Source organism: Sphingobium sp. EM0848, assembly GCF_013375555.1.
Classification (GTDB): Bacteria; Pseudomonadota; Alphaproteobacteria; order Sphingomonadales; family Sphingomonadaceae; genus Sphingobium.
Genome location: NZ_JABXWB010000005.1, coordinates 1297537 through 1355207, shown reverse-complemented (window position 1 = coordinate 1355207; position 57671 = coordinate 1297537). Strand labels below are relative to the sequence as shown.

At 62.1% G+C, this 57671-nt stretch carries 54 protein-coding genes and 1 pseudogene (1 of these 55 running past the window's edge); 28 read left to right on the top strand and 27 right to left on the bottom strand.

The features are described 5' to 3' along the window. A protein-coding gene (locus HUK73_RS24290; protein WP_176592939.1) for an ISNCY family transposase crosses the window boundary here: on the bottom strand, positions 1-199 show its beginning. The gene continues 1136 nt to the left of window position 1, outside the view; the window shows 199 of its 1335 coding nt (coding positions 1-199); the start codon lies at positions 197-199; its stop codon lies off the left edge, out of view. Between the two features lie 164 nt (positions 200-363). On the opposite strand from HUK73_RS24290, the gene HUK73_RS24285 reads away from it, so the two are divergent. The 4 genes from HUK73_RS24285 to HUK73_RS24270 all read left to right on the top strand — a co-directional run bounded on the left by HUK73_RS24285 (position 364) and on the right by HUK73_RS24270 (position 6383). Then, positions 364-1119: an SDR family NAD(P)-dependent oxidoreductase gene (locus HUK73_RS24285; protein ID WP_176594322.1), complete on the top strand. Its 756-nt coding sequence runs from the start codon at positions 364-366 to the stop codon at positions 1117-1119. Positions 1120-1194: 75 nt separating this feature from the next. Beyond that, positions 1195-3438 (top strand): TonB-dependent receptor, encoded by a 2244-nt coding sequence (locus tag HUK73_RS24280; protein WP_218036709.1) that lies wholly within the window; start codon positions 1195-1197, stop codon positions 3436-3438. Between the two features lie 71 nt (positions 3439-3509). Continuing rightward, complete coding sequence (locus tag HUK73_RS24275; RefSeq protein ID WP_176594321.1) at positions 3510-5816, top strand: arylsulfatase; 2307 nt, start codon at positions 3510-3512, stop codon at positions 5814-5816. A 264-nt stretch (positions 5817-6080) separates the two neighbouring features. Further along, on the top strand, positions 6081-6383 hold the full coding sequence (locus HUK73_RS24270) for a hypothetical protein (protein ID WP_218036708.1): 303 nt from the start codon (positions 6081-6083) through the stop codon (positions 6381-6383). On the opposite strand, the gene HUK73_RS24265 is transcribed toward HUK73_RS24270, so the two are convergent. After that, complete coding sequence (locus HUK73_RS24265) at positions 6384-6887, bottom strand: MerR family transcriptional regulator (RefSeq protein WP_176594320.1); 504 nt, start codon at positions 6885-6887, stop codon at positions 6384-6386. A gap of 88 nt (positions 6888-6975) precedes the next feature. On the opposite strand from HUK73_RS24265, the gene HUK73_RS24260 reads away from it, so the two are divergent. The 4 genes from HUK73_RS24260 (at position 6976) to HUK73_RS24245 (ending at position 11611) form a co-directional block, all read left to right on the top strand. Continuing rightward, complete coding sequence (locus tag HUK73_RS24260; RefSeq protein WP_176594319.1) at positions 6976-8271, top strand: NADH:flavin oxidoreductase/NADH oxidase family protein; 1296 nt, start codon at positions 6976-6978, stop codon at positions 8269-8271. After that, positions 8268-9164: an acetoacetate decarboxylase family protein gene (locus HUK73_RS24255; protein ID WP_176594318.1), complete on the top strand. Its 897-nt coding sequence runs from the start codon at positions 8268-8270 to the stop codon at positions 9162-9164. The genes HUK73_RS24260 and HUK73_RS24255 overlap by 4 nt, the downstream gene beginning before the upstream one ends. A gap of 88 nt (positions 9165-9252) precedes the next feature. Then, positions 9253-10089 carry an alpha/beta fold hydrolase gene (locus HUK73_RS24250; RefSeq protein WP_176594317.1) on the top strand — a complete coding sequence of 279 codons (837 nt, stop codon included), beginning with the start codon at positions 9253-9255 and terminating at the stop codon, positions 10087-10089. Continuing rightward, on the top strand, positions 10082-11611 hold the full coding sequence (locus HUK73_RS24245; RefSeq protein WP_369805604.1) for a coniferyl aldehyde dehydrogenase: 1530 nt from the start codon (positions 10082-10084) through the stop codon (positions 11609-11611). Before HUK73_RS24250 ends, HUK73_RS24245 begins: the two co-directional genes overlap by 8 nt. A gap of 438 nt (positions 11612-12049) precedes the next feature. Here HUK73_RS24245 and HUK73_RS24240 read toward each other — a convergent pair whose 3' ends face one another. Further along, positions 12050-13141: an AraC family transcriptional regulator gene (locus HUK73_RS24240; protein ID WP_176594315.1), complete on the bottom strand. Its 1092-nt coding sequence runs from the start codon at positions 13139-13141 to the stop codon at positions 12050-12052. A gap of 167 nt (positions 13142-13308) precedes the next feature. Between HUK73_RS24240 and HUK73_RS24235 the strand changes: the two genes are divergently transcribed. The 3 genes from HUK73_RS24235 (at position 13309) to HUK73_RS24225 (ending at position 18273) form a co-directional block, all read left to right on the top strand. Next, a complete protein-coding gene (locus HUK73_RS24235; protein ID WP_255326531.1) occupies positions 13309-15582 on the top strand; it encodes a TonB-dependent receptor in 2274 nt (757 codons plus the stop codon). Positions 15583-15584: 2 nt separating this feature from the next. After that, positions 15585-17705: an FAD-dependent oxidoreductase gene (locus tag HUK73_RS24230; protein ID WP_176594313.1), complete on the top strand. Its 2121-nt coding sequence runs from the start codon at positions 15585-15587 to the stop codon at positions 17703-17705. A 139-nt stretch (positions 17706-17844) separates the two neighbouring features. Next, complete coding sequence (locus HUK73_RS24225) at positions 17845-18273, top strand: VOC family protein (protein WP_176594312.1); 429 nt, start codon at positions 17845-17847, stop codon at positions 18271-18273. A gap of 192 nt (positions 18274-18465) precedes the next feature. Here the strand turns inward: HUK73_RS24225 and HUK73_RS24220 are convergent, their stop codons facing one another. Continuing rightward, the gene (locus tag HUK73_RS24220) at positions 18466-19236 is read right to left on the bottom strand and encodes a helix-turn-helix domain-containing protein (protein ID WP_176594311.1); all 771 of its coding nucleotides are present in this window, start codon (positions 19234-19236) and stop codon (positions 18466-18468) included. Between the two features lie 96 nt (positions 19237-19332). Here HUK73_RS24220 and HUK73_RS24215 point away from each other — a divergent pair, with 96 nt between their 5' ends. Continuing rightward, a complete protein-coding gene (locus HUK73_RS24215) occupies positions 19333-20538 on the top strand; it encodes an MFS transporter (protein ID WP_176594310.1) in 1206 nt (401 codons plus the stop codon). A 135-nt stretch (positions 20539-20673) separates the two neighbouring features. Here HUK73_RS24215 and HUK73_RS24210 read toward each other — a convergent pair whose 3' ends face one another. Beyond that, complete coding sequence (locus HUK73_RS24210; protein ID WP_176594812.1) at positions 20674-21576, bottom strand: LysR substrate-binding domain-containing protein; 903 nt, start codon at positions 21574-21576, stop codon at positions 20674-20676. A gap of 106 nt (positions 21577-21682) precedes the next feature. On the opposite strand from HUK73_RS24210, the gene HUK73_RS24205 reads away from it, so the two are divergent. Then, positions 21683-22864, top strand: coding sequence for an MFS transporter (locus HUK73_RS24205; RefSeq protein ID WP_176594811.1), 1182 nt, complete (start codon positions 21683-21685; stop codon positions 22862-22864). 132 nt (positions 22865-22996) lie between these two features. Continuing rightward, positions 22997-23152 carry a hypothetical protein gene (locus HUK73_RS24200; RefSeq protein WP_176594309.1) on the top strand — a complete coding sequence of 52 codons (156 nt, stop codon included), beginning with the start codon at positions 22997-22999 and terminating at the stop codon, positions 23150-23152. A 51-nt stretch (positions 23153-23203) separates the two neighbouring features. On the opposite strand, the gene HUK73_RS24195 is transcribed toward HUK73_RS24200, so the two are convergent. From HUK73_RS24195 to HUK73_RS24185, 3 genes are read right to left on the bottom strand one after another with little or no spacing between them, the layout of a single operon-like run. After that, positions 23204-23959 (bottom strand): glucose 1-dehydrogenase, encoded by a 756-nt coding sequence (locus HUK73_RS24195; RefSeq protein WP_176594308.1) that lies wholly within the window; start codon positions 23957-23959, stop codon positions 23204-23206. A gap of 28 nt (positions 23960-23987) precedes the next feature. Next, positions 23988-24509, bottom strand: coding sequence for a nuclear transport factor 2 family protein (locus HUK73_RS24190; RefSeq protein WP_176594307.1), 522 nt, complete (start codon positions 24507-24509; stop codon positions 23988-23990). A gap of 17 nt (positions 24510-24526) precedes the next feature. Next, the gene (locus HUK73_RS24185; RefSeq protein WP_176594306.1) at positions 24527-25300 is read right to left on the bottom strand and encodes an SDR family oxidoreductase; all 774 of its coding nucleotides are present in this window, start codon (positions 25298-25300) and stop codon (positions 24527-24529) included. 112 nt (positions 25301-25412) lie between these two features. Between HUK73_RS24185 and HUK73_RS24180 the strand changes: the two genes are divergently transcribed. Then, complete coding sequence (locus HUK73_RS24180; RefSeq protein WP_176594305.1) at positions 25413-25946, top strand: nuclear transport factor 2 family protein; 534 nt, start codon at positions 25413-25415, stop codon at positions 25944-25946. A gap of 60 nt (positions 25947-26006) precedes the next feature. Then, positions 26007-27122, top strand: a complete 1116-nt coding sequence (locus tag HUK73_RS24175) for a helix-turn-helix transcriptional regulator (protein ID WP_176594304.1) — start codon at positions 26007-26009, stop codon at positions 27120-27122. On the opposite strand, the gene HUK73_RS27335 is transcribed toward HUK73_RS24175, so the two are convergent. Together HUK73_RS27335 and HUK73_RS24165 are read right to left on the bottom strand one after the other, a co-directional pair. Beyond that, positions 27119-27610: an Lrp/AsnC family transcriptional regulator gene (locus tag HUK73_RS27335; protein ID WP_176594303.1), complete on the bottom strand. Its 492-nt coding sequence runs from the start codon at positions 27608-27610 to the stop codon at positions 27119-27121. The genes HUK73_RS24175 and HUK73_RS27335 overlap by 4 nt on opposite strands. After that, positions 27607-28089 carry an Lrp/AsnC family transcriptional regulator gene (locus HUK73_RS24165; protein ID WP_176594302.1) on the bottom strand — a complete coding sequence of 161 codons (483 nt, stop codon included), beginning with the start codon at positions 28087-28089 and terminating at the stop codon, positions 27607-27609. Before HUK73_RS24165 ends, HUK73_RS27335 begins: the two co-directional genes overlap by 4 nt. 261 nt (positions 28090-28350) lie before the next feature. Here HUK73_RS24165 and HUK73_RS24160 point away from each other — a divergent pair, with 261 nt between their 5' ends. Then, positions 28351-29316: an aldo/keto reductase gene (locus HUK73_RS24160; RefSeq protein ID WP_176594301.1), complete on the top strand. Its 966-nt coding sequence runs from the start codon at positions 28351-28353 to the stop codon at positions 29314-29316. A gap of 243 nt (positions 29317-29559) precedes the next feature. Here HUK73_RS24160 and HUK73_RS24155 read toward each other — a convergent pair whose 3' ends face one another. Both HUK73_RS24155 and HUK73_RS24150 read right to left on the bottom strand, forming a co-directional pair. After that, the gene (locus HUK73_RS24155) at positions 29560-30054 is read right to left on the bottom strand and encodes a GNAT family N-acetyltransferase (protein ID WP_176594300.1); all 495 of its coding nucleotides are present in this window, start codon (positions 30052-30054) and stop codon (positions 29560-29562) included. A 12-nt stretch (positions 30055-30066) separates the two neighbouring features. After that, the gene (locus HUK73_RS24150; protein ID WP_255326529.1) at positions 30067-30420 is read right to left on the bottom strand and encodes a hypothetical protein; all 354 of its coding nucleotides are present in this window, start codon (positions 30418-30420) and stop codon (positions 30067-30069) included. Between the two features lie 127 nt (positions 30421-30547). Between HUK73_RS24150 and HUK73_RS24145 the strand changes: the two genes are divergently transcribed. The 4 genes from HUK73_RS24145 to HUK73_RS24130 all read left to right on the top strand — a co-directional run bounded on the left by HUK73_RS24145 (position 30548) and on the right by HUK73_RS24130 (position 34260). After that, positions 30548-31363 carry a universal stress protein gene (locus tag HUK73_RS24145; RefSeq protein ID WP_176594298.1) on the top strand — a complete coding sequence of 272 codons (816 nt, stop codon included), beginning with the start codon at positions 30548-30550 and terminating at the stop codon, positions 31361-31363. A 20-nt stretch (positions 31364-31383) separates the two neighbouring features. Beyond that, complete coding sequence (locus HUK73_RS24140) at positions 31384-32535, top strand: sensor histidine kinase (protein WP_176594297.1); 1152 nt, start codon at positions 31384-31386, stop codon at positions 32533-32535. Next, positions 32532-33155 (top strand): response regulator FixJ, encoded by a 624-nt coding sequence (gene fixJ, locus HUK73_RS24135; protein WP_176594296.1) that lies wholly within the window; start codon positions 32532-32534, stop codon positions 33153-33155. The genes HUK73_RS24140 and fixJ overlap by 4 nt, the downstream gene beginning before the upstream one ends. A gap of 148 nt (positions 33156-33303) precedes the next feature. Continuing rightward, positions 33304-34260 (top strand): IS630 family transposase, encoded by a 957-nt coding sequence (locus tag HUK73_RS24130; protein WP_176591283.1) that lies wholly within the window; start codon positions 33304-33306, stop codon positions 34258-34260. 408 nt (positions 34261-34668) lie between these two features. Here the strand turns inward: HUK73_RS24130 and HUK73_RS24125 are convergent, their stop codons facing one another. From HUK73_RS24125 to HUK73_RS24090, 8 genes are all read right to left on the bottom strand, one after another. Next, entirely contained in the window at positions 34669-35472 is an 804-nt protein-coding gene (locus HUK73_RS24125; RefSeq protein ID WP_176594295.1) for a DUF2182 domain-containing protein, read from the bottom strand. Continuing rightward, on the bottom strand, positions 35469-36104 hold the full coding sequence (locus HUK73_RS24120; protein ID WP_176594294.1) for a DUF1326 domain-containing protein: 636 nt from the start codon (positions 36102-36104) through the stop codon (positions 35469-35471). The genes HUK73_RS24125 and HUK73_RS24120 overlap by 4 nt, the downstream gene beginning before the upstream one ends. A gap of 88 nt (positions 36105-36192) precedes the next feature. Further along, entirely contained in the window at positions 36193-36948 is a 756-nt protein-coding gene (locus HUK73_RS24115) for a glucose 1-dehydrogenase (protein WP_176594293.1), read from the bottom strand. A gap of 278 nt (positions 36949-37226) precedes the next feature. Continuing rightward, complete coding sequence (locus HUK73_RS24110) at positions 37227-38048, bottom strand: arylamine N-acetyltransferase (RefSeq protein WP_176594292.1); 822 nt, start codon at positions 38046-38048, stop codon at positions 37227-37229. Between the two features lie 52 nt (positions 38049-38100). Continuing rightward, positions 38101-38661, bottom strand: coding sequence for a GDYXXLXY domain-containing protein (locus HUK73_RS24105; RefSeq protein WP_176594291.1), 561 nt, complete (start codon positions 38659-38661; stop codon positions 38101-38103). Continuing rightward, positions 38658-39755, bottom strand: coding sequence for a DUF2157 domain-containing protein (locus tag HUK73_RS24100; RefSeq protein WP_176594290.1), 1098 nt, complete (start codon positions 39753-39755; stop codon positions 38658-38660). Before HUK73_RS24100 ends, HUK73_RS24105 begins: the two co-directional genes overlap by 4 nt. 82 nt (positions 39756-39837) lie before the next feature. Continuing rightward, on the bottom strand, positions 39838-41397 hold the full coding sequence (locus tag HUK73_RS24095; RefSeq protein ID WP_176594289.1) for a DUF4139 domain-containing protein: 1560 nt from the start codon (positions 41395-41397) through the stop codon (positions 39838-39840). A 10-nt stretch (positions 41398-41407) separates the two neighbouring features. Then, positions 41408-42898: a DUF4139 domain-containing protein gene (locus tag HUK73_RS24090; RefSeq protein ID WP_176594288.1), complete on the bottom strand. Its 1491-nt coding sequence runs from the start codon at positions 42896-42898 to the stop codon at positions 41408-41410. 152 nt (positions 42899-43050) lie between these two features. Here HUK73_RS24090 and HUK73_RS24085 point away from each other — a divergent pair, with 152 nt between their 5' ends. From HUK73_RS24085 to HUK73_RS24075, 3 genes are all read left to right on the top strand, one after another. Beyond that, on the top strand, positions 43051-43215 hold the full coding sequence (locus HUK73_RS24085) for a hypothetical protein (protein WP_176594287.1): 165 nt from the start codon (positions 43051-43053) through the stop codon (positions 43213-43215). 209 nt (positions 43216-43424) lie between these two features. Further along, positions 43425-43715: a hypothetical protein gene (locus HUK73_RS24080; protein WP_176594286.1), complete on the top strand. Its 291-nt coding sequence runs from the start codon at positions 43425-43427 to the stop codon at positions 43713-43715. Between the two features lie 66 nt (positions 43716-43781). Continuing rightward, complete coding sequence (locus HUK73_RS24075; RefSeq protein ID WP_176594285.1) at positions 43782-44486, top strand: energy transducer TonB; 705 nt, start codon at positions 43782-43784, stop codon at positions 44484-44486. 298 nt (positions 44487-44784) lie between these two features. Here HUK73_RS24075 and htpG read toward each other — a convergent pair whose 3' ends face one another. The 6 genes from htpG to HUK73_RS24045 form a co-directional block, all read right to left on the bottom strand. Then, a complete protein-coding gene (gene htpG, locus HUK73_RS24070; protein ID WP_176594284.1) occupies positions 44785-46671 on the bottom strand; it encodes a molecular chaperone HtpG in 1887 nt (628 codons plus the stop codon). After that, positions 46658-46840 (bottom strand): hypothetical protein, encoded by a 183-nt coding sequence (locus tag HUK73_RS24065; RefSeq protein WP_176594283.1) that lies wholly within the window; start codon positions 46838-46840, stop codon positions 46658-46660. Before HUK73_RS24065 ends, htpG begins: the two co-directional genes overlap by 14 nt. Before the next feature lie 201 nt (positions 46841-47041). After that, positions 47042-47407 carry a cupin domain-containing protein gene (locus HUK73_RS24060; protein WP_255326527.1) on the bottom strand — a complete coding sequence of 122 codons (366 nt, stop codon included), beginning with the start codon at positions 47405-47407 and terminating at the stop codon, positions 47042-47044. A 69-nt stretch (positions 47408-47476) separates the two neighbouring features. After that, positions 47477-49831, bottom strand: coding sequence for an EAL domain-containing protein (locus tag HUK73_RS24055; RefSeq protein ID WP_176594282.1), 2355 nt, complete (start codon positions 49829-49831; stop codon positions 47477-47479). 1 nt (position 49832) lies between these two features. Beyond that, positions 49833-50450 carry a methylamine utilization protein gene (locus HUK73_RS24050; RefSeq protein WP_176594281.1) on the bottom strand — a complete coding sequence of 206 codons (618 nt, stop codon included), beginning with the start codon at positions 50448-50450 and terminating at the stop codon, positions 49833-49835. Positions 50451-50508: 58 nt separating this feature from the next. After that, complete coding sequence (locus HUK73_RS24045) at positions 50509-51714, bottom strand: hypothetical protein (protein WP_176594280.1); 1206 nt, start codon at positions 51712-51714, stop codon at positions 50509-50511. Between the two features lie 571 nt (positions 51715-52285). Here HUK73_RS24045 and HUK73_RS24040 point away from each other — a divergent pair. The 4 genes from HUK73_RS24040 (at position 52286) to yaaA (ending at position 57277) form a co-directional block, all read left to right on the top strand. Beyond that, complete coding sequence (locus HUK73_RS24040; RefSeq protein ID WP_176594279.1) at positions 52286-52738, top strand: (2Fe-2S)-binding protein; 453 nt, start codon at positions 52286-52288, stop codon at positions 52736-52738. Further along, the gene (locus HUK73_RS24035) at positions 52722-54899 is read left to right on the top strand and encodes a molybdopterin cofactor-binding domain-containing protein (RefSeq protein WP_176594278.1); all 2178 of its coding nucleotides are present in this window, start codon (positions 52722-52724) and stop codon (positions 54897-54899) included. The genes HUK73_RS24040 and HUK73_RS24035 overlap by 17 nt, the downstream gene beginning before the upstream one ends. Next, complete coding sequence (locus HUK73_RS24030; RefSeq protein ID WP_255326526.1) at positions 54899-56227, top strand: cytochrome c; 1329 nt, start codon at positions 54899-54901, stop codon at positions 56225-56227. Before HUK73_RS24035 ends, HUK73_RS24030 begins: the two co-directional genes overlap by 1 nt. Before the next feature lie 294 nt (positions 56228-56521). Beyond that, positions 56522-57277, top strand: a complete 756-nt coding sequence (gene yaaA, locus HUK73_RS24025) for a peroxide stress protein YaaA (RefSeq protein ID WP_176594808.1) — start codon at positions 56522-56524, stop codon at positions 57275-57277. A 10-nt stretch (positions 57278-57287) separates the two neighbouring features. Here the strand turns inward: yaaA and HUK73_RS24020 are convergent. After that, positions 57288-57653: pseudogene (locus tag HUK73_RS24020) on the bottom strand (3-oxoadipyl-CoA thiolase); the annotation flags it as partial. Positions 57654-57671 lie beyond the last annotated feature (18 nt).

The following is a 57671-nucleotide window of genomic DNA, read 5'->3' as shown; positions in this document are numbered from 1 at the left end:
CGCATCGCAGAACCGATTCCACCGGCAAACCCTGGCGCCCCGTGTCCTTGATGCCAGCCTCGCCAAGATCAGCCGCCACCAGTGTCAGCAGCTCACTGTGTGCCTCGAGCCACCCGGAAATAGCCTTGAGCTCACGTCCGATCTGGTGATCGGCAAACAGATCGAATAGGCTGCTCTGGATGATGCGTTTCTGGCGCATTGTCGGCTCCGGCGTGTGTTGATTATGCCATGATCTCAGTGGTTTGAGCCCAAAGCATAACCGACACCGTCGGGCCTTCAAAGCCCGAATTCCTGGATTAAACGCAATATTTCAATATCTTAGCGTTTATGGGCAGGCACTAATTAAGGGGATGGGAGAAGGATATGCATGATCTTGACGGCCAAGTCGCGCTTGTTACGGGCGCTGCGACCGGCATCGGTCGTCAGGCGGCCTTGAGCTTTGCCGCAGCGGGCGCGCATGTGGTGCTCGCCGATGTAGCAAAAACCGCTGGCGAGGAGGCTGCCCATGCCGTGGAGGCGGCAGGCGGACGCGCGATCTTCGTGGCGACGGATGTGTCGCGCGACGCCGATGTCGCCCATGCCGTCACCCTGGCGGTCAAAAGCTTCGGCGGGTTGCATTGCGCCTTCAACAATGCGGGCATCGCGCCGCGTGGCGCGCCCGTGGCCGAGATGTCGGAAGAGGATTGGGACCGCACCATCGGCGTCAACCTGAAGGGCGTCTGGCTCTGCCTGAAGCATGAATGCGCCCATATGCTGGCCCATGGCGGCGGCGCCATCGTCAACACATCGTCGATCATGGGTGTGGTGAGCGGACCGGGGCTGGCCGCCTATTCCGCGTCCAAGACCGGAGTGGTCGGTCTCACCCGCGCCGTCGCGCTGGATTACGCACGGGCGGGCATTCGGGTGAATGCGGTCTGCCCAGGCGGCATCGCCCATACCGGGATCACCGATCGCCCGGATAACCAGAAGGACATGGAACAGTTGATGCAGGCGACGCCCATGGGCCGGCTGGGGGAACCCCATGACATCGCCAGCGCGGTGGTCTGGTTGTGTTCGCCGCAGGCCGGCTTCATCACGGGGCAGGCGCTCAGCATCGATGGCGGATTCACCACTTGGTAAGAACGGGGAAGGTGCCCCCGATCCTCCAACAGCACCGCCACAAAAGACAATATCTAAAAGGGAAATCATATCATCATGAAGTATCTTTACTTGTCGGCAAGCATCGCCGGGCTCTTGTTCGGTGGATCGGCCGTCGCGCAAGATGTGGTCGACCAAGCTTCTGCTCAGCAGCTACAGGCGCAGGCTGCCGGATTTGACGATATCGTGGTCACCGCGCGTCGCCGCGCCGAACCGCTTCAGGACGTGCCCGTCGCCATCACGGCGCTTTCCGGGCAGGCTCTGCAGGAGATGGGCGTGCGCTCGACCGACGACCTGCAAAAGGCGTTGCCGGGCGTCAACGTATCGGGCCAGCGCCGCGACGATGCCAGTTTCTACATCCGCGGCCAGGGGCCGGGCATCTTCAGCTTCGGCCAGCGCAATTTCACCAGCGTCGCGACCTATTTCGCCGAAGTGCCCGCCCTGGTGAGCGGCCCCGGCGTGTTTTTCGACCTGAGCGGCGTGCAGATATTGAAGGGGCCGCAGGGCACCCTGTTCGGTCGCAACACGACAGGCGGTGCCGTTCTGTTCGAACCGCAGCGGCCTACGCAGAAGATTGAGGGCTATGTCCAGCTTTCGGCTGGCAATTACGGTTATCGGGAACTGGAAGCGGTCATGAACCTGCCGATCAGTCCCGATCTCCTGTCGATCCGGCTGGCAGGCAATGTCGCTGAGCGGCACGGCTTCACCACAAGCGTGCTGACTGGCCAGCATCTCGACGGGCGCGATTATCAGGCCTATCGCGCGTCTATCCTCTTCACGCCGGCCGCCGGCCTTGAAAACCTCACCATTATCGATGGCAGGGTGAAGGACCAAAGCGGCACGTCCGCCGTGATCCGTCAGGTCAATCCGGCATCTCCCACAGGCGCGCTGATCGCCCCCTATCTCGCGCAGCAGCGGGCGCTGGGCGTGCGCCGGACGCTGCTTCCGGTGGCGCTCTATGATCGTCAGTCCGGCTTCGGCGTCACCAACAAGACCACCTGGGAAGCATCGGACGCGATCACGCTCAAGAACATCGTCTCCTTCCGCCGCAACCGCGTCGATCAGGCGAGCGATTTCGACGGCACGCCCGTCAACACCTTCTTCATCGAAAATGTGCCCGGCGAGCGCGGTTGGCAGATCGGGCAGGAACAGTTCACCGAAGAGTTCCAGGTTCAGGGCAAAGTACCGTCCATGGGTCTCGAATATATCGTCGGCTATTATCATGAACTGACGAAACCGGGTTTCCCGCAAGAGGTACGGCAAAGCCTGTCGGGTAACGTTTCGGTGCGCAGGCTTGACTATCGCGACCAGAGCGACGCCCTGTTCGCCCATGCGGAAATCGATCTGACCAACCAGTTCCAACTCAGCGGTGGTTTCCGCTATACTTGGGACAAGCGAGCGGCGGGCATCGGCGTGTTCAACACCGCTGGCGATTGTACACAGCGTGTTCCCGCCGGGACCGGGCCGATCACCTGTCCGTTCGAAGCGAGCGGCAAGTTCAAGGCGCCGTCCTATGACGCCACGATCCAGTATAAGCCGATGGACCGGGTGTTGGCCTATCTGTCCTATCGCCGCGGTTACAAGAGCGGTGGCCTGAACCTGCCATCGCCGGCGCCGGAATTCACCGCTTTCCGCCCCGAACATGTGGACAGCTTCGAAGCCGGGCTCAAGGCCGACTGGAATGTCGGCGTGCCGTTGCGTACCAATCTGTCCGCCTTTATCGACAAATATAAGGACATCCAGATTTCGCAGCCGGTCGTCATTCCGGGCGTTGCGATCACATCCCTGGTCCAGAATGCGGGCAAGGCGACGAACAAGGGCTTTGAATTCGAAGGGTCGATCAGGCCGCTCGAAATACTCACCATCAACGGCTTCGTCTCCTACCTCGATGCGCACAGCAATGTGACGGTGCCCGGCACCGCCGCGATCAAGGGGCGGCAGACCGCATTCCAGCCGAAGTGGAAATATGGCGTAAGCGGCAAGCTCGACCTGCCGGTGAGTGACGCGCTGGGTACCCTTGGCCTCAGCGTGGACTATAGCTGGCAGGGCAAGGTCAATACCAACGAAACCAACGCCGCCTATCTCACCACCTATCCCAGCTACGGCCTGCTCGGTGCGCGCGTGGAGCTCAAGGACGTGGCGCGCTCCGGCATCGATCTGGCGGTGTTCGGGTCGAACCTGACCAACAAGACCTATATTCTGGGCGGCTTCCCCCTGACCAGCAGCCTCGGGTTTGAATCCGCTTATTATGGCGAACCGCGAATGTACGGGATTTCGGCCCGGATGCGCTTCGGCAACTGAACCGGGCATGTGCTGGCGGCCGGCGGGTCGCCAGCACATGGAATCCGCATGGATAGAACAGGAAAAAGACGATGGTGACTGACAGCTATCAAGGACGAATCCGTATCCGCTTGCGCCCGGTGGCGGCAAGCATTGCCTTGGGCGCGTTCCTGTGGGCGTCGATGCCGGCCCAGGCCGTCCCGTCATCGCGGCCCGACACGCCTCGGCCTGTGTCGGTGCAACAACAATCGTCCCGTCCCAATATCGTCGTTATCCTGCTGGACGATGTCGGCTTCGCTGCGAGCGAGCGGTTCGGCGGAGCGGTACGAACGCCTGCCCTGGACAGTCTGGCAGCCAGCGGGATCACCTACAACCGCTTTCACACCACCTCGGTCTGCTCACCCACGCGGGCCGCTTTGCTGACAGGCCGCAATGCCCATCGTGTGGGCGCGGGCACTGTCGTCGAATATCCCCATCCGGGCTATGACTGGTCCTGGCCGAAAAGCACTGCAACAGTGGCTCGGGTGCTGCTCGACAATGGCTACAACACAGCTGCCTTCGGTAAATGGCATAACACGCCAATTGCGGAAATCAGCCCCGTCGGACCGTTCGACCGCTGGCCGACCGGCCTTGGTTTCCAACATTTCTACGGCTTCATGCAGGGCGAAGACAGCCAGTGGGAGCCGCTGCTGTATAATGACACCACGGCAGTCGACCCGCCCAGGCCGGCAAAGGGCGAATATCATTTCGCCGCCGACATCACCGACCGGGCGATCAACTGGTTGCAGACACAGGCATCGCTTGCCTCAAACCGGCCCTATTTTCTCTATTATGCGGCGGGCGGCGCGCACGCTCCCCATCATGTCGCCAAGGAATGGATCGACAAATATCGGGGTCGTTTCGACGGCGGATGGGACAAATATCGAGAGGAGGTGTTCGCCCGCCAGAAGAAGATGGGCGTGATCCCGCATGACACGACGCTGACACCGCGCCCGGCCGAACTGCCTGCATGGAACACACTATCCGCCGACCAGAAACGGCTTTATGTTCATCAGATGGAAGTGTTCGCGGGCTTTCTCGAATATACCGATCATGAGATTGGTCGCCTGATCGAACAGGTCCGCCAAGGCCCCAATGGTAATAATACGCTGATCTTCTACATTGTCGGCGACAATGGGGCCAGCGGCGAAGGCGCGATCGACGGGTCGGATGTCGGTCTGGCCAATATCATCTACGGCTTGCCATCGCCTGTGGACGAACAGCTCTCACATGTCGATCAACTCGGATCGAAACTGTACGACAATCATTACAGCGCCGGCTGGGCGTGGGCGACCGCCACGCCGTTCCGTTGGATGAAGCGGGTCGCCTCCTTCTTTGGAGGAACCCGCAACCCGATGGTCGTGTCCTGGCCCGACGGGATCAAGACCGATGCGCGGCCCCGGTCTCAGTTCACTGACGTCAATGACATAGCACCGACCATCTACGACGCCGCTGGTATTCGCGCGCCGGATTCAGTGGATGGCGTCGCGCAACAGCCGCTCGACGGGGTGAGCTTCGCCTATAGTTTCGACAATCCGTCCGCGCCCTCGCAGCACCGCGTCCAATATTTCGAGGAAACGGGAAACCGCGCTATCTATCAGGACGGATGGATCGCCACCGTGCGCCGGTCTGTCCCGTGGCAGCTTTCATGCAAGCCCGATTTCTCGACGGACAGTTGGGAACTCTATGACATCGAGAAGGACTTCTCACAGGCGCATGATGTCGCGGCGCAGAACCCGGAAAAGCTGAAGGCGCTTCAGGCGCTGTTCGAACGGGAAGCACGGGCGAACCACGTCTATCCCATGCAGGATGGCTGCATCGTCAAGACGGCGGGCAGCCAGCCGATCGACGGCAAGAGCGCGCCCGCCGCGCCGCCGTCTCATTTCGTCTACCATGCCGGGATGGCGCGGCTGCCGGTCGCCAAAGCACCGAATTTTCTCAAGTCCCACCGGATCACCGCTGATGTGGACATTCCGCCAGCCGGGGCAGAGGGCGTCCTTCTGACCAATGGCGGTCGCTATGGTGGCTTCACCCTCTATGCCAAGGACGGCAGGCTCTTTTATGCGAGTAATTTCTTCGGAAAGTCGGCCGCAATAATGGAAGCACCGTTACCAACCGGATCGTTGGAGATCGCCTATGACTATGACCGCGAAGACCCAAAGCTATTTGGCGGCGGGACGGGTCGGCTGCTCGTCAATGGCAAAGCGGTTGCGCTGCATCGTTTCGACCGGATCGGCGCACCGGCCCAGTTCGGCAGCATGGGTATCGGCCGGTCGCATGGCGGACCCGTCGTTGATGCCTATGACGGCGCCTTTTCCTTTACCGGCACAATCAAGCGGATCACCGTGGACGTGAAGTGATGGCGTGAGAAGTGCCGCACGGCGTTCTACTAAGCTGTCGGAGATACATCGGCGACGGCTCCAGGCGAAAATGTGGAAAGACGTCGTCTTGTCTTATGACTTTTACGCCTGTTTGGGCATCATGAGATGCCCGATCCGGGATCGCTGCATGATGGGCCTTCGCTGAGCAGCCCTTCCTATGTGCAAAACGCACGCGCCAAGTCGGTTGACCGTGCAACGCCATCTCACGGAATGGGCCGACTAACGTCCGGCAGGGACATCCCGGTGCGCTTGGTGAAGCGCGGCCGAGTACTTAAAAGTCACCCCGCGACCGGCCGGTTGGACGCGTTGCTGGTCGCGGGCAAGCATATCACCGGCTTCTCCTGGGCGGAGGAGGTGCTGGCGGGCGTCGCCCGGCTGATGCCCTGTAACGCCGAGGCCGAGATGAAGCGGCGGCGCGCGCTCTATGACAAGGCTCTCCTGCCCTTCATGCCTCACGTCATTACCGACGGCAGGCTGGTGACGGGGCAAAGCCCCTTCTCGGCAAAGGCGACCGCAAAAGCAGTCGCGGCTCTGCTCGACCGATAACTATGCGGGGATATTGGCGGTTCGAACCTGCTTGACCGACTGCCGACGATGCGTCTTGTCGAGCAGGCGAACATCGTCTGACGCCATCTCCTCGTGGTCGGCATCATGATCGGTGAGGCGGGATAGGACGCGCCGGGCATTGGCGGCGCAGCTTAGATGGTCGGGCTTCGCTTCGATGTCGGCGATCACAGCGATGAGATGCGCCTTGCTCTGAGTCAGCCGTGCTTCCAGCGCCTCTATGTCGGCGACCTTGGCGCGCAGTGTCCCGATCAGCGCATCATGCTCCCAATGCTCGAGATCGGTCGGCAGGAGCGTGCGGATCTCATCCAGACTGAAGCCCGCCCGCTGTGCGCTCGCAATCAGGTCGAGTACCAGCACGGCCTCCGTCGGATATGTGCGGTAGCCGTTTGGCTTCCGATCGACCCGCAACAGACCGATGCTCTCGTAAAAGCGGATGCGCGACTGGCTGAGCCCGCTCCGCTTCGCCAATTCCCCGATGTTCATGCGTTTCGCGCTCCCAAAAATAGCCTATTGACCTTAAACTTAACTTAAAGGTTAGACAACACCAAAATCCTTTTTCGGAGTCGTGCCGATGACGCTGTTTTCCCCTTTGACGCTGCCCAATGGCGCCGTGATCCCCAACCGCATCGCCAAGGCGGCGATGGAAGAAAATATGGCGGACGACGACCATGCGCCGTCACATGACCTGATCCGCCTCTATCGCGCATGGGCCGAGGGCAAGGCCGGTCTCATCATCACCGGCAATGTGATGGTCGATGCCCGTGCCATGACCGGTCCTGGCGGTGTCGTACTGGAAGATGATCGGCATCTCGACCGCTTTCGAGCATGGGCTAAGGCCGCGCGCTCGGGCAGCGGGCATGTCTGGATGCAGATCAACCACCCCGGCCGCCAGATGCCGACAGGCCTTGGTCAGGAGACGCTCGCCCCGTCGCCGGTCGCGATCGATCTCGGCGCGCAGTCGAAGCTCTTCCCGGCTCCGCGCGCGATGACGTCGGCCGACATTGCGGACGTTGAGCGGCGCTTCATCGAAACGGCTCTGCTGGCGGAGCGTGCCGGCTTCACTGGCGTCGAGGTTCATGCCGCGCATGGCTATCTGCTCAGCCAGTTCCTGTCACCGCTGACCAACCGGCGGCAGGACCGCTGGGGCGGAAGCCTCGAGAACAGGGTACGGCTGCTGGTGGATATCGTGCGCGGTGTTCGCGCCGCCGTATCGCCTGGCTTCGCAGTCTCGGTGAAGCTCAACTCCGCCGATTTCCAGCGCGGCGGTTTTTCGCCGGAGGATGCGCGTGCAGTGATCGAGATGCTGGCGCCACTGGGCGTCGATCTCGTCGAGCTTTCCGGCGGCAGTTACGAGGCGCCTGCGATGATGGGCTCTTCGCGCGACGAGCGAACCCTTGCCCGCGAAGCTTATTTCCTGGAGTTCGCCCGTGATATCGCAGTGGTCGCGACCATGCCGCTGATGGTGACGGGCGGTATCCGCCGCCGCAAGGTGGCCGAAACAGTGATCGACAGCGGCATCGCGATGGCCGGAATCGCCACCGCGCTCGCGATTGAACCGGACCTGCCTCGCCACTGGCGGAACGGGCGGACGGACGCGCCGATGCTGCGGCCCATCCGCTGGAAGAACAAGCCGCTCGCCGCGACCGCGCACATGTCGGCGGTCAAATATCAGCTCAGCCGCCTGAGCCGGGGACGACGCCCCCGGCCCGGCGTCTCGCCGATCTGGGCGCTGATCCTCTCGCAGTTCGACGGGAAGAAGCGCGCGCGCCAATATCGCGAATGGATCAGACGGCGCGCCGCCGACACGGGGCGAGCCAGTTCGGCGCACGCCGCCCGATTGCAGACCTGTGCGGAGGCAAGGGCATGACCACGGACACGACCATGGTCGAGTTTGGCGGGACCGAAGTGGCGATCCCCGTCGGTGGTTATTATGATCGCTTCCACCGGCAACCGGATCTGGATGCCGTGGCGCGCGATCCCGCTGCCGGCAATGTCGATTTCTTCCGCCGGTTTCCCAAGCAGAAGGTTCCTTCACGCATAGGCCCGGTCTGGGCGCCGAACTTCTACTACCGCGCCAGCAGCGTGCAGTTGCTCATGCTGGCGCCGCTGAACCGACTGCGCGCCATGCTCCCCGTGCCTCTGGAACCGCTGCGGGCGTTGCCGGGCCATGGCCTGGTCGCGCTGACCTTCTTCTCCTACGCGGTCTGCGACAATGATCCCTATGGAGAAGTCTCGGTCGCCATCGTCATCCGCAGGCCAGGCGGCCGTGGGTCGAACATGCGCGAACTGCTCGAATCGATGCGTCGCCGCAGCTTCTTCGTCCATGTGCTGGCGCTGCCCGTCACCACCGAGATCGCACGTGTGCGAGGCGTTCAGGGCTATCAGTTGCCGAAATGGCTCGCCGATATCGGGCTGGAGATTGGCGTGGACGTGCGGGCCAGCATTGCGACCGGCGAGGGTACGCCCGACCTTGTGCTGACGGCGCCGCTGCCCAAGCTGGAGACGGTGCCCTCCCAGTCCAGCATGGACACCAACATGATGGTCCATTTGATCGACGGACGCTGGCACCAGTCGCGTGTCCTGTCGAACATGCTGACATTCGCCCGGCGGTTGTTCCCACGCGATGTGACGCTGTCGCGCCATGGCGGTCCGCTCAGCGCATTGCTCGACGGCCTCGGCGCTCGCACCATGCTCCGGCTCGATGTCGTCAAGGATGCGCAGTTCGTCCTGAACATGCCGACGCCCATGGGAGCCTATTAGCGAGTCGATAGTCTGGAAATCGGCACCCTTCATCACCGTGGGGCAATAAGCGCGGTGAAATTCCTGCAACGCACAAGGAGACGGTATCATGCCTTTCGTGAAAACCGGGGACGGGACTGAGATCTTCTACAAGGATTGGGGTCCGAGGGAAGCGCAGCCGCTAGTCTTCCATCATGGCTGGCCGCTGAGCGCGGACGACTGGGACGCGCAGATGCTGTTCTTTCTGGGCAAGGGCTTTCGCGTCGTGGCGCATGACCGGCGCGGGCATGGCCGCTCGACCCAGGTGAGCGAGGGCCATGACATGGATCATTATGCGTCCGACGCCTCCGCCGTCGCCGAGCATCTCGATCTCACCAATGCGATCCACATCGGCCACTCGACCGGCGGCGGGCAGGTCGCGCGCTATGTCGCCCAGCATGGTCAGCCGCAGGGCCGGGTCGCCAAGGCGGTGCTGATCAGCGCGGTCCCGCCGCTGATGGTCAAGACCGACGGCAATCCCGATGGCACCCCGATCGAAGTGTTCGACGGCTTCCGCGCGGCGCTCGCCGCCAATCGCGCGCAGTTCTACTTCGATGTGCCGACCGGCCCGTTCTACGGCTATAACCGCGAGGGCGCGGAGGTATCGCAGGGCGTCATCGACAATTGGTGGCGCCAGGGCATGATCGGCAGCGCCAAGGCGCATTATGAGGGCATCCAGGCCTTTTCCGAGACCGACCAGACGGAGGATCTCAAGGCGATCACCGTGCCGACGCTCGTCATGCAGGGCGACGACGATCAGGTCGTCCCGTACAGGACCGCTGCGATCATGCAGGACAAACTCCTCCGGAACAGCCAGCTCAAAATCTATGCGGGCTTCTCGCACGGCATGCACACGGCGAACGCCGAGGTGATCAACGCCGATCTTCTGGCGTTCATCCGTGGCTGATTTCAACCCGCGGGATTGTTCCGGCTCCCGTGGAGCGGCCGGCGGGGTTTCTTCCGGGAGCCCGGCTGTCGTTCACGATCCGAAGGATGCGTCAGATCAGGATGCGTCAGATAAAGACATGGTATCGCTGCTCGAACAGCAGCGCGCCGCCTTTTTATGGGTCGGTGCGCCGAACCTGCGCGATCGCAAGGCAAAGCTGGCCGGCCTCCGCGCCGCCGTCCTCGCCTGTCGTGCGCACATCGGCGAGGCAATCAGCGCCGACTTCGGCCATCGCTCGCGCCACGAGACCGACATCATGGAGGTTATGGGCGTCATCCAGACGATCGACTATCTGACCCGTAACCTGAAGCGCTTCATGAAGCCGGAGCGGCGGCATGTCGCGCTGCCCTATCGTGCAGGCCGTGCCTGGGTGGAGTATCAGCCCAAGGGTGTGATCGGCGTCATGGCGCCCTGGAACTATCCCTTCTCGCTGACGATCATCCCGCTTGTCACCGCGCTGGCGGCCGGCAACCGGGCGATGTTGAAGCCGTCCGAACTCATGCCGCGCACCAGCGAGGTAATCCGGCAGATGCTGGCTGACGCATTTTCGGAGGATGAGGTCGCCGTCGTCCTCGGCGGCCCTGAGGTTGGCGCCGCCTTCAGCGCCTTGCCCTTCGATCACCTCTTCTTCACCGGCAGTACCCAGGTCGGCCGCAAGGTGATGCAAGCGGCCAGCCACAATCTCGTGCCCGTCACGCTGGAACTGGGTGGCAAGAGCCCGGCGATCGTTGCGCGCGGTAGCGTCAACGCGCGCAGCATCGAAAGCATCGTGTTCGGCAAGCTGTCGAACGCTGGCCAGACCTGCGTCGCGCCGGATTATGCTCTGGTGCATGAGGATGATCTGGACATCTTCGTCACGCTCTATGACAAAGCTGTCTCGCGCATCTATCCCGATGGTCCGACCGGCAGGGATTACGTTTCGATCGTTAGCGACAGGCACTATGATCGCCTGAAGGGCCTGGTTGAGGATGCACGGAATGCCGGTGCCCGCATCGTTGAAGCGGGGCGTAAGCCTGAAGCGGCAGTTGAGCGCGGCAGGACAATCGCTCCGACCCTCGTCATCGGTGCCGACGACGGAAGCGCGATCATGCGAGAAGAGATTTTCGGTCCGATCCTGCCGGTGCGCACCTACCGTTCGATCGACGAGGTGATCGGCCATGTGAACGGCAGGCCACGCCCGCTCGCGCTCTATTATTTCGGACCTGAGGACGCGGATTGCGCGAAGCTGCTGGCATCGACGACATCAGGCAATGTCGGCATCAACAACACACTGCTGCACGTCGCGCAGGATGACTTGCCGTTCGGAGGAATCGGACCGAGCGGCATGGGCGCCTATCATGGGATTGAAGGCTTCCGAACGATGAGCCATGCCAAGGGCGTGTTCGCGCAAAGCCGATGGAACCTGCCCAGCCTGCTTCGTGCGCCCTATGGCCGATTGGCGGATTGGACACTGAGATCCATGTTTGGGCCAACTGCGAAATAGATACCTATATTATTTTGTTCAGATATTCCGCCCTCGCCCCTTAGTCGCCGTTCAGCCGCCGGTTTCCGCTACCCGAGAGCATCGTGCGGAAAAGTGGGAACCGGTTTTAGCTTCGCTGAACTGCGTTTCCGCTTTAAACGATGCGACAACAAAAACTTAGAGCGTGCTTCCTGCGTACGATTTAACGCAGCGCGCTCTAGTGCGAACGGCAGCTTTTCCATTCCGTGCGATCAGATATCGGCATTCCTCTTCCCGCTCACGAAGCTGTAGGTACGGTAATTGCGGCCTACTGATTAGAGAGAAGAGGCAAGGGTGCAAATCTCTGCCACTCGGCGCGAAGGTATCGCTCGCTGATCTAACAAACTCCCAATACGATCTCTCCGATCTCTCCGATCGCTCAGGAGTGAGGACCAGCAAAAACTTCAGCTCTGAAGAATATTATTGCGGAAGAGTTCCCAACGCAGATACCGACGTACCATCAAGCAAACAATTTGCTATCCGCCAGGCGCTCGGCGTCGTCTTCGTCCAACCAAGAAAGGCTCGACGGAAAGTTGCCACATCGGCATATTGCAGGCGCGACGCGATCTCCCTCACGGTGAGATTGGTTCCCGCCAGCATGGTCATCGCCAGATCTCGGCGACAATGGGTACGCAGCTCAACCAGCGAAACGCCTTCGCGCGCAAGCCTGCGACGCAATGTTGCCGGGGTAAGGCCAAACATCCGCGCCATTGTCTGTATCCCGGGAATGCCCTCTCCCATCGACAGCGACGCGCGCATGGCGCTCACCAGACGCTGCGATAATGTCTCGGTCCCATAGTCCGGCGGTAGCAAATCGAACGGGAACAATGCGAACAGATCATCGATTTCGGATGGCTTGCGGGCAATCGGCCAGTCCAGATAATGTCCGGCGAAGGAAAAACTGTCTTTCGGCTGGCCGAAACGGGGATTGATACTGAACAGGTCCTGGAGGCCGGTTTCATCCAGCATGTCAGGAAAGGCCAGCGTCACATCAATCAGGGGTACTTCCTCACCGATCACCCAGCCGAGGATTCGATGATAGGAGGCTAGCGAGAACAACGAGATAAGAAATTCGGCAATGCTCTTTTCGCGCGTTCGCCTGTCCAGCGCGAAATTGACCACATTTCCATCGATCATGACGATCCACTGCGCCGAGCGTTCACCGAGCATCGCGTAGAAATCAGTCATGATCCCCACTGCCTCACGTAACGTCGAACATCCCAGCATGGCCATCAGCAATATGCGATGATTACGGACCGGGAAGGGTTTGAGCCCGTTCTTGCGACAACTCTCATCGTGCAGGGCAAGTACGCAATCCGACGCCAGCTGAGCAAAGGCTGCCCGCGGAATGAGCATCGCCCGCCCCTGACGTGCTTCACGTTCGAGCAGGCCAAGGCCCGAGCGCTTGAGCACGCCTCGAACGTCGCCTCCGATATCCGCCAATGTATCGAGTAGCACAACCATGGCCGAGGCCGGAACAAACCGTGGCGATGTCGAAGTCGCGTGACGCACGTTAGGCACTCCAGATAGCCGTCCTGAAAGGATTCTAGCACAATCGCTCTCCAATGCCCCTCATTTTGCACGTGAATGCCTCCATCACCGAAGGCGGCTGACCCTATGCACGTTTCAAGACAAAGAGGAGGGGATCTACAATGACGAAGGGACTTTTGAGCCCGATAATGGGAATAGCATGTTTTGTTTCGGGGCAGGCATACGCGCAGACGCCCGCTGGGCTTGAGGACATCATTGTCACCGCCCAGAAGCGCCGCGAAAACCTGCAGGAAACACCCCTTGCAGTAAGTGCACTGACGGCAGAGACGATCGAGCGGCGCGGGATCACCGATGTGTCTTCGCTGACGGCAACGGCACCCAATCTGACCGTGACGACGACGGGAGCCTCGACATCCAATATCGCCCTGTTCATCCGCGGGATCGGAGAATCCGAAACAATCCTGACGGTCGACTCCCCCGTTGGCCTCTATGTCGATGGCATCGTGCTTGGCCGCAGTTCCGGTGCCGTCTTCGACCTTGTCGATCTTGAACGGGTCGAAGTGCTGCGCGGTCCGCAGGGAACGCTATATGGCCGCAACACCACAGGCGGTGCCGTAAATCTCATCTCCAAGCGGCCATCGGACAAATTTGATGCCGATTTCCTCACCAGTTACGGCAATCTCGATGCAGTTCAGCTCAAGGGCAGCATAGACACCGGCGAATGGGGCAATAGCGGGATCAGCGCGCGACTGACCTATCTCCACAAGCAGCGCAGTGGTTATGTCGACAATGTCCTGACAAAAGATTCACGAGACCCCGGTGCCTATAATGTGGACGCGCTCCGCGTGGCTCTTCGTTACGATAAGGGCGGCGCAGTACGGCTTAATTACGCCTATGACTTCAATGATCGGCGCAGCGTCGCCAACCCCATGCAACTCGCGGTCGCTCGCCCTGACATTCTTGCCTATGCCAGTGCCTCTGCAGCACTTGGCGGTGCTCCCCTTCAGATCTCTCGCGACCGGCTGAAATCGTTGCGCCTTGATGCCGACGGCCCCATCAAGGACCGCGTCACGGGGCATGCGCTCACCGCCGAAATCGATCTTGGTGACAATCTTACGCTCCGGTCGCTCACCAGCTATCGCCGCTGGTCCAATCGGGTCGTCAGCGATCAGGACGGCAATGGCGGCCTGGTCGGCTTCGTAGTCGATCCCGTACTCTTTGCCGGAGGACCGTTCCTGCCGCTCGGTGTCCGGCCGATCAGCCTGTTCAACCTGACCTTCGAACGCGGTCAACGGCAATGGACCCAGGAACTGAACCTGATCGGCAAGATCGGCGACAATGTCGATTTCGTGTTGGGCGGCTTTTATTTCCGGGAGGTCGCCCATGAGGATAATCCAACCTTCCTCACCTATATTCTCCCTTCCCCCGTCCCGATCGAAGCTGCACCGGGGGTGTTCGTCGATTCCTTCGGCGTAAACCTCAACAGCAACTTCAATTACCGCTTCAAATCCCAGTCAAAGGCGCTTTTCGGACAGCTTACTGCCCGGCTCAACGACCGCCTGAGCGCAACAGGCGGGCTGCGTTACACCCGCGACGATCGAAAACTTCGCCAGCGCGAACCCTATATCCGCGATCTCGATCGTAATTTCGAAAAGCTCAATTGGGCGGCGACCCTGGACTATCGCTGGAACGACGATCTGATGACCTATGCGCGCATCGCAACCGGCTACAAGGCTGGGGGCTTCAATGCACGGTCGCAGAATGACGGTTTCGAGCCGGAGGATCTGACATCCTATGAGGTCGGCCTGAAGAGCGAATGGTTTGATCGCCATCTGCGGCTCAACCTGACCGCGTTCCACGCAGATCACCGCGACGTGCAGGTCGGCCAGTTCCTTGCCGGATCGGGAGGCTCCGTCGGCATCACGGTCAACGCGGGCAAGGCGGAATATAACGGGATCGAGGCAGAATGGACCTTATTGCTTGGTAAGCGCCTGACGATCAACGGTAATTTCGGCCATGTCGATCGCAAGTATAAGAGCTTCATCATTCGCGACCCTGCCACAGATGCTCTCGTCGATATCGCGAAAACCGCGCGGTTCATCTACTCCGCAGGCACGACGGCAAATGTCGGGGCGGAATATCGCTTCGGAGATGTTGGCGTCGGCACATTGTCCGCGCGCCTCGACTATTCCTATCGCGGCCGCACCTATTTCCATTCGACGACGATCCTCAATCCGTTCAACGATGTTTTATCGGACGGTAAGGTCGGTCTGCTCGACGGCCGGATCACGCTGGCGGACATGAAATTGGGTGGCGGCAAAGCACAGTTGTCGGGCTGGGTCCACAACATCACCAACAAGGATTATCTTCTGGGTGCGGTTGATTTCGGATCGCTTGGCTTTGGGACGGTCGGATACGCCCAGCCCCGCACCTATGGCATCGATTTGCGCGTGGAGTTCTGATCATGACGGCACAATTCGAAAACCTTCTCGCCCCCGGTCAGATCGGTCCAATGATGCTGCGCAACCGCATGCTCCTCACGGCCATGGGAACGGGCCTCGCCGAAGATGACGGCACCTGCGGTGCGCGTGCGCTGGCATTCAACCGCCAGCAGGCCGAAGGTGGCATTGGGCTCGTCACGCTGGGCGTCGTCGGCGTCGGCTGGCCGATTGGTGGCAACATGAAAGGACAACCCGCGCTTTCCGAAGATCGGCACATCGCGGGGATCGCAGCCATGGCGCAAGCCGTGCAGCAACATGGTGCACGCTTTGCAGTCCAATTACACTTCGGCGGCCTTGTCGGGATGGAGGATATGCTTGCGGGGCGCCCCGCATGGACGCCGTCGCTGCCGGTGGCCGTCGAGGGCGATATGCTGGACGGTTTCCTCGACGAAGAGGCCGCGAGCGCGCCATTCTTCCAGCTGCGCGATGTGCGGTACAAGGTGATGGCGCGCGAGGATATCGCCGCCCTGGTGGAAATGTTCCGCGCGGCGGCTGACCGGGCACGGCGGGCCGGCGTTGATGGCATCGAGATCCATGGCGGCCACGGCTACATCATATCCTCCTTCCTCTCCCCCGCGACAAACAGGCGCGACGATGAATATGGCGGCAGCGTGGCCAATCGGGCACGGCTGCTCATCGAGATCATAGAGGCGGTGCGGGACGGAGCGGGCCCCGACATCGCCGTCTGGTGCAAGATCGACACCGAAGAATATGAACGCGAAGGTGGCATACGCATCGAACATGCGCTCGAAACCGCCCGACTGGCGGAGGCGGCCGGTGCGCATGCCATCACTGTCACAGCCAACCACGAGGGATCGCGCGGTGCATTGCACTCGGGCTCGCACACCCCCCAGACGCCCGGCCTGAACCTTCCTAAAGCCGCGGCCATCAAGCGTGCGGTATCGATCCCGGTGATCTTCTCGGGAAGGATAGAAGCAGAGCTTGCCGATGCGGTCATTGCGCGCGGCGAGGGAGATTTCCTTGGCATGGGGCGCAAGCTTCTCGCGGACCCTGCCCTCCCCGCAAAGATCGCAAAGGGCGATCCATCGGCGATATTGCCATGCATCTATTGCTACACCTGCATCAGCTCCATCTACTATGGCGGATCGGTGCGGTGCGCGGTCAATCCGGAAACCGCCTTCGAAGGCGAAGACTGGCTATCGCCCGCTGCCGTCGCGCGGCATATCGCCGTGATCGGCGGTGGTCCAGCCGGGATGGAAACGGCACGCCGATTGGCCCTGCGCGGCCACCGCGTCACGCTTCTCGAACGCAGCCGGATGCTCGGCGGAACGCTGCGCTTCGCCTCGATCGCATATGACTCCAATGAGCGTCTGCTGGATTGGCTGATCCGCCAGATCGGGCAGTCGAATGTCGAAGTTCGGCTGGGCGAAGACGCGACACCTGAGTTGCTGCGATCCATCGCCGCCGATGCGGTTGTGGTCGCGACGGGCGCACGGCGGGATCTCTTCACCGTGTCCGGCGATGATCATGACCATGTCCTCAACGGCGACGATATGCGGCGTCTGATGCTCGGCGACAAGGCGTTGCCCGGGCGCACGAAGCTGGGCTGGACGAGCCGCGCACTCGCCAGGGCGGGAGCATTGACCGGTGCGACGAGCCGCCCTTCGCTGGTCCGCGAGGCGACCCGAGCCTGGATGCCGCTTGGCCAACATATCGTCATCATCGGCGGGGATCTTGTCGGGCTGGAATTGGCGGAATTTCTTGTTCATCGAGGGCGCCAGGTCACCATCCTGGATGACACCCCAAAATTCGGGCGCGGCCTCCAGATCGTCCGCCGCTGGCGCGTGCTCGACGATCTGCGGCAGGCCGGCGTGCACTTCGAACCAGGGGCGAGCGACTTTGCGATTGATAAGACCGCCGTTCACGCAACTCGGTCTGACGGGCAGCGTATCCGCTTTCCTGCAGACAATGTCGTGCTGGCGCGCGGTGCCGGCGCGGACCTCCGCTTTGCCGAAACGCTTCAGGCCGCAGGCTTTGCCCCGCACATCGTCGGTGATGCCTTGGGCGTTGGCTATATCGAAGGGGCCATGAGAAGCGCCGCGGAGCTGGCGCGCACCCTGTAACGGGACTCAAGGTGCCCCGCCGGAACAATCCGCCCGCATGCATACCCTGTCCTAATATGCTTGCGAACGAACGTTACATATCCGTATTCGAGGTTCAACATAGGGGGTGTTTATGACCGTCAATGGAGTAAATCGTATCATGATCGCCGTCCACGATCTGGAAAGTGCCAAGAAGAAATATCACGACCTGCTCGGCGCTACTTTCGTGGACGCGCATTGGACCGGAGAACCGTTCGGCATAGCCGTGTCTATCGCATGGGATGCCGGGATCGAGTTGTGCGCACCGCTCCCCGGCAGAGAGGACAGCAGCGCGGTAACGGGCTTCATCGCGACCCACGGAGAAGGCGTTATGAGTGTATTTTTCAACGTCTCTGATGGAGAGGTCGCGATGGATCGTGCCATCCAGCACGGCTACAACAGCGTGCACTCTCTTGATTATACGCAGGCCGAAATCGACCGGTATCTGGGCGGTCTGTTCCAGCGGTATCAGGAATTCAACCTCGATACAGGCGTGCGCTGCGGTTTTACGGTCAGCCTCGCCCGAATTGAAGCCAGACAGGAGGCCTAAACGGGAATGCTCGGTGCCCACGCCAGACTTCCTTCTAGTATTCATGAAGTCTGAGACCGTAAATCGCTGGCGGTCACGTGATCACTTCCGATATCGCTGTAGCCATCGGGAGGAAACAACCCATTATCGCCATTCGATGCGTGCAATTGATCTCCTGGGAACGGACCTCGGTTCAGGCCAAAGCGAAGCGCCTCAAACGCTCGGCTTGTATCTGCTGGGTGAGACACCGACACGCCGCTTGAACATCGTCGTGAACGCCGCTGCGCTGTCATAACCCAGATCGAAGGCGATGGTCGTGACGGCCTCGCCCTCCGCCAACCTTGGCAGGGCGACCAATATGCAGGCCTGTTGACGCCATGCGCCAAAGCTGAGCCCCGTTTCCCGTCGAAAGGCGCGGGTGAAAGCCCGCCGTCCCATGCCAAGCTCGGCGCTCCACTGGTCGATGCTGTCATGCGGCGTGGGCTGCGCCAGAAAAGCTTGACAGCGTGCAGCCATTGCGGACGTCTGTGGGAAGGGCACGGCCAGCGGAACGGTGGGCGCAGCGGCTAGTTCTGCGAGGAGCAGAGCCATCAGCTTACCATCCCGCCCACCGCGATCATATTCAGGCGGAATGTCGCAAGCCGCTTCGAGCAGACTGCGAAGCAGCGGCGACACCTGGATGACCTTGTTGCTTTCACCCAGCGCCCCCTCGGCGCCCGCTTCAATCAGGACACTACGCGTACTGACAGCACCGATCATCCTGACAGCGTGCGGACAGCCGCCCGGTGTCCAGACTGCCCGCTCCGGCGGCGCGATCCAGGCGCCATGCGCTGTGCTGACCACCACCACGCCCCGTGCGGCATAGAGGAGCTGCCCGCGCCGATGTTCATGCCAGTCCAGTTCGAAGGCAGGCGGATATTCGTTTCCGACGCCGATAATGGGCCGATCAATATGCTCGACAGAGGCGGGGTCATTCCAGCGCATGCGTTGTCCCAATCACAAAAGTAAAAGACCCATAATGGAATGCGGGCCATGGTGGGAGGGCTTATAGCGGGGGCCGTCATCAGGAACGGAAACACCATGAACGCCACCAGAGCCGCCTCACTTCCACCCGCCGGGGAAACCACGGTCTTCGGGATCATCGCGGCGATCAGCGCCTGCCACCTCATCAATGACATGTTGCAATCGCTGCTGCCGGCCATCTATCCCGACCTCAAGGCGGAACTGGGCCTTTCGTTCAGCCAGATCGGGCTAGTGACCTTCGTCTATCAAATGACAGCTTCAATCTTGCAGCCCTTGATCGGCCTGTACGCCGACAAGCGGCCCACGCCACTCGCGCTGCCCGGCGGCACAGTCTTTTCGCTAGCGGGACTCGTCGTGCTATCGGTGGCGCATAGCTATGGCCTGCTGCTGGTGGGTGCATCGCTGTTGGGCATGGGGTCTTCGGTCTTCCATCCGGAATCCTCGCGCGTCGCGCGCATGGCCGCAGGTCGCAGACACGGGCTGGCGCAGTCGATGTTCCAGGTCGGCGGCAATGCCGGCTCAGCGCTGGGACCGCTGGCGGCCGCCATTGTCGTTATGCGTTGGGGCCAGTCGAGCCTCGCCTTCTTCGCTATGCTGGCACTGCTATCCTGCGCAATCCTGTGGAATGTCGGCCAATGGTACCGCCATCACGGCCTCGCCCGCCTGTCCACCGGAAAGAGCGGCGCGAAGGCGTTAGTCACCCTGCCGCGCGGCAAGGTGCTGGGCGGGATCGCGGTGCTGCTGGCGCTGATCTTTTCCAAGTACGTCTATCTGGCCAGCCTCACCAGCTACTTCACCTTCTACCTGATTCACCGTTTCGGCGTGTCGGTCGAGGTGGCGCAGCTGCACCTGTTTGCCTTTCTCGGCGCGGTGGCCGTGGGCACCATCGCGGGCGGGCCGCTGGGCGACCGGTTCGGGCGAAAATATGTGATCTGGTTCTCAATCCTCGGCGCCCTGCCCTTCACGCTGCTTCTGCCGCACGCCAGCCTGTTCTGGACCGGACCGCTGACGGTAGTGATAGGCCTGATCCTCGCCTCTGCTTTCCCCGCGATCGTGGTGTTCGCGCAGGATCTGGTGCCGGGCAAGATCGGCATGATCTCCGGCCTTTTCTTCGGCTTCTCCTTCGGCATGGGCGGCGTGGGCGCGGCGGTGCTGGGCGAAGTCGCCGACCGCAGCGGGATAGAGATGGTCTATGCGATCTGCGCCTTCCTGCCCGCCATAGGGTTGTTAGCCATCCTGTTGCCCGATCCTAAATCGAAATAACCCGTCGTAACGGGCGGCGGGGCATCTGACCCCGCCGCCAGCAAGCCCTGTCGGCCATTTAATGGCCGAAGCCATGTTCCCATAAGCAGCTGGTCCGTTACTGCCACACGACCAATGAAGCCGTGTCCGGCTCACTCAACCAAGATTGGCAGCCAAGAAATCGACAAAAACGCGCACGCGCGCGGGCGTATTTGCGCCACCGACGAAGACTGCGTGAATCTGCTCAATATCGCCCGGATTAAATTCTTCCAGGATCGGCACCAGCCTGCCATCAGCCAGTTCCTCCGCGACACTGAAGGCGCCGACGCGCGCGATGCCGACACCGGCGGCCGCAAGTTGACCAAGTGTTTCGCCGTTATTGGCTTCAATCGTCCCTTTCACCGACAAAGCGAAATCCTGCCCATCGCGTCGGAAAGGCCACACCGGCTCAGCGCGGCGAAAATTGAAGTTCAGGCAATTATGATCGTGCAGCTCCTCTGGAGCGCTCGGAGTGCCGTGCCGGGTGAGGTAATCGGGCGACGCCACGATAACTCTGCCATTATCACCCAGTTTCCGCGCGGTCAGGCTGCTGTCCGAGAGCGGCCCGAAGCGGATCGCGACGTCAGCCTGACCAGCGGCGATATCCACTGTCGTGTCAGTCAGCGCGATATCAATCAAGACGTTCGGATAAAGGTCGAGAAAGGCGCTCAATAATGGCACGACGCAGAGCCGACCGTGCGCCAGGGACGCGCTCACCCGCAGTCGCCCGCGCGGCGTGCCCTGATCCGAGATTGACTGCTCAGCCTCGTCGAGATCCGCGAGGATGCGCCGCGCTGCCTGCAAATAGGCCTGCCCCTCCGCTGTCGGCGTCAGCAGGCGCGTCGTCCGCAACAGCAACCGCACACCCAGTCGTGCTTCGATCCGATCGATGGCGCGGCTCACCGCGGAAGGACTGAGCCCAAGAGCGCGGCCGGCGGCGGAGAAGCTCCCCATGTCCAGCACCGTGGCGAAGAGCGCCAGGGATCGTGCACGATCTTCATTGACCAATTTTGCGTCCATAGCAAAAATCTTTCGCATCCAGCCCCTCTAATCAGCCGCCGCTTTCATGATCATCTATGCACCGGAATATCAAGCGTCTGATGGAAGGTTTCAGGGAAGTCCCATGATCAAGTTGAATTCCGGCCTTTTGGCCCTCGCAATCGGCGCATTCGGCATCGGCGTTACAGAATTTGCTCCGATGGGCCTGCTCCCGGTCATCGCGCGGGATCTGGGGGTGTCGATACCGGGTGCGGGCCTCCTGATCAGCGCCTATGCGCTTGGCGTGATGATCGGCGCACCCCTTATGACGTTGACCACAGGTCGGATGCCGCGACGGACCTTGCTGATCGGCCTTGCCGGCATCTTCACGCTCGGCAACCTTCTGGCCGCGATGTCGGACAGCTACGGCATGTTGCTCGCCGCACGCGTGCTCACTTCCTTCAATCACGGCGCCTTCTTCGGCGTCGGATCGATCGTGGCTGCAAGCCTGGTGCCGCCACAGCGCCAGGCAGGCGCAGTCGCCGCCATGTTCATGGGGCTGACGATCGCCAATGTCGTTGGAGTTCCACTGGCGACCTGGGTAGGGGAACATCTCGGCTGGCGCGCGTCCTTCTGGGGCATTGCGGGGCTTGGCGTGGCCACTATCACCGCATTACGTCTCACCCTTCCCGTCCTACCCGCCGCGCAGGGCGGAAATGCTCTGGCCGAGGTTCGCGTCCTCCTCCGACCGGTCGTCCTTGGAGCGCTTGCACTCACCGTCATCGGGTCGAGCGCGATGTTCACCGTGTTCACCTATATCGCGCCCATTCTTCACGACGCGACCCATGCATCGCTCGCTTTTGTGACGGCGATGCTGGTCACCTATGGGGTTGGTCTTACCGTCGGCAACTGGTTGGGCGGGCACTATGCCGATCGCTCGGTCGATCTGACCCTTGCCGCAACGCTCGCATCGCTTTCGGCGATCCTGATCGCATTCGCTTTCCTCATGGGTAACGCTATAGCCAGCGCAGTATTGATCTTCCTATGGGGCGTTGCCAGCTTCGCCCTGGTGCCGCCCCTCCAGCTGCGCGTGATGACCGCTGCGGCCGACGCCCCTAATCTCGCATCGGCGGTCAACATCGGCGCTTTCAATCTGGGCAATGCCTTTGGTGCGGCTTTGGGCGGTGGTGTAATCGCAAGCGGGCTTGGCTATCCGGCAGTGGCGATCGCGGGTGCCGCGACTTCGGCGATCGGCCTAGCGGCAGTACTGCTCAACATGCGCAGTGTAATGTCGCGAGGGCCTGCCCCGAGCTTTGAAACAGGCCATTAATGCCAATTCTTCCTCCGCTGCCGCGCCCGGGCAGTGAATCACCTCAAGCCGTCAGACGATACCGGTTTTTCGAGCCGTCCAGATGCGCCCGATTATGACACCTCTGTCGAGAAATGCTTCCCGCTGGAGGCCATGAGCAATCCCCAGGTCTTTTTCGATGCGATCGGGGACGAAGCAAAATATACCGAAAATCTGGGAAAGATGATGGAGAGCTGCGGCGGCTTCATCGATTTCGGCCGGGTGGACATCATCTCGTCCAGCCAATTCGATTTCGCGCATCTGGATTGATGCGACGCACCGGGCGGGAGGGAACGTTCCCTCCCGCCCGGCGCATTAAAGTCAAACTGCCGTCGCGGCGCCGTCCACGACCATCGGATGGCCCGTCACGAAGCTGGCAGCGTCGGAGCAGAGCCAGACCACCGCTTCAGCGATCTCTTCCGCCTTGCCCATGCGGCCCATGGGGGTCATGCTCTCGACCACCGTACGCAGCTGCGGATCGGCGGTGACTGCTGCGGTCATCGCGGTTTCGATGACGCCGGGGCAGACCGCATTGACGCGGATGCCAGCCTTTGCCCAGCGCAGCGCTCCGTGGCGGGTCAGACCAACGACGCCATGCTTGGACGCGACATAGCCGGGCTGGCTGGGATTACCGACCAGACCGTTGATGGAGGCCGTGTTGACGATCGCGCCGCCACCCTGCTTCAGCATTACTTCCGCCTCTTCGCGCATGCAGAGCATCACGCCGCTGAGGTTGATGCCGATCGCCTTCGCCCAGACCTCTTCCTCATATTCGTCGCGGCCCAGATTGTTGATCCCGGCATTGTTGAACGCATAGTCCAGCCGCCCGAAATGCGTGACGGCGGCGGCGACCATCGCCTTCACCTGCGCGCCATCGCTGACGTCGCACTGCTGCCAGGCCGCCTTGCCGCCCTGTGCCTCGATCAGAGCCACGGTTTCCAGGCCACCCGCCTCGTTCACGTCGCTGACGAGAACCGCGGCGCCCGAGCGGGCGAAGGCGAGCGCCGCCGCCCGGCCGATGCCGCCGCCCGCGCCTGTAACCAGCGCAACCTTGCCGTCCATGCCGTAATTGATCATTGCATCCTCACTTGCCTGTTCAGGGATTTCATTCAGCGGCCTGCGCCGGAGCGGGCGGCGCCTCACCCCAGACGAGATAGCGGGACACACCGTCCTCCGCGATTTCCTCCGTCAGCATGGAGCTGATGCGGCTGACCGATTCCGCGATCCACCAGCGGCCGTCCTGGCGGCGGTAGACATCCTCATATTCCACCACCAATTGCGTCACGGAGCGCAGTCCCAGGATGATGGTGCGGAAATTGAGCGTCCAGCGCCCCCGCGCCTCGTCCGGCCCCGTCAGTTCGATATCCGCATTGCCCGCATGATGCAGGTCGTAGACGCCGCCCTGACAGGCCATGCTCTCAAAGAGGGCGATGAAGGCCTCCCGATCCGTGAACAGGGGGAAATTCTGATAGTCCAGCTTCAGCCCCTGCGGCAGCAGCGTGTCGCGCAGATCGTCCACCTGCTTGAGGTCACAGGCGCGCAGATAGCGGGCCTTGAGCTGGCGGATGGCATTGATATCCTCCAGCGCGGCGATGCGCGCAGCGAGGCTTTCCAGAGTGACTGTCATTTCCATGCTTCCTTGCTTTACGCCTGCCCGGCTTCCTGCTTGACGATTTCCAGGAACAGCGGCCGTTCTCCGCCGCCATGGACGTCGAGCCGTGCGCCGCTGATATAGGCGGCTCCCGGCGAGCCGAGGAACAGCACCGCATCGGCAATGTCCGTCCCGCGGCCCATGCGCTTGAGCGGGAGGGAGGCGGCGATGCGATCCTGCGCGCCTTCGCTGCCATAGGTCAGTTCCGACGTTTCGGTTTCAATGAGGCCGACGATGATCGCGTTGACGCGCACCTCCGGCCCCCATTCCTGCGCGAGGCTGGTCGTCAGGCTGACCAGTCCCGCCTTGGCCGCGCCGTAAATGGCCGTGCCCGGCGAGGGCCGGACCGCCGATACGCTGGCGATATTGACGATCGAACCGCCCGCCGCCTTCAGATGCGGATAGGCGGCCTGCGCCACATAGAGGGGCGCGAGCAGGTTCAGTTGCAATATGCGTTCGGAAAAGCGGGCGCTGGCTGTGGCGGCATCGGCCTGAGGTGAGCCGCCGGCATTGTTGACGACCAGGTCGATGCGGCCATGGCGTTGCGCCACGGCGGCGATCCAGCCGGCCACGGCCGCGGGATCGCGAATATCGCAGGCATCGAATACCGCCTCGCGTCCATCGGCGGCGATCGGTGCCTCGGGCGCGGTGCGGCCGCAGGTGGCGACATCATAGCCCTCCTCCAGCAGCCGGCGGACGATGGCGGCACCAATTCCCCGCGTCCCGCCTGTGACGATTGCCACCTTGCCTTGCCCTGCCCTGCTCACGCCACCTTCTCCTGCCGCTCTTTCATCCAACAACGTAATATATGATGATGACAAATACGCATATGCCAGCTATTAGTCCATAACATATATATTTTGCGTTATGGAGAGAGGGATGGCATATTCGCTGCAGCAGCTGAGCGACATGGAGGATATCCGCACGCTCAAGCATCGCTATTTCCGGGGCATCGATACGGCAGACATGGCCTTGCTGGCAACGCTCTTCACGGACGATGTCAGCGTCGAATATCGTGGCGGCGGCTATAAGGTGAAGCTAGCCGGGCGGGACAATATGATGGATTTCCTGGCCAACAGCTTCCATTCCGGCACGGCCGCAATGCATCATGGCCATATGCCCGAAATCACCCTGACCGGCGCGGATGAGGCGGAGGGCCTCTGGTATCTCGAAGATATCTTCATCAATGTCGAGGATCAGCTCCACACAAGCGGCACCGCCATCTACCGCGACCACTATCGCCGGGAAGACGGCGCCTGGCGGATCGCGCGGACCGAATATGACCGGGTGATCGAGATCGTCCTGCCGCTGGATCCGCAGACGCGAATCACTGCTCACCGGCTTGGTACCGTCGGACGCAAGCCACACGAACGCACCGACATCAGCCATTTCATCCAATGGGATAATGGCTGACGCGAAAGGCGCTTCTCCGCTCTTGCGCGGGATGCAGCGGCGTGGCTCTATAGCGGGGCTATGGATGATCCGAACGATCCCGATGCCGTGCCGGTGACGGCTATTGCCGATGAGGCGGACGCCTTCTCCCTGCTGCAGGCGCTTTATGGCGGGTTGACGGCAAATCCGCCGTGGGAGGCGTTCCTGCGCGCGCTGGCGGTGGCGGCCGACGCACCCTTCGCTACGTTGCTGGTCGCCACCGGGCATAGCGGGATCGCGTCACAAGTCACCCCCGGTGCCGATCCGACCCGTTCCGCCGAATATCAGCAGCTTTTCACCGCCGACCCTTTCGTCGACCTGCCCGAAGGCCAGGCCGTGATCTTCAGCGATTTCGTGCGACATGTTCCGCCCCGCTTCCGCGAATGGCTGGACAAGACCGGAAGCGGCCAGATCATGGGAGTCGACCTGCATGCGCCATCCGGCGCATCCGTGCGGCTGCGTATCACCCGCGACATGAGCTGGCCCGATTTCGGAGAACGGGAACTGGCTCTGATGGCGCGGCTGGTGCCACATCTACGGATCGCACTGGACCTGCACGCCCGACTGACATCGACCCAGGCCGAGCGACAGATATTCAGCAGCGCGATGGAAGGGCTGGCGGTCGCGAGCTTCATTCTGGCGCGCGATGGGCGAATTCTGCGGCGCAACGCCGTGGCAGACCGGATGCTGGGCGATGCGACCGCCTTGGCAGAACGCAATGGACGGCTGGAACCACGGCTGAACGCTGCCGCAGCCACACTGGATCGCCTGTTGCGCAACCCGCCCGCGGCCGGGGAAGAGCAAAGGCTGGAAATCGCCGTTCCGCAGGGCCAGGCGCTGCGCGGGGTGGCTCGGGCATTGCCGACCGACGCTTATGGCGACGGGGCCAGTCTGGCGCTGTTTCTGGCCGATCCGGCGCGGGTCGAGGGACCTGATCCCGAATCGCTGCGCGATCGGTTCCAGCTCACACCCGCCGAGGCGGGACTTGCGGTGCAGCTGGCCCAAGGCGCATCGCTGGTGGATGCAGCGCGAACGCTCGATATCGCCCATAATACGGCGCGGGCGCATCTGCGCGCGATCTTCGCCAAAACAGGCACGCACCGACAGGGCCAGCTGGTGCATCTGCTGCGGACCAGCGCGGGAGGGTTGGCGGTTTAACCCTCGCCTTCCTTCCGCGTGATCTTGGCAATACCCGCCTCATATTTGAGGTTATGCACCGAAATGGAAGTCTCCACCCGCTGCACCCCCGGCAGAGGCCGGATGCGTTGTACGACCAGATCGTTCAACTGCTCCAAATTGGTGAACAAGCCCATGGCCAGCAGGCTGTAACGGCCGAGCAGCAGAATAACGCAGGTGATTTCCGGAATGTCCGACAGGCTGCGCGCCAGTTCCTCGACATGGGAGGGTTCGGCATCGATCCCCAGCATGCACAGATTGGGTGATCCGGCCATCCGGAAGTCGGTGACGACGGTGAACTGGATCAGCCCTTCATTCTGCAACCGCTTGATGCGGGTGCGAATGGTGCCTTCGGTCACGCCCAGCTCGGCAGCGATGGCCCGGTTGGAAATGCGCGCGTCGCGGGCAAGTCTTTCGACGATGCCATGGTCGAGCTGGTCAAGGCGGGATGTAGAAACGGAATTGCTCACAGCGGCACCACGTTGAATTCGAACTTCACCATATCGACGGCAATCCCCGGCGTGATATGCGACACGCCCTCGATGTCGGCGATATGGGCGAACAGCAGTTGCTGCACCTCGGCGAAATCATGCAGGGCGACCAGCAATTCGATATCGTGGCTGCCGCTCATGATGTTGACGCTCAACACCTCGTTCAGCTTGGCCAGATCGCGTGCGACCGCCTCTACATCGCGGCCCTGAACGTTCACGCCAAGCGCGATGATGACATTATAGTCATGCGCCGCGAAATCAGTGACCGCAACGACGCGCATGACGCGGGCGTCCTCCATCTTCTGCAGGCGGGCAGAAACGGTCGCGGCAGTGACGGATAATCGCTCGGCTATTTCCTGGTTGGTGGCCCGTCCGTTGGTACGCAATATCTCGATAATATTGGTGTCGAGACTGTCCAGCGACGGCGGTGTCGTGACCCGCCCGCTTCTGATCTGCATTATCGCCCGCCTTCCCTTTAGATGCATGCCCCCATAGCCCGCGAACGTAAGGAGTTCCAGATACAATGGAATCCCGCCGTTCGAACCCGGCTTCGCCTCTAACTGTAGTTGACGCATCTCTATCGCCCCGCATTACGAAAGAAAATAATTTTCTTTTCCAATTTTCATGCAATGCGTAACAATTTAGCATATCGGCAACGTGGAATACCAAATTCAGTCGATTCTGCCTGTCAGTAGGACAGCGATATTCGGGAGAGGACAATGCTTTCAAAGGTCAGGATCGGCAGCACCGATCTTTCGGTCAGCCCCCTGTGCTACGGCACCAACCAGTTAGGGACAGCCATCCGCCAGCCGGAAGCGGATGCGATATTGGACCGCTTCGCGGCGCTGGGCGGCAATTTTCTGGACACCGCCCGTTCCTATGGGGACTGGATTCCTGATGCGCCCAAAGGCGCGAGCGAGCGGGCGATCGGTGCCTGGCTCAAGGGTCGCAGGCGGGAGGATTTCGTCATCGCCACAAAGGGCGGTTTCTACGACATGCGGGCGGGTGATTATCGCAATCGCGTGACGCCCGAGGATATTCGCAGCGACCTCATGGAGAGCCTCGCGCATCTGGGCGTCGACACGATCGACCTTTACTGGCTGCACATGGACAATGCGGATGCGTCGGTCGGCCCCATTATGGACGTGCTGATTGACGCCAAGGCCGAAGGCAAGATCCGCTGGTTCGGTGCGTCGAACTGGACCGCCGCCCGCGTGCTGGAAGCCAATGCATATGCACGGGCCAAGGGTAGCGAAGGCTTTGTCGCGCTGGAACCGTTCTGGGGCCTCGCCAAGCCCGATGAAGCCCATGCGGCGCAGCAGGGCTATGTGCTCTATTTCGAGGAGCATGGCGAACAGGCACTGAAGGACAGCGGCCTTGCCATCATGCCTTATTGCTCGCAGAGCCGCGGTTATTTCGCCCTGCGCGAGAAGGGCGAAGTGCCTGACTGGCTGAACGCCTTCTACAACAATCCGGCCAATGATGCCCGGTTCGAGGCGGCCCGGCGGATCGCCGGACAGCATGGCGTCGGCATCAATGATGTCGCGCTGGCCTATCTCGTCAATCAACCGCAGCAGACCATTCCGATTTTCGGCGCATCCAGCCCGGAACGGGTGGAGGAAAGCGTGAAGGCAGCCGAACTGCACCTGTCATCAGAAGAGCTGACCGCGCTGCGGGCGGAATAACCGGCATCAGGCTTGGGCGACCCGGCAACGCGGGTCGCCCCGCCACTTTCCCATTTTGCTTCGATATGAATGGGCAATCCCTTTTCGTCCCTGATTCGCGCTGGTCCAGCGCGGCTTCCACCCCAGCGTGACATCGCAATGGCACGAGCCGCGACAGGCGCAGCGCATGCAGCGTGTACGTCCACCGGATGGGCGAGCGAACGGCGCGGCGGACGCTCAATTGCGATTATGGATGGGGGAACGTCAGAACCTTCGTTCCAACAGTATCAGCGATGAATCCCCTTCGACCGGCAAGGCGGAGAAGCCCTTTTCCTGTTCCAGCGTGATGGCGGCGTGATTTTCGCGGCTCTCGATCGACTGGAGTCGTTTGATCCCCCACCCTTTCGCCTCCCGTGCCATATGATCGAGCAGGGTCCAACCTATGCCGCGTCCCTTGTGATCGGCACGAATGGCGATGGCGACCTCGCCGGTTTCGCGCGCCTTGTCCGCCGCCAGCGTGGCAACGGCGATGATCGCGCCCTCCGTGTCGAGAGCCAGGAAATTCTCATGCATTTGCGGCTCATGCCGCGTCAGCTCCGCCAATTGCCCGGATGTCAGCGCCTGAACCGCGCTCAGGAAGCGGAAGCGTCGATCATCATCGGACACCTGCCCGAAAAAGGCCGTCAGTGCCTCGCCATCATCGGCGATCGCGGGGCGTAGGCGGAAAACAAAACCGCTGCGGGTGCAAAGTTCGGTCATGATCAATCCTCCTCATGCCGGCGCCAGAGCCTTGACCACGAAAGGCAGGCGCGCGCCGTCCGGCTCGGTCAGGGTCAGATACCCCCCCGGCCGAATCGCATGGGCCTCCAGCCGGAAGATCCTTTCATCATCCTCTTCTCCCGGTTCGTAGGATAGTGCCCAACCGTCGGCGGTGCGCAGCAGCGTGCCGTGGCGATCCGGCTCATTGGGCCAGAAGCGGCGCACCGTGGCCAGTTCCGGATGGACGCGATACTCCCTCTCATCGATCAGACCCTCCGTCCCGAGGGGCAGGCGCAACACATAGCTGCGTGCGGCCGACCCGTTGGGAAAGGTGGGCGTTCGTGCCAGTTCCAGGCGTATCGTCATCCAGCTCATAGCCATTCCAATCGGATTCTGCGGCGAAAAGCGATATAAGGATTATCCCTGATGGCGATGGCGTCCGGGAAGGGCCTAGTCAGGCAGGGCAAGAGCGTTGCTTGCCGGGAGACAGTCGATGAAATCGGTCCTGCTGCACATTCATGAAGATCATGGCGCGGAAAGCCGTCTGCAAGCGGCCTGCGATCTGGCCCGCGCGTCGGGCGCGCATATCCATTGCGTGCAAGTGACGGCCATGCCTGATTTCGTCGCGGCGGACATGTATGGCGGCGCATCCATGGCGCCGGCCATGATGGCGGAACTGTACGACATCGACGAAAAGGCGCGGCGGCGCACAGAGGAGCGGCTGCGGCGGGAAGATGTGAGCTGGGACTGGCGCCATGTCGAGGGCGACATGGTGCACGGCCTGCTCTCTGCCGCCACGCTGACCGACGGGATCATCGTCACCCTGCCGTCAGGCGCACGCAAGGAACTGGCTGATCCGCTGCATCTGGCCGCCGATCTGGCGCTGGCCGGGCGGACGCCGGTGATCGCGGTGCCGCAGGATGCGAAATCCTTTCCCGTGACAGGCCGCGCGGTCGTGGCCTGGGAGGGGTCGCAGGAAGCCTCCGCCGCGCTGCGGCTGTCCATACCGCTGCTGAAGCTGGCGGAGGAAGTCCATGTCGTGACCGTGGAGGAAGCAGGCAAATATCCCTTCCCCGCTACCGATGCGCCGGAATATCTGGCTCGCCACGGCATCAAATGCCAGTTCCACACCTGGCCGCAGGACGGCCGCACCGTGGAAGCCGCGCTGAAGGCCTCGATCGGCGTGCTGAAGCCCGACTGGATGGTGATGGGCGCATTTGGCCATAGTCGCCTGCGCGAAATGGTGTTCGGCGGCGTCACCCGCACGATGCTGCGCGAAGTGCACGTCCCGCTCTTGCTGGCGCACTGAAGGCACGGCATGGAGGGGGCATGGCGGTAGCGGACGATGAAACCGATGGCTTGAGTGAGCGTGAGCATAGTCTGGAACAGGCGCTGCTCGGCTCCATATTGGCGACCGTGCCCGATGCGCTGATCGTCATCGACATGCGTGGACAGATCGTGTCGTTCAGCGCAGCCGCCCAGCACATGTTCCAATATGCCGAAAGCGACGTGCTGGGCGAGAATATCTCGATGCTGATGCCTTCCCCCGACCGGGAACGACATGACGGCTATATCGACCATTATATGAGCACTGGTGAGAAACGGATCATCGGCATCGGCCGCCTGACCAGCGCGCGGCGGCGGGACGGGTCCGTCTTTCCCATCGAGTTGTCGGTGGGCGAGGTCAGCGATCAAGGGCGGCGGCTGTTCACCGGCTTCATCCGCGACCTCACCGAACGGCAGCAGGCCGAGCGGCGGGTGGCCGATTTGCAGGCGGAACTGGCCCATGCATCACGGGTGACGGCAATGGGAACGCTGGCCGCCGCGCTGGCGCATGAATTGAACCAACCGCTGACCGCCATCGCCAATTATCTGGAGGCGGGGCGCGACCTGCTCGACGGCGAGGGACCGGTCGACCGTGAACTGTTGCGCGAGGCGATGGACGAGAGCGCGCGCCAGGCCCTGCGTGCGGGCGAGATCATCCGGTCCCTGCGCGAGTTCATCAAGCGCGGCGAAACGATGCGCCAGCCCGAACCCCTCCGCGGGCTGCTGGCAGAAGGCGCGGCGCTGGCCTTTATCGGCGTCGACAGCCGGGGGCTGGACATGGACATCAGCGTCGACCCGCGCGTCGACAAGGTGCTGGTCAATCGCGTGCAGTTGCAGCAGGTCATCATCAACCTCACCAAGAATGCGGTCGAGGCTATGGCGGAAAGTCCGGTCCGCATCCTGCGCCTGTCCGCCATTCCGGGCGAAAGCGGCCGGGTCGAGGTGATCGTCGCCGACAGCGGGCCGGGGCTGGACCCCGACATGTCGCGCACGCTCTTCACCCCCTTCACCACCACCAAGGCGTCCGGCATGGGCGTTGGCCTGTCGATCAGCCAGACCATCGTCGAGGGGCATGGAGGACGCATCTGGGCCACGCCCTCCCAATGGGGCGGCACGGCCTTTCACTTCACCCTGGACGCAGTGGAGCCAGCATGAGCGAACCCTATCCCACCTATGTCGTGGACGATGACGAAGCGATCCGGCGGTCGCTGTCCTTCATGCTGAAGACCAGCGGCTTCGCGGTGAAGCTGTTCGATGGCGGCACCGCCTTCCTGAAGGAAGCCGCCGACCTGCCGCCGGGCTGCGTGCTGCTGGACGTGCGGATGCCGGATATCGATGGGCTGGCGGTGCAGCGGGAATTGCGCGCGCGGGGCATCATGTTGCCGGTAGTCATCATGACCGGCCATGGCGACATCGACATGGCGGTAACGGCGATGAAGGCAGGCGCGAGCGACTTCATCGAAAAGCCGTTCGAGAAAAGCGCGCTGCTTGGCTGCATCGAGGCGGCGCAGCGACTGACCGTGGCCGATCGCGGCGCCAGCGCCCGGACGGAGGATGCAAAGGCGCGGCTCAACGTCCTGACCGAGCGGGAACGGGAAGTGCTGGACGGGCTGGTCGAGGGGCTGCCCAACAAGACCATCGCCTATGATCTGGGGATCAGCCCGCGCACGGTGGAAATCCACCGCGCCAATCTGATGCAGAAGCTGGAGGTAAAGAGCCTGGCCGAAGCGCTGAGGATTGCCTTCCACGCCGGACTGGCGAAGAACGAAGCCTAACGCGGAAATTTTGTGGAGCCGTTTGCTTCTGGGTCAGGAATTGCAGGAAACGACCATTCCAAGCCTTAGAGCGGTGAGCGCAAAGTAGGAATCGCGGACGATTCCTTTTTGCGCGGATTTGTGATTCATGTGCCTGTGGAGGTGAACCATGGGCAGAGCATATTCGGCTGATTTGCGGGAACGGATATCGGCGCACGTAAGGGCGGGACACTCGCGCCGGGCGGCGGCCCGCCATTTCGGTGTGAGCGCGAGTTGCGCAGTGAAGTTGTTGCAGCGAGTGGAACGAACAGGTTCGGCTGCTTCTTCACGAATAGGGCGGCCACGCGGCGCTGGTAAGTTGGCGCCGTATATGGCCCGGTTGACGGGCTGGGTGGATAGGGAACCAGACATCGGCATGTCGGAGCTGTCCAACAAGCTTGCAGCGGAGACGGGCGTAGTTGCCCATCCGGCATCCCTCTCGCGGGTGCTGATCCAGGCTGGCTATCGGGTAAAAAAAACGCTGCTGGCCAGCGAGTGCGGACGCGATGATGTCGCTCATGCGCGACTGCGATGGCGCCTCGACCGGCAGCCGCAGATGCGCGCAAAGCCTCATCACCTCGTCTTTCTGGATGAGACGGCGACCACCACGAAGATGACCAAGCTTCGTGGCCGGGCGCCAAAAGGAGAGCGTCTCAAGGCCCGCGCTCCGTTCGGTCATTGGAAAACGCAAACCTTCATCGCGGGGCTGCGCTGCGATTGCTTGGTTGCCCCGTGGGTGATCGACCAACCGATGAACCGGCGCCTGTTCGAAACCTATATCGAAACCCAGTTGGCGCCAACGCTCAGCCCCGGCGATGTTGTGATCGCCGACAATCTGTCGAGCCACAAAAGCGAAAAGGTCAAAGCCTGCCTTAAAGAGCGAGGTGCGTGGATCCTTTTCCTCCCCGCTTATTCACCCGATTTGAACCCAATAGAAATGGCCTTCGCTAAATTGAAATCGCACCTGCGACGGATCGGGGCGCGGACCATCGATGAGCTATGGAAGGCTCTCGGACATATCTGCGACCTCTATTCTGCCGAAGAATGTTGGGAATATTTCAAGGCCGCCGGATATGCGTCCAACTAATCGCTCACCGTTCTAGAAGGCGCCCTGAACTTCGCCGGATTGCAGACGTTCGTCGTCTATGCGAACCTTGCCGCATGAGGTTGTTTGGTATCCTTTTTTTGCTTTGCGCGATGTCGGCTTGCTCCGAGCAGCCGAAGCGCGAGGTTTGGGCCGTGGTTGTTAATATTGCGGAACACGCGAACCCCAAATGGCACCCCGACGAGTTGATCGTAACAGCACGAAGTCAAGATGGAGCCTTCGGATCAAAAGCTGTTCTGAGGACCCGCCTGCACTGTCGCATTGGTGATACGGTTCACGGTTCCGCACGCGGCATGTCGTTGACGCTAGATGACGGCGCGCGCATTAGTTGAGGTCAGCTTTCTGGCTTTCATGCTTGTAGGCAGACTATCGCCAAACCACCCAACTAGCTTAAATCACCAGAAGTACCGCCCAAGCAATACACCCCAGCCCCGTGGCCACAGAAATCAGCCGCCCCCAGGGCAGCAGCTTTTCCATCGCCACCAGCAGCGTCAACAACGCGATCCACACGAGGTTCATGACGCCGCCGACGAACAACAGCGCCATCAACATCCAGCAGCATCCCACGCACCATGCACCGTGGATCATGCCCATGCGCAGCGCGCCCGTCCGACCTGGGCGATAATAGCGGCTGAGAAAAGTGGCCGGGTTGCGGCACTGACGCAGGCAAGCGTCCTTCCATGGGCTGAACTGGTAGAGGCCAGCTGCCGCCAGCAGTCCCGCCGACAGCCAGTGACTGGACGACGCCATCGCCATCGGGGCCAGCATGGCTGCGGCGCTCAGCCGCCATTGCGCGGTCGTCGCGAGCAGGGAGAACAGGCCCCAGACCAGCAGATAGCCCGCCAGAAAGCTCTCCGTCGCGGGGCGGACGATCGTCTTGCGATGGGTGGCGGCACGGGCGTAGAGCAGGATCGTCGGCGCGGCGGAAGGCAGCATCATCGCGACCATCATCACCCACCACATGATCAGCGTCAGCGCGAACTGCGCCGCCGTCCACGGGCCGACCACAGGCATCATCATCGCCATCATGGGGTCTTGCGGCTGAAGTCCGGAGGGCGCGAGCGACGCCATCGGCGCCATACCCATGCCCGCCCCCAGCAACAGCCAGCCCCAGGCGAGCAGGATCAATGCGGCCAGCGCCATTACCGACAGGATGCGATGCCGGGCAAGCACCGCTTCCACCTCAGCCCTCATTGCCCCCGCACGACGCCATGGCTGTCGAGATGCAGATGGGCGAATTGGCCGTAGCTCGACGCATGGGCGAGCGGCATCGGATCGACGGACCGGGTGGCGCCCGAACCGACCTCCGCCACTTCATATTCGAAGCCGTCGGGCAATTGTATCCGGGCGCGGACTTCGCTGCCATTGACCGGGCTGCGGATCGGTTCGCCGTCCATTTCCAGATGGCCGGCTATGCGCAGCCGGGCCTTGCGCCCTTCCACATCCACCTCGAAATCGACGGGCACGAAACAGGGTTCATGCATGGTCGTGATGGTGGAGGCGAAGACCGCGAAAACGGTCGCGAACGGATCGGTATCGCCGCCCGTCAGGATGGTCAGTAGGGCATCGCGCTGCGCAGGCGTGGCCCGCTCATCGACGAAGGCGACGCATTCGCCCTGCCCTTCATGGATCGGGCCCGGCCAACTGAAGACGCCCGCTATGTTGAGACCGGACAGGTCTGTGTCGCCATGATGTCCTTCATCGATGGCGATGCCGACAGCGGCCTGGCAACGTCCCTTGTCGGGCAGACCGCCGAACTGGCAGTTGCAGCCATATTCGCAATTGCAGTTCGCGAATTCCCGGCCCTTGAGCTTCCAATAGACCATGGCAAGTTCCCCCTTATGTGGGTACCGGGGGACTATAGCATATCGATCGGGCCGCGTTCCAGACTTTCGCGCGCGACCCCGACGAGGTTCACCAGACGGTGAATCCGCCATCGATGCTGAGCGCCTGCCCCGTGATGAAGCCGGCCTGCGGCGAACACAGCCAGACCACCGCGCTGGCGATGTCATGGGGTTCCCCCAGCCGGCCCATGGGCGTCGCCTGCATCAACTGTTCCATGTCCTTCTGGTTATCCGGGTGATCGGTCATCCCGGTATGGGCGATGCCGCCTGGGCAGACCGCATTCACCCGAATGCCCGCCCGTGCGTAATCCAGCGCGACGGCGCGGGTGAGACCGACCACTCCGGTCTTGGACGCGGAATAGGCGGCCAGCCCCGGTCCGCTCACCACACCCATGATCGACGATGTGTTGACGATGGCGCCGCCGCCATGGGCCAGCATATGGGCGCATTCATGCTTCAGGCAGAGCCAGACGCCCTTCAGGTTGACGCCGATGGTGCGGTCCCAATCCTCTTCCGACATCTCGGCCACGGGCGCGCCACGCGGCGCGATGCCCGCATTGTTGAAGGCGCACTGCAACCCGCCGAAGCTTTTGACCGCCAGGGTGACGGCATGGGCGACATCGGCGTCGCGCGACACATCCGTCGCCACGAAGATCGCGCGTCCGCCTGCCGCCTCCACGGCATGGGCAGCCTCCTCGCCAGCGGTTTTCGCTACATCGGCGAGCACCACATGCGCGCCCGCTGCGGCAAAGCTCAAGGCCGCCTGACGACCGATGCCGGTCGCAGCGCCCGTAACAAGCGCGACTTGGCCGTCAAGATCATGCATATCCTTCTCCCATCCTGTCATCTCATTGGATCGTCACGAATAATCATTGTTCCGGCCATAGTCTTCATGGAAATTGCATAATTTTTGGACGACATTGATACGCATAGAATGGCGTTCAAATGCTCCCCCTACGCTCCATTCCGTACAAAAGGATGTATCGCTTGAGGCATATGGCGACATGGCACTCAACATTGTCCTGTCGGGCGCCCTTTTCGTCGCAGTGCTGATCGCCATTCGTGATCGGCAAACGCATGGGTCGCGCCTGCGCCGCACCGGTTTCAGTTCGGCGACAGATCAATCACCTGGCAGACGCGATCCCATACGGCCTCCGGGCAGGGCACGACAATCTGAAATACGCCATCCAGCAGCGCGGTAAATTCCTCGGCGTCCCGGATGGGTCGCTCTGAAACGCCCCGCGGCGTCGTTGTGTATCGCGTGGCGTTGCGGACGGCCTCTATGCGATCGGGAAAGTGACGCTGGATCACGAGATTGGTCCTGAACGGCGACGCCTCGGCCTCCCGGAGGTACCTCTGGGCATGCCCCAGCGCCGGTTCATCGACATAGTCCGCCCGGAAGTCGAAACTGGGCGCGCCGCTATATGCGTGATTGCGGAACCGCAACCAGTCTCCGTCCGCATGTTCAAGCGCGAAGGCATAACCGCGCTGTTCGGCCGAGCCGACAACCAAAGGAATCGGGTCCACCAACGCGTCGCCAAGGCCCACTTCCGCAAGCCAGGGTTCCTCAAAATCGACCCGCAGCGTCAAATGGTTGCCGATGGCGAGATCGCCCAGCTCAGCCCGGCGAACTCCACCGCACAACCGCGTCACGGCGAAACCGCAAGCGGACAGGGCTGCGCCAAGCAGACCGTTCATTTCATAGCACCAGCCCCCCCGGCGATGCTCCACCATCTTGGCAAATGCGTCCTGGGGATCAACGCTGGTGGGCCATTCCATGAAACAATCAATGGCTTCCCAGGTGAAGCCATATGCATGGGCGCGATGGATCGCCTTTAGCGCGGCTGGATCGGTCCTTTCGGGTCGCCGGACCCCGATCCGTGCAAGATAGGCATCCAATTGCGCTTCTGTCAGACTTTCCGCCATTTCATGCCTCCCCGGACCTGCGGCACGGTTTATCATAAGTGCACAGGATACCTTAATGGCTCTTGCGCCGCCTGAACTCCAGATCGATCGGTCGCATCACGCCGTCTGGTCTGATCCTGACCCGAACGAAACCCTGGGTGTCCGGGCTTGCCAATTGGCGCGACAATGCCAGCGCACGCGACTGGGACGTGAAAATAATAGCTGATTCCAGCCCCCGGACTTCCCGCCGGGCGCCAACGGAAGCACGCGCAATGATGGCGCATCCTTTTGCCTTGTCGGGATCGGACCAGCCCATGACGACCGGCAATTCACGCACCCTGACGATGTTGGGCGCCGTCCCTTCGATGCATAATTGATCCACGAAGGACGCGTTGAACGACACCCCTCCCTCATCGAGGCCGTCCGCCGGTGCGCGGTCCACAGGCCAGTCATATCGATATTGGACATAGTGCCCCCGCAGCAGATCTCTGGGATCATAGCCTTTGATGGGGATGAGCCATTCCTGCCCCTGCCGGGCAAGGCGATAGGTTGCCGCCCAGCTACAAGCCAGCACTACCAGCGGCAGCAGGAGGGCGGCGGCGAGCAGAAGGCGGGGCGAAACAATCCTTATCATTCCCCGCCCCTCCCCTCGGGGGCATAGCGCCTCGATATACGCACCGTCACCCATGCCACAGCCATGGCGAAAGCCCCGGAAAGAATAAGGCCGGCGCCGTTCCCCAACAGGTCGTCATTCAGTTCAAAACTGAGGATGATGATGCGAATGGCAAGCAGCGCGATCGCGCCCTGAAACAGGCGCCGCTGCCGGGCGAAAAGAGCGCCTCCGGCGACCGCGCCCCAGAGGATGAGGAAGAATAATGCGCCGATCCATGGGCCACGGATCGGGCCATGCATGGCAAGCAATAAGGCGTCAGCGAAATGCACCATGGCCGTGACCACCAATATGCCTGCCATCGCTTGGCCAGATCGCGCTCCCCTGACCGACAGGATCGCCGCCGCCGCACCGATCAACGCCAGGCTCTGGATCGCGACGCTGCCGACCATGCCATGCGACCGGCCATCCCATTGGCCAACGATAATGACGATGGTGAGGCCGATCAAAATGGTGGCGATGGCCAGCAGTTCCAGCACGCGCCAGAAAGCCGGACGATCGCTACGGTCGCGGATCAGCGCGGCAAAGGCCGCGACCGCCATCGGCGGACAGCCGATCAGTCCCCAGAACAAGGTGGGAAAGGCAGGTTGCGGCATGTGACGGCCCCATGACCAAAGGCCATATTCGTCGGCATAGGACCATGTCGTGCCGATGACGCCGGCCAGCCAGAGGCCTGCGACAGGCCACCCCCGCCCGAACAGAAGCAGCAGCGGGGAAAAGATGATCAACCATGCCAATAGCGGCTGCCAGAGCGGCGACGATGTCTGGTAGACCTGACCCACATGGCCGAAAAAGGTCAGACCCAGCACCGCTGCCACGAACAACAGGCCGTCGCTGCAATAACCATCCTTCGCCGCCGCCCCGGCCAGAGAGCACCAGAGCAGAACCGCACAGCCGATCATCAGCGCGAAGTGGATCGCAAGGCGCGTTTCGCCCGGTATCGCATCCCAATTGGCCGCGACGACGGACACGATGCCGAGCCCGATCGTCAGCACGCCCAGCCCGACGACCGCCCACAGGCCCACAGGCCCACAGGCCGGCTGTGCGCGGCCTCCCACAAGCGGATGCGCTCTGCGATTTCGGCGTCGATCAGGCCGGCATCCTGCCATGCCCTGAGTTGTCGTTCCGACATATCCTCCCTTAATCCTCGCGCTCGGTAGATCGGAACCGCAATCGGACCTCCCCATTTGCCGGCACCGTCATGGCCCAGACTTTCTTGCCCGGCTTGTCCGTCACCCGGCCGCCAAAGCCGTCGAAAATCCGACCGCCATTCTGCGGAAAGTCCATCTCAAAGCGCACGGCAAAGGGATTGGCGTTGCGCACGATCAGCCGGTGGCGCAGGACGCGCTCGCCCTCCTTCCTCTGTTCCTGCTCCAGCGTGAGGTTGCTTGCCTGCGCAAAGGGCCATTCAACGTCTTCGTCCACGGCCTTATCGCCCGTCGCGCTTTCTCCGACATACATCCGGCCCCAGGGGCTGTCCTGATACAGCACCGCGCGCCCCGCCGGGAGCGGATCGCCCAGACCATCCGCCACCCGGTTGCGAAAACGGAACAGCATCCGGGGATCGTCCGGCTCGTCCCAGATCATCTGCGATCGATAGATGAGGCTGCCCATCACCTTCTGCTTGATCAGAAAGGCGACCTGCTTTTGCGACCGCGCAGCGACCGTGACGGGAACGGGAATGCGATAGAGTTTGAGGTCGCCCAGATTCTCCGCTCTGGCAACCACTACAGGCGCGGCGGGAGCTGACAGCGCCATTTCCCGCCGCTGGGCTGTCACGACGATATCCTCCCCCGCCACCATCATCGCCACCGGCGCGGGCGGCGGCGGAGCCGGATGGCCGATGTCGCTCGTCGTGTCAGCCGGCCAGCAATCGCTGAACCTGTTCAGATAACGGGCCTCCTGATGCGCTCTTGCTCCCGTATCGTCGCGGCTGTCCGGCGATCGCTGCACCCGTCCGGCCACGGCGGCAGCCGTCGCATCGGGAAAACTGGTATCATCCGCGCTCGCCAGCGTCAGCCAGCCAAGCAGGCTCAGCGACTGTCCGTCAGGCGCCAATGTGCCGACATAGGTGGCGTCCCAGTCGAAGCCGGTGGCAATATAGGCGAGCGTGATGGTTGCCCAGCCGCCGGGCTGATCCTTGGTCGTCATCGTCAGCACCGGCCGGGCCGAGAGAGTCGGAGGCGCCTCCGGATAGAGCAGGGTCTGACGCAGGCCGGAACAATAAAGCGCTTCCACCCCACGCGGCGTCGTCACCACCAGCCGGTCGGCAGCGGAACGGACGGTCGCGCTTTCCTCCACCGTCCGTCCGGTCGCCGGATCGGTTCGGCGCAGGATCACCCGCTGCCCGGTAAAGGCATCCACCAGCCCCTTTTGCGACAGCAGGGCGGCATCGCGGTTGCGTTCGCGCGGGGGTGCGCCAAACAGGATCGCTGACTGCGGCACAATACCGCTCGCCACCCCTTCGAACCGGATCACCACCGGGCCGGGCGGCAGCATCACCCGGCGCGTCTCTGCTACCAGAGCGAAAGCGCCGGGATTGTTGCGGTCGATCGCATTCTCTCCCCGATCCGCATCGCGGTACAGGGTGACGGCCACCTTGTCCGGTGCGGCCGAAATCACCACGGGCGATTGCGCCCGCGCGACAACAGGCGTGCAGAGGAGGAGGATAAGCAGCGGCCACGGCCCGATGCGGCGCATGACGGTGCGCTTACCAGGGGGTAAGGAAGGTGGCGGTCAACTCGACCTTGCCATTGGCGGGCACGGGCACGACCCACCGCCGCATATCCGCCGTCTCCTGCACGCCCCCAATGCTTTCTTCCGGCACACGCAGGTCGCGCCACCACCCCCAACGGGCGAGGCCGGACTGGACCACATCGACATTTACCGGCGTCGATTTCGCATTGGTGATGATGTAGCGCATCTGGGTCCGGTAATATTTATCCGGCTGTTCGACCTGCACTTCCTTCCTGCTGCCGTCAGGATAGGTGACACGCCAGCGCGCGGTCTGCGTCCATTCGTCGGTCGTGATGACGCCGCGTTTCTCCACCACCGGCTGCACCTTTACGTCGAACGCATCCCCGGTACGCAGCGCCAGAGTGGAACCGCCCGGCGTGTGAGGGATGGTGCTTTCACCCACAAACTGCGCCTGCCCGCGAGAATCCCGCATATAGACGCGCACCGTACCCGCCGGCAGCGCGGCGCCGATACCGGAGGCTTTTGCATTGGAGAATTTCAATATGGATGCCGCGCTTTCGGCCTGATCCCGGCTTTCCATCCAGTCGTTGCGAAACTCATAACCCCGCTCCGCCGGAACGCCCGATGCATCGAGGAAGCTCACCTGCTTGGTCTGTGCATTGGCGATCGTGGTGCGTCCTTCGATCGGATAGACATGGAAGTCGCCCAATTGCTCGCCATCGCCGCTCTCGGTTCCCGGCTGATTCCCACGGGGCTGGGGCCGACCGCCATTATAGCGCTGCTGGACCTGCCCCACATCCCCCGCGACCAGCAGGGCGCGGGCATTGGCGAAGGTCGTGCCCGTGCTGTTATTGAGCGTGATCCAACCCTGCATGTCGAGCTTACCCGCCTTTTCGTCGAATAGCGCGACATAGTCGGATTTCCAGCTCATGCCCGGCGTCAGATAACTGAGCGTCACCGGCCGCGCCCCGGCCTGCTGCGCGTCCATAGTGACGCTGAGCGTCGGACGGGCACGCAAATTAGGCGGGATGGAAGAAAAAATGACCCGCACCGGCAGGCCGTCGTCGCGCAGCACCTCTATGCGATCGCCAATTTTCAGCACGACACCGCCATTGGCTGCCAGAACCGTTGCCTGCTCGCGCGTCTCCACGCCGGTTGCCGGATTGGTGCGCAGCAGGGTGATGGTCTGACCCACTGCCTTTTCCATCAGCGACGCAGGCGAGAGCAGATCATAATCGAAATTCTGTTCGACAATGCCGATGCCCTCGCCCGACAATGTCACCGTTTCCGGGCGGATTCGCGCGGAAACATCAGGAAATTCCTGCCGAGAGCGCCCTGCGGACAAGGTGATCCGCCGCACATCCTGCACCAGCGCCAGATCGTTATTATAGATGGTGACGGCAACATCGCCCTGGGCATTGGGCACCGCCGGCGATGGCTGAGCGAAAAGCGATTGCGGGATCAGGGCAGCAGCCGATGTAAAAGCAAGACATTTCAGCCGCATGAAGCCCCCCCTCTTCTCCACCAGTGCCACAAACATGCCTGAAAATGCCGAACCATTCCAGTGGCATATAAAGCCTGCTTCGATACACCGGCCCTGCATCTTCGTAAGATCGGCTATTGCTCCTCCCGGCTTCCCAAAGCATAGCGGTGGCGATGGATGAAGAACTGACCAAAATTGTGCTCACCGTGTTGCAACGGGCGCCCGAATGGATCCGACACGATCTTGCCGGAAAGGATGGCAATCTGCGCGCACGGGCCGAAGAGGCTTTGGCAGCCATGCTGGAAGCCGCCGTCCGCGAGGGTGGCTTCCACCAATAGGTCGCCAGCCATAGCCAGGCCGGTGCCAGTTTATCTCGTCCCATAATCTCGGATGCGACCATAGACCGTTGGCGAAACATTTGCCCCGCTTCCTTCGAAGCGGGGCTTATTTATTCAAATTGAGCCGCGTGCTCGCCATCCCTGATGGCGGCCGCATTCGAACCAAATGACGGCTGGGTCGTTTCACAAGGCAGCAAAGGAGAGTTATTATGCGTAAGACACTCTTACTAATTGCAGCCTTGGCTGCCGCGACCAGTGTTAGCGGCTGTTCGCGGGAGACGACCCGTGCTGGTCTGCGTGGCGCAGGCATCGGCGCGGTCGGCGGCGCGGTTGCGGGCGCCGTGATCCCCGGCCTTGGAATTGTCGAAGGCGCGGCAATCGGTGCCGCGGGCGGCGCCGCAGTCGGTGCGGCAACATCGGAAGGCAATCACACATGGGAGCGTGACCGGCGCGGCCGCGAATATTATATCGATCGCAACGGCAACCGCGTTTACCGATAAGCGCCAGCGCCGTGCGCGCAGCATATCGTCGATATGACAAGCCCTTGGGCGCAACGAAGGCGGGGGTTGGACAAGATCGCGAGCGCAATATCCGCGCTCGCGGTAACTGGAATGATCGGCTTTGCCCTGATCGCGGGGCTGCGTGACGCCCCCATGTTGCGCACATTGGCCGACACTTCCCCTTTGGCCTTGTTCAACCTGAAGCCCCCGGTGAAGGAAAAGCCTGAACCCGCAAAGCCGGTGAAGCAGCCCGCTGCAGAACATCAGGGCGGCGGCCGCGCTGCTCCCGCCCCGCATCAGGCTGACCTGAAGCGACCCGCAGCCATTATTGCGCCCGTGCCCGCAATCACTGTGCCTTCACCGGCTGTTCCGACCGTCGCCTCGTCGGTTGGCACCGGCGTGGATGGTGGGGGATCAGGCGGCGCGGGCAATGGGCGCGGATCGGGTGGAAGCGGCGCTGGGGCGGGAGGCCCGGCGGGCGAGGATGCCGCATTTTCGCCTGCACGGCAGACCATCGGGCGCTTCCGCAATTCCGATTTTCCCGAGACCGCTCGCGGAGCCGGCCGGCTGAAAATCGGGGTCCGCTATGTCATCGAGCCTTCCGGCCGCGTCGACAAGTGCGAAATCATCGAAGGAAGCGGCTATGCGGAAGTGGACGCCATGACCTGTCGCATCATCGAGGAACGCTACCGGTTCCGCCCCGCGCGCGACCCGGAAGGCTATCCGGTTGCCGAGGTGCGTGAGGAAGATTACCGATGGCGACCTCAGTAGGGCAAAACCCGCTGCCCATCCCGCAGCCATGTCGCGCTAGTGACCCGAAGTTGAAGTTCGTCACACTATTGGGCAGGCGCTGAACGAACTTCAGATTCATCAGGGTCACTAGCAAATATATGTTTCTAGTGTGGTTTATGGATTTGAAATACGCTCCCCACCTGGCCGCTATAATGAGGCGTATTTCAAATCCACCACACTAGAGCGCGCTGCGTTAGATCGGACGCAGCGCGCTCTAAGTTTTCGGTGCCGCATCGTTTTAAGCGGGAAACCGATTCCCACTTTCCCGCACGATGCTCTAGCCCACAGCGCGACGCATGAGCCTGTCCAGCCGTTCGGCAAAGGCGCGGGCATCGATAGGCTGCTCCCCATCGGCGATCCGCGCCTGATCCAGCAGCATATGCGCCATATCCGCCTTCAGCGCATCCGCATCGTCGGCCCCTGCCAGTTTCTGGATCAGCGCATGACCGGAATTGATCTCCAACACGGGCAAAGCAGCCTGCGGCAACTGTCCCGCACTGGCAAGCAGCTTTTCCAATTGCCGGTCCATGCCGCTGTCCGGCGCGACCAGGCAGACCGCACTGGTGGTCAGCCGCTCCGACACACGCACGTCCGACACCGCGCCAGCCAGGGCATCCCTTGCGAAGGCGAGAAAACTGTCCACCGCCTGATTTTCCGCCGGGGTCGGCTTTTCCGCATCTGCCGTCAGCGGGATGAGCCCAAGGTCCGCGGCGCCCTGAGTCACGGACTTGAAGGGCTTGCCCTCATAATCGACGCCGATGGTGGTCCAGAAATTGTCCACTTGATCGGGCAGCAACAGCACCTCTATGCCGCGCGCGCGGAAACCTTCAAGCTGGGGCGAGGTGGACAGCCGGTCCAGATCGCTGCCGGTCGCATAATAGATGGCGGTCTGGTTGTCCTTGATGTCCGCGACATAGTCCTTGAGCGACCGCCAGCCGCCCTGCGACGTGGTGCTCCTGAAGCGGGCCAGCCCCAGCAATGCCTCCCGGCGCTCGAAATCCTCGTACAGCCCTTCCTTCAGGACCGGCCCGAAATTCTCCCAGATCCGCAGATAGGCTTCAGCGTCGCTGTCGGCCAACTTCTGCAATTCGGTCAGCAGGCGGCCGGTCACACCCTTCTGGATCGCCGCCAGCACCGGGCTGTCCTGAATCATCTCGCGCGACATGTTGAGAGGCAGATCAGCCGAATCCACAAGACCGCGCACGAAGCGCAGATAGCGCGGCAAAATCGGAGCCTCGCCGGTGATGAACACACGGCGCACATAGAGCTTGATATGCCCCTTGCGGTCCGGGTCGAACAGGTCGAACGGCTTGGTCTCCGGAATGAAGGTCAGGACCGAATATTCATATCGTCCTTCAGCCCGATAATGGATCGTGCGTGCGGGCTTGTCATATTGGCCCGCCACGCTCCGGTAGAAGTCGGCATAATCCTCTTCGCTGATCTCCGACTTCGGCTTCAGCCACAGCGCCGCGCCATCCGCGACGATGGCGCCTTCCGCATCGGGCTTTTCGAACAGGGTGATCGCCACCGGCACATGGCCCGACTGCGCCTTGACGATCCGCTCGACGGTGAAGCGCTCCGCATAGGATTTGGCGTCATCCATCAGGCGCAGGACAACGCGCGTGCCCCGCGCAGGCGCATCCGCAAGGTCGACCGGCGCGATCCTGTAGGTGCCGAGGCCATCCGAACTCCAGCACGCCGCCACATCCGTACCGGCGCGGCGGGAGAAGACCTCCACCTCCCGCGCGACCATGAAGGCGGAATAGAAGCCGACACCGAACTGGCCGATCAGTTGCGATCCTTCCTGCCCCGCATCGGCCGCCAGCCTGTCCATGAACGCCTTCGTGCCCGACCGCGCGATGGTGCCCAGCGTTTCACCCATGTCGGCGGCGGTCATGCCGATGCCATTATCCTCTATCGTCAGGCGGCCCTGATCAGGGTCGAGGATCAGACTGATGCGCGGTTGCGGATCGTCGCCGAGCAGCAACGGGGTGGCGATGCCCTCATAGCGCAGCTTCTCGCAGGCATCGGCGGCGTTGGAGATCAGTTCGCGCAGGAAGACGTCGCGGTCGGAATAGACCGAATGCACCATCATGTGCAGCAGCTTCGATACGTCGGCCTCGAAGGCGTGGGTTTCCTGCGCCGCTGCGTTATCGATCGTCATGATGCTCATCCCCGTTCAATAATAACGGCGCGGAAATGGCGGCCTTCTTTCCATTTTGCAAGATCAAGACCGCCACCACGCGGCGGGGAATGAGGGGCAGATCAGCAACCCATCTTGCCTGAAGCACGGCGTCCGCTGCGCCATTCCAATCTTCGATCGCGGAAATCATCGGGAGCAAGGCCATGCCCTGCTTCCCGGATCAGGCTCTGCGCGATGTGCCAGGCAAGGTCACCGACACCGCCCGAAGATGTTCTGAAGGCGGCATGATGCGGCAATCCGCTTCCGTGAGGAAGGCACCCTTCTCGTCATCGTCGCGGGCAAGGAATATGGCACCGAATCGGCCCGCGCCTGCTCCGTTCCGACCGGCCTGTTAAGGTTCACCGATATGGATGGCGAGCCAGATCGTCGGATTGGCCGTGTAGGTGACGAAATGCGGTACACCTGCGGGAATGAAGAGATGTTCGCCGGTAGCCAGACTTCTCTGGCCAACGCCATCCAAAGTGAGTTCGGCAGAGCCTGTCAGGATCAGCACCCATTCATCCCAGTCCTGCACATAAGGCTGATCGACCGGCGTCGTTTGCCCATAGGATATAATTCGTTCGATGCGGACACCGGGTCGGCGCAGCAGATCTTCGAACTGTTCCCGATCCTCGCCTCCGCACTGCACCTCCAGCAGATTGGGTGGTATTGCGGCCGATAAGCCCCGATCATATTTCGATCCCATGGCATCGAACATGAAAATGGATCGCGGAGAATTACAAGCGGATATCGCATTTATATCGCATCATGCCCAAGAACGGCTGGATCACGCTGCACTGCGGTTACTCGTCCGCGTGAGATTCCCGCCATCTGTCAGAATGGCGTGAACGGCTGCCGCAGTCACTGGCCTGCTGAAAAGAAAACCCTGAAGCGAAGAACAACCCTGAGCCCGAAGCGCCTCCACCTGTTCGGGTTCTTCCACACCCTCAGCGGTTGTCTCCATGCCCAGCGCCGCTGCGAGATCCGTTATCGCCCTGACCACAGCAATAGCACCGGGCTGGTTCAGCAGATCTGAAATGAAGCTGCGGTCGATCTTGATCTTATCGAACGGAAACGCTCGGAGATAACTGAGGCTCGAATAGCCGGTGCCGAAATCGTCCAATGCGATCTTGATGCCCAGCGCGCGCAGGTTGTGCAACAGTTTGAGGATATCGTCGCTGCTGTCGAGAAAGATGGATTCGGTGATTTCGATTTCCAGCCGGTCTGGCGAGAGGCCGCTTGCGGCGAGCGCTTGCAGGACCACCTCAGTCAGCCCCTTGCGCCGGAACTGGATCGAGGAAACATTGACGGCCACGCGGATATGCGCGGGCCAATCCATCGCCTTCATACAGGCTTCGCGCATGGCCCAGGCGCCGATCGGCACGATGAGGCCGGTTTCCTCCGCAATCGGAATGAACTCGATCGGGGAAACAAGGCCGCGATCGGGATGATTCCAGCGGATCAGCGCCTCAAAGGAACCTATACGGTTCGCCTTGAGGTCGAAAAGGGGCTGGAAATACAATTCGAACTCGCCTTGTTCGATGGCCCGGCGCAGGTCGCTTTCGATCGCACGCCGCGCCTGGGCGCGTTCGTTGAGCGTAGCCTCGAAATAGCAATAGGTGCCGCGCCCTTCCGCCTTGGCCCGATAGAGCGCCAGATCGGCGTTGCGCAGTAGCGTATCGACGTCATGCCCCTCGCCCTCGGCTATGGCGATGCCGATGCTGGCGCCGGGCAAAATATCATGCCCATCGATCAGCATGGGCTTCTGGATCGCCGCCAGCAGGCCGCGGGCCAGCATGTCGACCGTGTCCTGCTCGTCTGTTCCCATGTGCAGCACCAGAAACTCGTCGCCGCCCAACCGGCTTACGAAGCAGCCGCTGGCCGCGACCGTCAGCCGTTGCGCCACGTCGATCAGCATCGCGTCACCCACCGGATGGCCGAGCGTGTCGTTCACCGTCTTGAAATTGTCGAGGTCGATGCAGAGCAGCGACAGTGCCTGATCCGGTCCGCGCATCGAAAGAAGCTGCGCAGCCTGCCTTTGGAACATCGACCGGTTGGGAAGTCCCGTCAGCACATCGTTGAAGGCGAGATGTGCGATATGCTTCTCTCGGTCTTCAATCTGTTCCACCATGGCGTTGAAGCTGGTTGCCAGACGGGCGAGTTCGTCTTCGCCGCCGATCGTGACCTGACAGCGATCGCCCCGAGCAAAGCGACCGACCGCCCCGTCCAATTGCGCCAGCGGCCGCGTGATCCGATCGGCCGTTCGCCAGGTAGCCAGGATCACCCCGGCAAGGCCCAGAAGAGCGAATACGCCAATGATCGTCTGCACGGGGCGATAAGGGGCCAGAGCCGCCGATTTGGAATAGAGCAGCAAAAGCGCGACATGCTGGTCGGCGGTCAGCATCGGCAGCGATTTTGCGAGCGCAAAGCTGGTTTCGCCGCCAAGATGCAATTCGAACGCGCTGCGTTTGTCGAGAAACTGGTCGAAGACCTGACCGGCGCGGCGATCAACCTGCGCGAAATTGCCGGCAACCCGCTGCCAGCTCTGATCCGTGCGCAAGACGATCCCTGCGTCGAGCGCGATCGGAGACATGCCCTCGAGCGACCGCATTTCCCGCGCATTGAGGTCAAGGCCGAAGACGATCCAGCCGATTTCAGCGGGAGCAAGGATCGGGGCGGCGACGACCTGCCTCACCTGTCCGCCCCATTGTGCCACGCCAACCCGTCTGCCGCTGTCCAGCGCCTGCCATAATATCTGAACCTGCGCCGGTGTCGGCGGAGCGCCCCGTCCCGTGATACTGCCGTCGACGTGCAAGATGAAGGCGTTGCGCACGTTCATTCGCGATTTGAGATTGTCGAGGGCGGAAAGCACCGTCGCACGATCACCTGTCGCCACAGCCGCGCGAAAGCCAAAGTCACGGGCCAGAAGTGCGGCTGCTTCATTGAGTTGCTGCGCACGCTGTTGCCACAGCCGGTCATAAATCGCGCCGCTGGCGACCAATTCCTTGCCGACCTGAAGGGAGGCCACGCGTTCCGTGCCGACATAGAGGGCCATGGCAATGCACAGCATGGCCGCCGCAAACACGCCGGCATAGACCACCGAAAGCCGCGCACGCAGCGAACGGAAGGCAAAGCCGGGCATCTCAATAACTGCTCATATTGTGCATCGGCGCGGCGCGGAACCGGATGGCGATGCTCTCATTGCTGTCGGACGTTCCCGCCTGGACCGGGCGCGTCACGCTGTTGCCCTGTGCGCTGAGATAGGGATGCCACAGCCCAAGGGTGTAAGGCAGGGCCTGAACATCATCGAAGATCGCGCGGCCTTGAGCGTCGGTCCGTGCGGTGAGTGCCGTGTCCGTCACATAGATAAAGGCCGACATGCTGTCATGAATATTGCAGCCTACAGCGATGATGCCCGGCTTGTCGAAGGTCACGCTGCGCGTCTGGTCGCGTGCGAAGAGCTTCAGTTCGAAGCGCTTTGCCGGAGAGAAGGAATAGACATGATGCTTGAACGGATCGAGATTGGGGAAGGACACATTCGTGCCGACTGGAACCACCGAAATGAAAGGGTGGAATTGCGTGTCCTTCTGGTCGATCCGATAGCCGGTGACTGGGCGCGGAACGGGGTTGGGCTTGCCCTGCGGCCGCAGCGTGACAATGACGTCACGGGCAGGCTTCCCGCTTGCATCGGTGACGCGGACAGTCAGGATCCGGGCCTGCGCAAGCGGTACGGGCAAAAGCGATGCAAAAAGGATGGTCATCAGCATCCGCATGCCGGTTCTCTTAGATCATTCAGGTAAAGAGGCGGTTAGCACGGGATTACCATCGCGCCCGAAGGCTCATCTGCATCTGGGTTCCTGATTGTTGCGGGTCCAGCATCACTCGGCTGCGCGCATCCTTGCTGCTTTGGACATGAAGCCCCTCCACCAGCAATGTCAGCCAGCGATCCAGCGTCCGCTTGGCCGCCACGGTGACGGCCCAGCCATCCTCATCGTCAAGCGCGGTGACCGCGCTGCCCCGGTTGCGCGTCCCGAATGCCTCGATCCTGGCCGATACCGATCCGCGTGCGAAATGGCGCGTCAATAGCGCAAAGGCGGAACGGAAGCGCGTATCGACCCAAAGCGCGCCATTCATGGGATAGCCCATATGCGTCGTGCCCCGCATGGCCTGCGCGCGCAATTGCCAGCCACGGGAGAACTCAGCCACCAGCCCGACATTGTCGAAACGCGTGCGCCACCCCCATTCCAGATCGGCATTGACGGCCTCGGGATTGCCGTCATTGTCATAATGGAAATATTCGAGATGGACCGGCACCGGCGGGTCCCAGGCCAGCTTCGCATAATAGCCGGGTCGGCGGAAAAAGCCGGGATCGATTTCCAGTGTCGGATGAGTGTAGTTCGGCTGGATCGTCGCGGTAAAGCTGTCGAGCGGCGGCAGCGGCTGTCGCCGACCGAGCAACAGCTTCCGGTCATGCAGCGCCCATCCCCGAAAGGCGAGCAGTGCGCCAGCCGTGTCATTGCTGTCGAAAACGGCCCCCGTGGCACTGAACCTGTGGCCGCCTGTCTGGATAGAGGCGCTGAACTCAGCCCCTACGACCTTGACCTCTTCCCCGATCCAGCTGTTGATCGCCGAGGGCGTGATGGTGTCGGTGACCGCCCATTCGGGTCCTGAATGTTCCAACGAGACGGGCGGCCACATCAGCCCGGCGCGGGCCGACAGGCGCATGGACGAATCGGCTAGCGGCTTCCAGGATAAAAAGGCTTCGGACAGGCCCGCTTCCAGACCGGGGCCGCCCTGCGCCAGCGCAACAACCGTTCCGGTCAGCGCCCAGCCAAAACGCGGCTGCCAGATCAGCGCTGCCTCGCCAAAGGCAGGATCGATATGAAAGTCGGAACGGCGGGCTGGCTCGTCGCCGCCGAAGCGCAGCTTCCCGAAACCGTTGTCCGTCCACGCCCGTTCACCGGACACGCCAACCAGCCGCGCGTCGCCCGTCACCGTCAGCGTCTCCGCAGAAAGCAGGTCCATATCGCCCGAGCCGGCAAAGGCAGGCGCAGCGCAGAATGCGTTCAGCAGCGCTAAGGCGAACCGAAATGTTCGCAGAATATGGCTTATGGCGACCGGCACAGCCGAAGCCTGCCCCAACATGATTAACTATCCGTTGATTGCAGACACAGTCGCGTCCCCTCTGCCGGTCAGAAGGGTGAAGCCGCTTCAATAATAGGAAGCAACAGCGTCGAGATGCTATGCGACGTTGCGGTCACTCCCGCACCGATTGGGCCAGAATGAAGCCGAATTCCGGACATGGCCGCCACGCACGGCTTGGCCGTTGCAAAACTATCCTCGCCCTTGAGGAGACAACTGCCTGCGCCGTCCGCATATATTCGTAACCGCCGTCGAACGAAGCTATAGAGGCGCGAACTGAATGGAATATTTCAGGGATATGTAAAACGTTCAATCCGGAGTAAAGTCGCGCTCAATTAGAGGAGAAGCAATTCTTCACGCGGCGGTTCGGAACAGGAGTCTGGGGCAAGAAATTCGCCCTTGGTATCTGCAAATCGACTCCATCTCTGCGCCGACATGTCTGGGAGGCAGGGGAATGCCCGATTTCACGATCAATGGGGAAAAGCACCGGGTCGACGCGCCCGCCGACATGCCCCTGCTCTGGATGCTCCGCGACATATTGGGAATGACCGGCACGAAGTTCGGCTGCGGCATCGCCCAGTGCGGCGCCTGCACGGTTCATCTTGACGGCGTCGCGGTCCGGTCGTGCCAACTTCCGATCGGCCTGGTGGGCGATCGAGCCATTACCACGATCGAGGGCGTCGGCGCGACACCGGCGGGCGCGAAAATCCAGAAAGCCTGGATCGACCTTGAGGTCATTCAGTGCGGCTATTGCCAGCCAGGACAGGTGATGTCGGCCGTGGCGCTGCTGGCCGGCAATCCCACGCCCGACGACGAAGCGATCGATGCGGCGATGGCGGGAAATATCTGCCGCTGCGGAACCTATGTTCGCATCCGGGAAGGGATCAAGCATGCCGCACGTTCCTGAGGCTGTCTCCAGCCTCTCCCGCCGCACCATGCTGCAAGGCGGCGGTGTCCTTGCCGCGGGACTCCTGATCGGCATCGAACTGCCCTGGTCGGCCGCTGGCGCATCCGAACCGGCGCCTACGGGCAAACGCTTCAACGCCTTCATTCACATCGCGCCCGATGACAAGGTGACCTTCACCCTGCCCGCCGTTGAGATGGGCCAGGGTGTTTTCACATCGCAGACCCAGTGTATCGCCGAGGAGCTTGATGTCGCACTCGCGGCGGTGATCGCGGCTCAGGCGCCGCCCGACCAGGCGAATTATGGAAGTCCGGTGTTCATCGTCCAGGCGACAGGCGGCTCGACAACGACCATGGCCTGGAGCGGACCGCTGCGGAAAGCCGGCGCGACCGCACGCGCCATGCTCGTTGAGGCAGCGGCACAAAGGTGGCACGTCGATGCCGCGAGCCTTTCCACGGAAAACGGGATCGTCACCCATAAGGCGAGCGGGCGGTCGCTTCGCTATGGCGAGGTCGCCGATGCCGCGTCCCGCCTCTCGCCTCCCTCTGAGGTCAAACTCAAGGATCCAGCACAGTTTCGGCTGATCGGGAAGCCGGTGCACCGGATCGACACACCGGACAAGGTGATCGGCAAGACTGTTTACGGCATCGACACGATGCTTCCGGGCATGAAGTTTGCCACGTTGATGGCCTCGCCCGTACTAGGCGGCAAACTGGGATCGGTCGACCAGTCCAAGACGCTCGCGGTTCCCGGCGTCAGCCAGGTGGTCGTGCTCGATGACCTCATCGCAGTCATCGGGGACAACACATGGTCCGCGATGCAAGGCCTGAATGCCCTCACCATCGAGTGGCGTCCAGGTGAGAATGCGAGCGTCGACCAGACCCAACTCTGGCAGGAGCTCGAAAAAGCCTCGCTCGGCAAAGGCGTTGTCGCCAAGAAGGAGGGTGACGCACCGGCCAAGCTCCAGGACGACAGCCTGTTCGAGGCGAGCTACGAGTTGCCCTATCTGGCCCACGCGCCGATGGAGATGACCAACTGCACCGTCCATGTCCATAACGGCGGCTGCGAGGTCTGGACCGGCACCCAGGTGCCCGGATACGCGCAGGCCGGAGCGGCACAGGCGCTGGGCATCCCGCCCGAAAAAGTGACGATCAACAATCACATGATCGGCGGTGGCTTCGGCCGCAGGCTCGAAGTCGACGGCGTCGTCAAGGCAACCCGGATCGCCGCCCATGTCGAAGGGCCGGTGAAGGTCATCTGGTCCCGCGAAGAGGATATCCGCCAGCAGCTCTATCGCCCGCTCTATCATGAACGATTGAAGGCCCGCATCGAGGATGGGCGGATCGCAGCCTGGCACCATCGCGTCACCGGCGGATCGGTTATGGCGCGTTGGCTGCCGCCGGCATTCAAGGACGGGATCGACATCGACGCGGTCGATGGGGCAGCGGAGATTCCCTATGCGGTAGGAGACCGGCTGGTCGAATATATCCGCCACGAAAGCGCGGTCCCCGTCGCCTTCTGGCGCGGTGTCGGTCCGAACGGCAGTATCTTCGCGATCGAATGCTTCATGGATCTCATGGCTGTCAAGACGGACATCGACCCGCTCGATTTCCGGCGGAAGCAGCTGGAGAAAAATGCGCGGGCACTAGGCGTACTGAACCTCGCGGCGGACAAGGCCGGTTGGGGAACGCCCGCGCCCGCCTCCCCCTTCGGCGCGCGCCGCGGACGGGGGATCGCGATCATGAACGCCTTCGGCAGCTATCTCGCCGCCATCGCCGATGTCGCGGTGAGCGATGAAGGCGATGTGCGTGTCACGCGCCTCATCATCGCTGCCGATGTGGGCAAGGTCGTCAATCCCAACATTCTGGAAGCGCAGATTCAGGGAGGAGCCATTTTCGGCCTGTCTGCGGTCCTGTTCGGCAAGATCAGCTTCGCCGGAGGGCAGGTCGAGCAGAGCAATTTCCATGACTATCGCGTCCTGCGCATCGATGAAACGCCGGTGATCGAGGTGCATGTCGTTCCCAGCAACGAGAATATGGGAGGGATAGGAGAGCCGGGAACAGTTGTCGTACAGCCTGCTGTCGCCAATGCCGTGTTCGCGGCCACGGGCGTACAGCTCACGCGCATGCCGATCGACCGCGCGCTGATCGCGAAGGGGGCCTGATGATGCGGCGCACATTTGCGATGCTGGCCGGGGCGATCCTGCTGCTGGTTGCCGCCTTCCTTGGGTGGATGATCTTTCAGCCGGGCGCTTACGGCTTTGCGGGCGGCACAACAGTCGATCTCAAGGATTATCCGGGACCTGCGGTAACCGGCGTCCCGGTCGAGCTTGCGGCGGCCGATCCCAGGTCAAAGGCAGAATATCTCATGCGCATGGCCGATTGCGAGGCCTGCCATACCGCCAAGGGTGGAAAACCCTTTGCCGGGGGCAGGCCCTTCGTCCTTCCCTTCGGCACGATCTACACGCCGAACATCACGCCCGATCCTGAAACCGGCATCGGCAAATGGAGCGACGCGCAGTTCCTGAACGCGGTCCACAAGGGCATCGCGCCAGACGGATCGCGTTACTATCCGGCCTTTCCCTACCCCTCCTACACCATGCTGACCGATGCCGACGCGCTCGCGATCAAGGCCTATCTGTTTTCGCTGCCGCCGGTGCGCCAGGCGAACAGGGACAATAGTTTCCGTTTCCCGTTCAACCAGCGCTGGCTGATGGGAATATGGTCAGCCTTTTTCAACAGCGACACCCGCTTCCGCCCGATCCGCGAACGTGACGCAAGGTGGAACCGCGGCGCCTATCTCGTGGAGGCGGCAGGGCATTGCGCCGAATGCCATACGCCCCGCAATCTCCTCCAGGCGCTCGACCAGCGGAACAAATTCACCGGCGGCCGGGCCGAGGGCTGGAATGCCTATAACATCACCCCCGACAAGGTCAGCGGCATCGGCGGCTGGTCCGACGCGGAACTCGCCGCCTATCTCGCCAATGGTCATGCCCGCGGCCGTGGGGTCGCGTCGGGGCCAATGCGCGAAGCCGTCGAACTGAGCCTCTCTCGGCTCACCCCTTCCGACATCGGTGCGATCATCGCCTATCTGCGGACCGTTCCCGCCATCCAGAGCCATCGCCTGCCGCAGCCGGCCGGCCCCGCACCCGCGACGCCAAGGATCGCCGCCATCGACAACCCGGTCGGCAAACGGATGTTCGAAGGCAATTGCGCGGGTTGCCACGCCTGGACCGGCGCCGGCGCACTGATTGAGGAAGCCCGTCTCACCGGAGTCCGTGCCGTCAATGATCCAAGCGCGGCGAACGTCGCGCAGATGATCCTGAACGGGACCGGAAAGGCGGGAAGCGGGCACCCCTATATGCCGAGCTTCGCGGCAGCCTATTCCAATGCCGAGGTAGCAGCCGTCGCCAATTATGTAACCGCGCGCTTCGGTGCGACCGCCTCGAGCATCACGCCCAGAGAGGTTGGGCGTCTCCGGCAGCAGAATTGATGGCAACGGCGGTGGCGCCCCGCAAAATCACCTGCGAAGATCGAACCGGACGATTCTCCTGATGGCAGCGACAAGAGCTCTATCTGATGCGCTCACCATCCGGCTCTATCCGCTTCATCGACGCCAATTGAAGATATCAGCGGCAACCCCGCAGAGCGCTCTGCTCGAGGACAGCTTTGGATTGTGGGGTAAGAAGCGGAATGCGGTTGGATCGGGACAGGATCTGCGCCGGTATGCCGGATCTGGACCTGTAACGGTTTGACGCTCTCGCCTGCTGCCGCTACCGGCGGCGCGATGATCGCTCTCCTCTCCCCCGCCAAAACGCTCGACTTCCAGCGCGCCCTGCCGTCGCTTGCCGTTACGACACCCCATTTCGCCGATGAAGCGCATGGCCTCGCTCAATCGGCAGCTGCGGAACTGACGGAAGAGCGGCTGGGAAAGCTGATGCATATCTCGCCCCGCCTCGCCAAGCTCAATGCGGAGCGTTTCCGCGACTTCGCCGACCTGCCCCAGCGACCCGCGCTCTACGCCTTTGCCGGTGACGTCTATACAGGTTTCGAGGTGGATACGCTGGATGAAGCGGGCGTCACTTTCGCGCAGAACCATGTGCGGATGCTCTCGGGCCTCTACGGCCTGCTCAGGCCGCTTGACGCCATCCGGCCCTATCGACTGGAAATGGGCACGCGCTGGGCGCCGGGCCATAAACGGCTGACCGATTGGTGGGGCGACCGTATCGCCGAGTTGCTCCGCGCGCAGCTTGTGGAGGAGGGATCAGGCGTTGTGCTCAATCTCGCCAGCCAGGAATATTTCGCGGCGGTCGAGGGCAAGCTGGCGGGCCTGCGGGTGATCGAAGTCGAGTTTCGCGAGCCCGGTCCGGACGGCCCACGCTTCGTCAGCTTCAACGCCAAGCGTGCGCGCGGCATGATGGCCCGCTGGCTGTGCGAGCATCATGTCACGGACGTGGAGGCGATGCGCGGCTTCGACAGCGATGGATATCGCTTCGACCCGGAGGAAAGCCAGACCGATCGCTGGCGCTTCACCCGTATATGAGCAACCCGCAAGGCGAACTCATCAAACACGCTCGACCGCCAGGGAGCGCCATCTCACCGGAACGGATCGCGCGTGCCGCCGCGCCCACGGCCTCCAGACCCGAGGCGCGCAGGCGATTGAGTGTCACGCCTGGCACCATATGCGGCAGGCCCGCCAACAGCAGACTCATGCGTGACACGTTGCGATTATCCTCGCCCGACTGGTTGGCGCAGCCGTAGAACACTTCCTCGATCGCCGCGGGATCAAGGTTCGGATTACGCGCCAGCAGCGCCTTCATCGGCAAAGCGCCCAGATCGTCGGCGCGAACCTTGGCGGGGATGCCACCAGAGCGGCCAATGGGCGTGCGGACGGCATCGCAGATGAAGGCGTCGGTCATGATATCCTCTTTCTCTCT

Coding starts and splice junctions, on each gene's coding strand:
- HUK73_RS24265 (WP_176594320.1), bottom strand. CDS start 6,887: ATGAACATCGGGGAATTGGCGAAGCGGAGCGGGCTCAGCCAGTCGCGC.
- HUK73_RS24280 (WP_218036709.1), top strand. CDS start 1,195: ATGAAGTATCTTTACTTGTCGGCAAGCATCGCCGGGCTCTTGTTCGGT.
- HUK73_RS24210 (WP_176594812.1), bottom strand. CDS start 21,576: ATGGACGCAAAATTGGTCAATGAAGATCGTGCACGATCCCTGGCGCTC.
- HUK73_RS24105 (WP_176594291.1), bottom strand. CDS start 38,661: ATGATAAGGATTGTTTCGCCCCGCCTTCTGCTCGCCGCCGCCCTCCTG.
- HUK73_RS24060 (WP_255326527.1), bottom strand. CDS start 47,407: ATGTTCGATGCCATGGGATCGAAATATGATCGGGGCTTATCGGCCGCA.
- HUK73_RS24220 (WP_176594311.1), bottom strand. CDS start 19,236: ATGCGCTGGAATGACCCCGCCTCTGTCGAGCATATTGATCGGCCCATT.
- HUK73_RS24155 (WP_176594300.1), bottom strand. CDS start 30,054: ATGACCGAACTTTGCACCCGCAGCGGTTTTGTTTTCCGCCTACGCCCC.
- HUK73_RS24055 (WP_176594282.1), bottom strand. CDS start 49,831: ATGCCCGGCTTTGCCTTCCGTTCGCTGCGTGCGCGGCTTTCGGTGGTC.
- HUK73_RS24050 (WP_176594281.1), bottom strand. CDS start 50,450: ATGACCATCCTTTTTGCATCGCTTTTGCCCGTACCGCTTGCGCAGGCC.
- HUK73_RS24095 (WP_176594289.1), bottom strand. CDS start 41,397: ATGCGCCGCATCGGGCCGTGGCCGCTGCTTATCCTCCTCCTCTGCACG.
- HUK73_RS24260 (WP_176594319.1), top strand. CDS start 6,976: ATGACGCTGTTTTCCCCTTTGACGCTGCCCAATGGCGCCGTGATCCCC.
- fixJ (WP_176594296.1), top strand. CDS start 32,532: ATGAGCGAACCCTATCCCACCTATGTCGTGGACGATGACGAAGCGATC.
- HUK73_RS24035 (WP_176594278.1), top strand. CDS start 52,722: ATGCCGCACGTTCCTGAGGCTGTCTCCAGCCTCTCCCGCCGCACCATG.
- HUK73_RS24235 (WP_255326531.1), top strand. CDS start 13,309: ATGGGAATAGCATGTTTTGTTTCGGGGCAGGCATACGCGCAGACGCCC.
- HUK73_RS24195 (WP_176594308.1), bottom strand. CDS start 23,959: ATGATCAATTACGGCATGGACGGCAAGGTTGCGCTGGTTACAGGCGCG.
- HUK73_RS24145 (WP_176594298.1), top strand. CDS start 30,548: ATGAAATCGGTCCTGCTGCACATTCATGAAGATCATGGCGCGGAAAGC.
- HUK73_RS24150 (WP_255326529.1), bottom strand. CDS start 30,420: ATGACGATACGCCTGGAACTGGCACGAACGCCCACCTTTCCCAACGGG.
- HUK73_RS24115 (WP_176594293.1), bottom strand. CDS start 36,948: ATGCATGATCTTGACGGCCAAGTCGCGCTTGTTACGGGCGCTGCGACC.
- HUK73_RS24030 (WP_255326526.1), top strand. CDS start 54,899: ATGATGCGGCGCACATTTGCGATGCTGGCCGGGGCGATCCTGCTGCTG.
- HUK73_RS24040 (WP_176594279.1), top strand. CDS start 52,286: ATGCCCGATTTCACGATCAATGGGGAAAAGCACCGGGTCGACGCGCCC.
- HUK73_RS24250 (WP_176594317.1), top strand. CDS start 9,253: ATGCCTTTCGTGAAAACCGGGGACGGGACTGAGATCTTCTACAAGGAT.
- HUK73_RS24175 (WP_176594304.1), top strand. CDS start 26,007: ATGGATGATCCGAACGATCCCGATGCCGTGCCGGTGACGGCTATTGCC.
- HUK73_RS24110 (WP_176594292.1), bottom strand. CDS start 38,048: ATGGCGGAAAGTCTGACAGAAGCGCAATTGGATGCCTATCTTGCACGG.
- HUK73_RS24275 (WP_176594321.1), top strand. CDS start 3,510: ATGGTGACTGACAGCTATCAAGGACGAATCCGTATCCGCTTGCGCCCG.
- HUK73_RS24225 (WP_176594312.1), top strand. CDS start 17,845: ATGATCGCCGTCCACGATCTGGAAAGTGCCAAGAAGAAATATCACGAC.
- HUK73_RS24140 (WP_176594297.1), top strand. CDS start 31,384: ATGGCGGTAGCGGACGATGAAACCGATGGCTTGAGTGAGCGTGAGCAT.
- HUK73_RS24085 (WP_176594287.1), top strand. CDS start 43,051: ATGGATGAAGAACTGACCAAAATTGTGCTCACCGTGTTGCAACGGGCG.
- HUK73_RS24065 (WP_176594283.1), bottom strand. CDS start 46,840: ATGATTTCCGCGATCGAAGATTGGAATGGCGCAGCGGACGCCGTGCTT.
- HUK73_RS24090 (WP_176594288.1), bottom strand. CDS start 42,898: ATGCGGCTGAAATGTCTTGCTTTTACATCGGCTGCTGCCCTGATCCCG.
- HUK73_RS24120 (WP_176594294.1), bottom strand. CDS start 36,104: ATGGTCTATTGGAAGCTCAAGGGCCGGGAATTCGCGAACTGCAATTGC.
- HUK73_RS24215 (WP_176594310.1), top strand. CDS start 19,333: ATGAACGCCACCAGAGCCGCCTCACTTCCACCCGCCGGGGAAACCACG.
- HUK73_RS24285 (WP_176594322.1), top strand. CDS start 364: ATGCATGATCTTGACGGCCAAGTCGCGCTTGTTACGGGCGCTGCGACC.
- htpG (WP_176594284.1), bottom strand. CDS start 46,671: ATGACGATCGATAACGCAGCGGCGCAGGAAACCCACGCCTTCGAGGCC.
- HUK73_RS24130 (WP_176591283.1), top strand. CDS start 33,304: ATGGGCAGAGCATATTCGGCTGATTTGCGGGAACGGATATCGGCGCAC.
- HUK73_RS24080 (WP_176594286.1), top strand. CDS start 43,425: ATGCGTAAGACACTCTTACTAATTGCAGCCTTGGCTGCCGCGACCAGT.
- HUK73_RS24200 (WP_176594309.1), top strand. CDS start 22,997: ATGAGCAATCCCCAGGTCTTTTTCGATGCGATCGGGGACGAAGCAAAA.
- HUK73_RS24045 (WP_176594280.1), bottom strand. CDS start 51,714: ATGGACCTGCTTTCTGCGGAGACGCTGACGGTGACGGGCGACGCGCGG.
- HUK73_RS24230 (WP_176594313.1), top strand. CDS start 15,585: ATGACGGCACAATTCGAAAACCTTCTCGCCCCCGGTCAGATCGGTCCA.
- HUK73_RS24255 (WP_176594318.1), top strand. CDS start 8,268: ATGACCACGGACACGACCATGGTCGAGTTTGGCGGGACCGAAGTGGCG.
- yaaA (WP_176594808.1), top strand. CDS start 56,522: ATGATCGCTCTCCTCTCCCCCGCCAAAACGCTCGACTTCCAGCGCGCC.
- HUK73_RS24190 (WP_176594307.1), bottom strand. CDS start 24,509: ATGACAGTCACTCTGGAAAGCCTCGCTGCGCGCATCGCCGCGCTGGAG.
- HUK73_RS24125 (WP_176594295.1), bottom strand. CDS start 35,472: ATGAGGGCTGAGGTGGAAGCGGTGCTTGCCCGGCATCGCATCCTGTCG.
- HUK73_RS24180 (WP_176594305.1), top strand. CDS start 25,413: ATGGCATATTCGCTGCAGCAGCTGAGCGACATGGAGGATATCCGCACG.
- HUK73_RS24165 (WP_176594302.1), bottom strand. CDS start 28,089: ATGCAGATCAGAAGCGGGCGGGTCACGACACCGCCGTCGCTGGACAGT.
- HUK73_RS24160 (WP_176594301.1), top strand. CDS start 28,351: ATGCTTTCAAAGGTCAGGATCGGCAGCACCGATCTTTCGGTCAGCCCC.